This is a genomic window from Cypionkella sp. PAMC25878, assembly GCF_058135695.1.
The window spans coordinates 1,044,555-1,100,774 of sequence record NZ_CM176871.1; the positions used below are offsets into that span (position 1 = coordinate 1,044,555).

Below are 56,220 nucleotides of genomic sequence, written 5' to 3' on the forward strand. Positions count from 1 at the left end.
AAAACCCGGAATGGCTGCGCCCGATGGTGGGAGTGAAACCCCGTTCGGGACATTTTCTGCATTTCATGGCATTTGAAATTGGCCGTGGCCCCGATGGCCGTTGGTGGGTGCTGTCGGATCGTACCGATGCACCTTCAGGCGCTGGCTTTGCGTTGGAGAACCGCGTGGCGGCTTCCCGCGTGTTCCCGGACCTCTACCGCACCACCAATGTCCACCGCCTCGCAGGTTTCTTCCGGTCGTTCCGCGACGCGTTGGAAAAGCTGCGCAGCGATCCGACCTCCCGCGTCGGCATCCTGACCCCCGGCCCTCTGACCGACACCTACTATGAACAGGCCTATATCGCCCGCTATCTTGGCATGGCGCTGCTGGAGGGCGAAGACCTCACCGTCGAAAACGGCCAACTCTACGTCCGCACCGTCGAGGGCCTCGCCCCGGTCGACGTGCTGTGGCGGCGGATGGATGGCATCTGGGCCGATCCGTTGGAACTGCGCGGCGACAGCCATCTCGGCACCCCCGGCCTGATGTCGGCGGTGCGGCAAGGCCATGTCACCATGGTCAACGCTTTGGGCGTCGGCGTGCTGGAAACCCAGGCGTTGATGGCCTTCCTGCCGAAAATCGCACAGGTGTTGACCGGACAAAAACTGCAAATCCCCAATGTGGCAACATGGTGGTGCGGTCAGGCCAAAGAACTCGCACATGTCCGCGCCCATGCCGACCGGATGCTGATCGGCCCGGCGATGGCCACCCGCATCGCTTTTGAATCCACTGCGCCCCATGCCGTTGGCGGCCAGATGCGCGGCAGTGAGGATGACGCCGATCTGCATGATTGGCTGACCGATAATGCGGGTGAACTGGTTGGCAAGGAACTGGTGACGCTCTCCACCACTCCGTTCTACGAAAATGGCACGCTGGTGCCGCGCCCAATGTCGCTGCGGGTGTTCCTCGCCCGCACCACCACAGGCTGGCAAGTAATGCCCGGCGGCTTCGCCCGCATTGGGGCTGGCACCGACACCACTGCGATTTCGATGCGCAACGGCGGCTCGGTCGCCGATGTTTGGGTGGTCAGCGACACACCCGTTGAACCCGTCACCCTACGCGCGCCACAATCCACGCCCTTCGTGCGTGCGCAACCGGGGCCTTTGCCCAGCCGCGCCGCTGATAATCTGTTCTGGCTCGGCCGCTATGTCGAGCGCACCGAAGGTTTGCTCCGCCTTGTCCGCGCCTACAATGGCCGGGTGAACGAATCCGGCAACGCCGCTCTGCTGGCCACCATCCGCGCCCGGCTGAAAACCTACGGCATCGATGCGACCGAGGCGTTCCCAGTAGGTGTGCTCAGCACCCTCAGCTCAGCCGTCTACAGCGCTGCCCAAATCCGCGACCGCTTCAGCGTCGATGGCTGGTCGGCCTTGCAGGATATCGAGAAATCCATGACCCGCATCGCCAAAACCACCGAAACCGGTGGCGATGCCGCACAGGTGATGAGCGTGATGCTGCGCAAGATCGCGGGCTTTTCCGGCCTTGTGCATGAAAACATGTACCGCGCGGCGGGCTGGCATTTTCTGTCCATCGGTCGGTCTTTGGAACGTGCCGCAATGATGACCGATCTTTTGGCGGCGGTCGCTGGTCCCACCTCGCCCCCCGGCGGCCTCGATATGGCGATTGAGGTCGGCGACAGCATCATGGTCCACCGCCAGCGCTACGCCGTGTTCACCAGCCGCGAAAGTGTGATTGATCTGCTGGGCCTTGACGAGTCCAACCCGCGCTCGGTCCGCTTCCATCTCGATGTGATCGCCAAATGCGTGGATGAGTTGTCCCACACCGGCCCGCACGGCCAGATGACCGAGTTTGAGCGCAAAGTGCGGATACTGCAAACCTCGGTGATCGTCCACACCGTGCAAACGCTGGACACGCAGGCGTTGCTGGCGGCACGCGGGCAGATTTATGATCTGTCCACCGCGCTCGGCTCCGCGTTCATGCATTAGGAGGGCGGGCGGTGATCTACGACATCAAACTGCAAATTGCCTATCAATATGCCAATCCGGCGGTGGGCGGGCGGCATGTGGTCTGCGTGATGCCGTTGGACATGCCCGGTCAGCGCGTGCAGGCCAGCCTGCTCGACATCACCCCACGCCCGGAAGAGCGCTTGGACCGCTTGGATTTCTTCGGCAACCGCATCACCGAGTTCAGCTTTCGTGGTCCGCATGACTCGGTGGCCTTCACCATGAAAGCCCGGATCGAGCGGCTGGTGATCCCCAGCCTGCCCAGCAATGCCATCGCTTTGTCCGCGATGCCCGCCGCTTTGGCCGCGCAGCGCGATCTTGGCCCGAATTCACCGCTGCATTTCCTATCGCCCTCGGTCCGTGTCCCGCGTGACCGCGCGATGACCGCCTTTGCCCATGGCGCGCTGCACCCAGATATGGATGTGGCCGAAGCCGTCGTCGCCGTAGGCAGCGCGCTGCACCGTCACATGAAGTTTGACCCCGAAGCCACCACAGTTGACACCCCAGCGACCGAGGCTTTCGCCAAGCGCCACGGCGTCTGTCAGGATTTTTCGCACATCATGATCGCCTGCCTGCGTGGCATCGGCCTGCCCGCAGGCTATGTCAGCGGCTTCCTGCGCACTCTGCCACCGCCCGGAAAACCCCGGCTGGAAGGGGCCGATGCGATGCATGCTTGGGTGCGTGCATGGTGCGGTCCTGACGCTGGCTGGATCGAGTTCGACCCCACCAACGACAAACTTGCCGGAGAAGATCACATCGTCGTCGCGCGGGGTCGCGATTACGCCGATGTCTCGCCGATCAAAGGCACGATGCGGATTTCGGGCGGCCAAAAAAGCAAACAAGCCGTCGATGTGATCCCGCTGGCGGGGTAAACCACAGCTATGCGGTTTGCGCCTGCGGTGCCGCCGCCATCTGCGCCTCGATGAACCGCGCGGTGCGCAGATAATGTTCGGCCAGCAGATCGCAGGCCAAATCGGCATCCCGCGCCAGTGTCGCCTGCGACAAAGCCGCGTGTTCGGCCTGAATATCGCGATGATGTTCAACATTGCGCTGTTGCAGCATCGGATAACGATAGCGCTCGGCCTCAACATACAGCCGCTGGAAAAACTCCAGCAGCCAGCTTGAGCCACAGCCCGCAATCAGTGCCAGATGAAAGCCGCGATGGCGATCTTCCAGCAGCTTTTGCTCATCCGCATTCGCCTCCACCGCCCGCGCCGATTGCAGCATCAAGCCATGCAGGGCGCTGACAATCCCGGCCTCCCAATCATCGTCGCCCAGTTCGATGGAAAGCCGCAGCGCGCGCTGTTCGATCAGCACACGGGTGTTGATGGTATCCCACATTTCCGCCATCGACAGCGGCGCCACCGAAAACCCCCGTAAGGCGATCGAGGTCACCAGCCGCTCGGCCTGCAAGCGGTTCAACGCCTCACGCAGCGGCGAGAATCCCATGCCATAGCGCTCAGACAGCTGCGCCATCCGCAACGGTTTGCCCGGAGCCAGCACCCCCCGCACAATGTCTCGCCGCAACGCATCGTAGGCGGTTTCTGCCAAAGTCATCCGGGGCCTCTTTCTGCTGCGCCCAGTATGGCGCAGGGTGGATCAGATGGCAATTTCATTATTTTCGAAAATATGACTTGCTTGCGAAAATAATTCTGGCATTTTAGACGAACAAAGTCGACATTAGGGGGCAGGGATGAGCAATCAGCGCGAAAATCACCGCGAGGACGTGGCCGGTCGCGCCAATGTCGAAGACACGCCCGAACTGTTGGCCTATTACGAGCAGCTCGAAAAATTTAGCACCGGTGCTTTGTGGACGGTGGCCAATAAGATCGAACCGTGGCAACCGAAAAGCCAATCGGTCCCGGTAGTTTGGCGCTACCGTGATCTGCGCGAGCAAGTCCTGCGCTCGGTGCAGCTAGTGACGCCCGAAAAAGCTGGGCGGCGGGTGATCTATCTTAACAACCCCGGTCGCACCGATGTTGCCGCAGCGGTCGGCTGGATTTACGCAGGTCTGCAAGTGATGAACCCCGGCGAAGTCGCCTCGGCGCATCGTCACTCCGCCAGCGCCATTCGTTTCATCATGGAAGGCAGTGGCGCATACACCGTGGTCGATGGCCATAAGATGACTCTGGGCGCGAATGATTTTGTGTTGACCCCCAACGGCACTTGGCACGAACACGGTGTTGCCGCCGAGGGCACCCCCTGCATCTGGCAAGACGGCCTCGACATCCCCTTCGTCAACGCGATGGAGGCGAATTTCTACGAGGTGCATCCAGACCTTGGCCAAGCCGTCGGCTATCCGGTGGATGATATGACGAAAACTTGGGGCAACGCGGGTCTGACCCCCGGCGGTGGCGCTTGGAGCAAAGGCTACAGCCCGATGTTCAAATACGAATGGGCCCCGACCTATGACGCACTGGTGAAATACGCCAGCACCACCGACGGCTCGCCCTTTGATGGCGTGCTGATGGAGTATGTCAACCCTGCCACCAACGGCCCGGTGATGCAAACCCTTGGCGCGTCCATGCAACTGCTGCGCGCGGGCGAACACACCAAAGCCCACCGCCACACTGGCAGCTACCTCTATCATGTCGCCAAAGGCAAAGGCCATTCCATCATCAACGGCCAGCGCTATGACTGGCAGGAACGCGATATTTTCTGTGTGCCGTCATGGGCTTGGCATGAACATGTCAACGATCAACCGGGCGAGGATGCCTGCCTGTTCTGCCTGTCGGACCTTCCGGTGATGCGGGCCTTGGGCCTCTACCGCGAAGAAGCCTTTGGCGACACCAACGGCCATCAGCCGCTTCTGTAAGGACAAGATATGAAACTGGTAACTTACCGCGCCTCGGTCGAGGCCGCAGCAAAGTTAGGCGTTATGGACGGCGATCTGGTCGTCGATGTGGCCCGCCTGGGCGCGATGATGGGCGAAGATCTGCCCGATTCCATGCTGGCCCTGATCGACGCAGGCCGCCCCGGTCTGGCCACGCTGAAAGCCTGCCTTGAGGGCGCCGAGGGCGATTATACCACCGGCGTTGCCACCGATCTGGCCAATGTCACCCTGCTCGCCCCGATCCCGCGCCCGCGCAAGAACATCTTCGGCATCGGCCTGAACTATGTCGAACATGTCGCCGAAAGTGCTGCGTCCCTAGACACCTCGAAAGACCTGCCAAAACAGCCGGTGATCTTCTCGAAACCCCCCACAACGATCATCGGCCCCGGCGATGCCATCGAACACAACGCCAAAATCACCCAGCAACTCGATTGGGAAGTCGAACTGGCCGTGATCATCGGCACCACCGCCCGCCGTGTCACCCGCGAAAACGCGCTGAATCACGTCTTCGGCTATTCGGTGATGATCGACATCTCGGCCCGCGACAACCGCCGCGCCGGGCAATGGATTTTCTCCAAGGGCCAAGACACCTACGCCCCCTTCGGCCCTTGCATCATCACCGCCGATGATATCCCCGACCCGCAAACGCTGGACCTCTGGCTCACGGTTAATGGCGTCGAAAAGCAGCGCTCCAACACTCGCCACATGCTGTTCAAGGTCGATACGCTGATTGCCGACATTTCCGCTGGCATCACGCTGGAACCGGGCGACATCATCGCCTCGGGCACCCCGGAGGGCGTCGGCGCGGGGCGGACCCCGCAAGAATGGCTCTGGCCCGGTGATGTGGTTGTGGCGACGGTTGAAGGCATTGGCACCATCCGGCACCCAGTCGTCAACGCCACCCCAGACTAACCTTTACGTCATCCTCTGTGCTCAAATATCCCGGGGGTCCGGGGGCTGGCCCCCGGCGGTCTGCCACAAAAGGAACGCCTAAATGACTTTCACCGTCGCCGTCGCCCAAATCGCCTCGCTGCCCAACGACCCGCTCGCCACCGCTGAAAAAGCCGCCGCCGCCCTGCGCGAAGCCGCCGCCAAGGGCGCGAAACTGGTGGTGTTCCCCGAGGCGCTATTAGGTGGCTACCCGAAAGGTGCCAGCTTCGGTGCCCCGATAGGGATGCGCAAACCCGAAGGTCGCGCCGCCTTCGCGCGCTACCACGCCGCCGCCATCGACCTTGACGGCCCCGAAATCGCCCTGCTGGCCGAGGCCACCGCCGAAACCAACACCTTCGCCGTCATCGGCGCCATCGAGCGCGACGGGGCCACACTCTACTGCACCGCGCTCTATTTCGATGGCGCGAAAGGCCTTGTCGGCAAGCACCGCAAACTGATGCCCACCGCCGCCGAGCGGCTGATCTGGGGCTTTGGCGATGGCTCGACCCTGCCGACCTTCAAGACCGACTTAGGCACCATTGGCGCGGTGATCTGCTGGGAAAACTACATGCCCGCACTCAGGATGCACATGTATCATCAAGGTGTTAGCCTCTACTGCGCCCCCACCGCCGATGACCGTGACACTTGGCTGCCCACCATGCAGCATATCGCGATGGAGGGCCGGACCTTTGTGCTGACCGCCTGCCAGCACATCACCCGCGCCGCTTACGGCCCCGAGCATGAAAGTGCGCTGGGCGATGCCCCCGATACGGTGATGATGCGCGGCGGCTCTGCCATCATCGGCCCCTTGGGCAAGGTGCTGGCTGGTCCGGATTTCAGCGGCGAAACCATTCTCTACGCCGAAATCGACCCCACGGAAGTGATGCGCGCCAAATATGATTTCGACGTGACAGGCCATTACGCCCGCCCCGATGTGTTTGAACTCGCCGTCGATACCCGTGCCAAACGCGCCGTGAAAGAAATCTGATGCGTTGGGATCTGGATAAGGTTGCCGAACCCATCGCCTACAAACTGCTCGCCGCCACGGTTATGCCGCGCCCGATTGCTTGGGTGGTCACGCAGAACAAGCAGGGCAACCTGAACGCCGCCCCCTACAGCTTTTTCAACGTCATGGGCTCCGCCCCGCCGACCATCGTTCTGGGCCTGATGGCCGACCCGGCGCGCGGCTTCAAGGATACGGCGGCGAATATCCTCGCCACCGGCGAGTTTGTGGTCAATCTGGTGCCCGAAGCCTTGGTGCAACAGATGAACACCACCTCGGTTGATGCACCAACCGGGGTGAATGAACTCGACCTCGCAGGCCTTGCGACCGAAGCTTCCGTGCATATCCGCCCACCGCGTATCAGTGCCAGCCCGGTGGCGTTTGAATGTCGGATGCTGTCCTCGGTCGTCACTGGCCCGCATCAAACCATCGTCATTGGCCGCGTGCTCGCCGTGCATATCGACGACCGTTTCATCCTGAACGCGGAACGCGCCCATATCGACACCCCCGCGCTGAACCTTGTCGCGCGCAGCTATGGCTCGACCTACGTTCGCAGCCACGACACCTTCGAACTCGATCGCCCGAAATGGGCGGCATGGTCTGCGCTTAATCAGAAATAATCGTCGTTTCGCAGGATTTTCGAAAATTCTGTTGACACAAAGATGAGTCTGATAATTACTAAACCGATCAGTAAAAATATTTCGACTCAGAACCACGGATCAGGGGGGAACACCGCGATGATGCAAGAACGGATCGAGGGCAAATGGCTGGCTGCTTTCCGCCGTGTTTTGGCGCTGAATGGCATCGGCAAGGGCACCCCCATCGCCATTCTCGCGGAAACCCAATCGCGCCCGGTGCTGGTGCATCTGTGCGAACTCGCCGCCTATGATCTGGGGGCCGAGTTTTGCATGATCACTATGCCAACACCTGCGCTTAACGCGCCGGTACCGGTCAAATCCACCGGCACAAGCTGGGCGATTCAGCAAAACCGCGCGGTGATCGAGGCGCTGAAACTGGTCGAGGTTATCGTCGATTGCACGGTCGAAGGCTTGATCCACGCCCCCGAATGGCCCGAGATCGAAGCCGCAGGCCGCACCCGCCTGCTGGTGATCACCAACGAACACCCAGAAATTCTGGAACGCACCGAACCACGCGCCGAACACGGCCCCACGGTGCAACTCGGCACCCAGATGCTGCGCGAAGCGTCAGAGATGCGCGTGACCTCCGCCGCTGGCACCGATTTGACCATTGATCTGCGCGGCGCGCCCTGTGGCGGCACGGCGGGTTTCGGCACCAAACCGGGCGATGTGGCGCATTGGCCGGGCGGCCTCTGCCTCGCCTTCCCCGGCAAGAACGCGGTGAATGGCCGTATCGTGATGGACGTGGGCGATATGAACCTGACGTTCAAAACCTACCTCACCAGCCGCATCGACTGCACGGTTGAGAATGATTTTGTCACTGAAATCAAAGGTGACGGCATCGACGCGTTGCACTTCCGCGAATACATGGCCGCTTGGGACGACCCGAACGCCTATGGCCTCAGCCATGTCGGCTGGGGCATGAATCCGCACGCGCATTGGATCAGTGCCGCGATGTACGACAAGCGCGACATGCAGGCCGTCGAGTTCCGCGCCCTCGCTGGCAGCTTCCTGTGGTCCACCGGCGCCAACCAATACGCAGGCCGCTACACGCTTGGCCATTTCGACCTGCCGATGCGCAACTGCACCATCGCCCTTGACGGCCACATCGTCGTCAAAGCGGGCGTCCTTCAAGGCGAACTGGCGCTTTAAGCGCAACGGAGAACACCATGAGCACGATTGCCGATTACTACGACCTCACCCGCATCCGCCCCGAAGTCCAAGCGGTGCTGAACCGCCTCAACGAACTCGGTCCAACCTTCGCCGCCCGCGCCAAGGGCATCGACGTGGACGCCAGCTTCCCGGTGGAGAACTACAAAGACCTCGCCGCCGAAGGCTTCCTGACCCTCACCGTTCCCACCGAATTTGGCGGCCATGGTTTCTCCTTAGGCGAATACGCCATGTGCGGGGCCGAGATCGGCAAATACTGCGGGGCGACCGCGCTGACCTTCAACATGCACAACTCGTCGATGATGTGGTCGCGCTTCATGTTTGAACTGCCCAACCTCACCGACGCCGACCGCGCCGCCTTCGCCCCCTTGCGCGAACGCCAATTCCGCCGCGCGGTGAAAGAGCAAGGCATCTACTCGCAACCGATTTCCGAAGCGGGGCAAAACTGGACCAGCAAACCCGCCCAAACCAACTGCCGCAAGGTCGATGGCGGCTGGCTGATCAACGGCTTCAAGAAATTCGCCAGCCTCGCAGGCTATTGCGACTACTACTCCATCGTCTGCACCGAGCATTTCGACGGCATCGAGCCGCGCCACGAAGACACCATGATTTTCGTGGTTCCGAAAGAGGCCAAGGGCCTGACCGTGCAAGGCACATGGGATCCGCTGGGGATGCGCGGCACCAACTCCCGCGATCTGGTGCTGAAGGACGTGTTTGTGACCGAAGACGATCTGATGATGCCGCGCGGGCTGTTCATCAAGACCCTGCCGCATTGGCCACATATGATGGCCACGCTTAGCCCAACCTACATGGGCCTCGCGCAAGGCGCCTACGACTTCACCGTCGCCTATCTGCGCGGCGAGGTTGAAGGCCAGCCCGCCGCGGATCGCCGCATGTTCGGCACCAAACGCATCGCTGTGGGCAAGATGTATGCCCGTCTGGCGAATATGCGCGCCCTGTGGTGGCAGGCGTTTATGGAGGCGCAAGGTATGCCTTCCAAGGCGCAAGTGCTGCGGATGTATGCCGCCCAATACAACGTCATGGAAGGCGTGCAGGAAATCGCCGCCCTTGCGATCCGCACCTGCGGCGGTCAGTCGATGCTAAAGTCGATGCCCTTGGAGCGCATGTATCGCGACAGCCGGTGCGGCGCGTTGATGCTGCCCTACACCTCTGAAATCATGGAGGATTATCTGTCTGTCCTTACCCTCTATGACACCAATGAGCTCGACAAAGCCCCCGGCGACGAAGGCGGCGCACGTTCCTCGCTCTGGCGCGGCGACAGCGGCACGCTGAAAGGTCTGCGCTGACATGACCCGCGAAACCGTCCACGTCATGGGCCGCACCAGCGCCATGCCCGACGCCATCTGGGCCATAGCGCGCGACTTCTGCGGCGCATGGCACCCCGGCCTCGCCACCATCACGCCTGAGCGCAGCGAGAGCGGTGCCGAAATCCGCCGCTTCACCGCCCACGGCGAAGACACCGTCTACCGTGAGCAACTGATCTACCGCTCCGACAGCGACCGCAGCCTCGCCTACACCCACCTCGAAGGCATCCGCGGTGCCGACCGCTACACCGCCCGCCTGACGATTTCCCCGGTCGTCGGCGGCTCTGTGATCAACTGGAGCGCGGAAATCGTGGCCCCTCCGACCCGCGCCACCGAAATCGCCAACGGCACCAAGCCGATCTTCGAGGCTGGCATTGACGCGCTCTCTGCAGCCCTCGCCACGCCCGCCGAACCAGAGCCAACCCTGCCCGATGCCCCCCTGCAAACCCGCATCCTGCCCGGCACCCCGCAACTCGCCCTGACACACACGCCACCTAAACCCGGCCCCCTAATTCTATTCCTGCACGGCATCGGCGGCGCACGCAGCAACTGGCACGCGCAACTGCACGCTGCAGGCAACTTCGCCCAAGCCGCCGCCCTTGATCTGCGCGGCTATGGCGACAGCACACTCGGCTTTCGCCAATCCACAATCGACGATTACTGCGAAGACATCCTGCGCGTCATGGCGGCTTTCGACGCCCAAAAGGTCATCCTCTGTGGCCTGTCCTACGGCTCGTGGATCGCCACCAGCTTCGCCATGCGCCACCCCGAAAAACTCGCGGGCCTGATCCTGTCAGGTGGCTGCACGGGTATGTCAGAGGCCGGCCCCGAAGAGCGTGAAGCCTTCCGCGTCAGCCGCGAAGTCCCGCTCGACGCAGGCCAAACCCCCAAAGATTTCGCCCCCGCCGTGGTCGGCGTCATCGCAGGCCCCAACGCCAGCGATCAAATCCGCGCCGACCTCCTCGCATCCATGTCCGCCATCCCCGCCGCCACCTACCGCGACGCCCTGCGCTGCTTCACCAACCCTTTGGAGCGTTTCGATTTCGCCAAACTCACCATGCCCGTGCTGCTGATGACAGGCGAACACGATCGCCTCGCTCCGCCTGCCGAAATCCGCGCCGTCGCAGGCCGCATCACCGACGCCGCCCCGCGCCCCGACGTGCGGTTCGAGGTGATCGCCGACGCAGGCCATGTCTGCAATGTCGCCCAACCCGCCGCCTACAACCGCCCGCTGCTGCAATTCCTCCGCAAGGTGATCGCATGACAGCCATCCCGCAACGCGAACTCAACCGGCTCGCCAAACAACGCCGCATCCTTGACGCCGCTTTGTCGGTCTTTGCCGCCGAGGGCTATTCTGGCACCTCGATGGATGCCATCGCCCTCAAAGCTGCCGTCTCAAAACCCACGCTTTATCAATACTTTGGCACCAAAGAACAGCTGTTCACCGAGATCATGCTCGCCGAGCGCAACACCATGCTTTTGGCCTTCGACCACCCCGGCACCGATATGGTGGCGGAACTCCACAGCTTTGCATGGCACTACGCCGACACCGTGATGCGCCCCGAATTCCTCTCGCTCGCCCGCCTGATCATCGGTGAGGCGCAGCGCTTCCCCGAGATCGGTCGCGCCTACCAAGCCGCTGGCCCCGATCGCGTTCTGGCTGGCATGATCACCTACCTGACCCGCCAGCGCGACGCAGGCAAACTAACCTTCGACGATGCCGAACTCGCCGCCGAAGACCTCTGGGGCCTGATCCTGTCCGCCCCGCGTAACCAAGCCCTGCACCTGCCCGACCGCATCCCGACAAAGCCCGAACTCGCCCGCTACATCAACAACGGGTTGCGGGTTTTCCTGAAAGCCTATGCCACCGACCCGGCCCGCGACTTGGCCCAACTTCAAACCATCACGGGGACAAAATGAGCCTGCAAGCCTTCCTTGACGATGAAAACAGCCGCTTCGCCACCGTCGCCCTTGTCGATACCAACGGTCTGTTGCGCGGACAAATGGTCTCCACCCGCAGCCTGAAGGGGATCCTGAAATCCGGCATGGGCATGGCCCCGGCGCAGCTGGCGCTGGACCCCACCGATCAGATGTTAGAGATGCCCGGCGTCACCGATGGCACCTCGGATTTCCACGATGACCCGCTGATTGTCGATCCCACCTCGGCCCGCCGCATCCCTTGGGCGCGCCCTGGCCATGACCTGCTTCTGCTGACGCAATACTCGGGCGACACCGCAGCACTCTGCCCGCGCTCGATCCTGAAATCGGTGCTCGACCGCGCCGCAGCTGCAGGCTTCACCCCGAAATACGGCATGGAACTGGAATACACCCTGTTCGATGAGACCGCCGAATCCGCCCGCGACAAAGGCTATCGCAACCTGAAAACCGCCACGATGCACGCCAGCCATGATCTGATCCTGTATCAAACCGTCCAACAAGAATGGTATGAGGCGGTCTCGGACATGTGCGGCCCCCTCCGCATCGACCTCGCCAAAATGCACGAAGAAATCGGTGGCGGCTTCATGGAAGCCTGCATTGGCGCAGGCGAAGGGCTGGAACCCGCCGATCAACTGGTGCTCTTGAAAAACTTCATCCGCGCCCTCGCCATGCGGCAAGGCCGCTGCGTCACCTTCATGCCGCGCTGGACAGAAGACGCCGACAGCCAGTCGATCCACGTCCATATCTCGCTGAAAGACCGTGCGGGCAAACCCTTGTTCCACCAAGACGGCGAAAAGAACGGCATCTCCCAAACCTTCCGCCATTTCATCGGCGGCTTGCAGCGCTACATCGGCGACATGACCCTGATCTGCCAGCCCACCGTCAACTCCTACCGCCGCTTCGCCCCCGGCACTTTCGCGCCCCCCGGGCTGACCTGGGGTTATGAGAACCGCACCACCTGCTTCCGCGTCGTCGGCCATGACGCCGGAAGCCTGCGCGTCGAAAACCGCCTGCCCGGAGCCGATACCAACCCCTATCTTACCGCCGCCGCCACCATCGCCGCAGGGGTTGCAGGCATCATCGAGCAGATCGAGCCCGAACCCGAGGTCATCGGCAACGGCCACACCCTGACCGGCGAGCGCCCCGATTTCGCCCGCTCGATGCCCGAGGCCATCACCCGCCTGCGCGACTCGGCCTTCGCCAAAGACTGGCTCGGCCCCCGCTTTGTCGAGGCATTCTCTGCCACCCGCCAAAGCCAATACGACCAATTCCGCAAGAAAGTCCCCGATGTCGAACTGCAACGCTTCTTTGATCTGGGGTAATTCATGACCGACCTGCGCCAACACTTCATTGAAGGCATGAGCCGCGCCGCCACCTTCGTTTCCGTCGTCACCACCGATGGTGAGGCGGGCCGCTTCGGCGTCACCGTCTCGTCGATGACCTCGGTGTCCGCCGATGGCGCAGGCCCGTCGTTGCTGGTCTGCGTCCACCACCTATCGCCCGCCGCAACCGCAATCCTGCGCAACCGCGCCTTCTGCGCCAACCTGCTCAGCGCCGCACAGCACGGCACCTCTGACCTGTTTTCGGGTCGTCAAAAGCCACAAGGCGACCGCTTCGACGCAGTGAACTGGCAGCCGGGGCAGGGCGGCCAGCCGATCTTGACCGAGGCTTCCGCCAGCTTCGAATGTAGCTTGAAGACAGCTCTACTCTGGGAAACCCACTACATTATGGTCGGCGAAGTCAGCGCCGTGGCGCTGACCGATAACCATGATGCGCTGCTCTATGGACAGCGCGCTTACAAACGCGCTGTCCATATCTCTTAGGAATGCTCAACCTTAGAGTCACCGCGCGTCTTGTACAGGCTGAACCCCACGCCAGCCGCCAAGATCGCGAACGTTATGCCCAGCGACCAGCTTGGCGGAAACTTCTCCAGATCCATCCAGTCGGCGACAAACACTTTCGAGCCGATGAACACCAACAACAACGACAGCGCGTATTTCAGATAAGCAAAGCGGTGCAAGATCGCAGACAAAGCGAAATACAGCGCGCGCAGACCCAGAATAGCGAAGATGTTAGAGGTATAAACGATGAACGGATTGGTGGTGATCGCGAACACCGCTGGCACCGAATCCACCGCGAACACCAGATCGGCAATCTCAATCAGCACCAGCGCCAGAAACAGCGGCGTCACATAGCGCAGCCCATCACGCTTCACGAAAAAAGCGTTGCCCTCAAGCCGCTCCGTCACCCGCATCCGCCGCTTCAAAAACCGCAACACCGGGCCATCGACCGAGTGTTTGCTCTCGTCGATGAACAACATCCGCACGCCGGTAAAGATCAGGAAGGCGGCAAAGACATAGAGCAACCATGAATACTCAGCGACCAAAGTAGCGCCCAGACCAATCATGATGCCGCGCAACACGATCACGCCCAGAATACCCCAGAACAGCACCCTATGCTGATACATCCGGGGAATGGCAAAACTGCTGAAAATCAATGCGATGACAAACACGTTGTCCATCGCAAGCGTCTTTTCCACCACAAACGCCGTCAGATACTGCGCCGTGGCTTCCGAGCCCATCTGCCAATAGACAAAGCCCGAAAACGCCATGCCCAAGGTGATGTACACCGCCGACAAGCGCAGGCTTTTCGACACGCCGATCTCTTGATCGCCGTTGTTCACCAACCCCAGATCGGCGGCCAGCAGCACCAATACGATGGTGATGAAGGTCAGCCACATCCACAGCGGTGTGCCCAAAAATAGTGAAGTGATAATGTCCATACTGTCCTCTGTTTTGCATATCGCGCCAGAGGTCAGCCAAGGTCTACGGGCATGACATCGAGCGCACTCGATGCGATCCGACATCACGATGCAACATCGTCAGAGGGGCCCGTCTCGCATTCCATGAGATGGGGCGGGGTTGCAGCACTTCAACCCCAGTGGCCGAAAATTCTCACGCCCGCGTGAAAGATTTTGGAAAAAATGCCGCAGCAACGGCCAGCAAGGTCTCCAGCGCCTCATCAACGCTATAAGGCTCGGCTTGCGTCACAAGGTCCATCCAAAGCCCCTCACTGGCCACCCGGATCGCCCGCGCCACCCGCTCGGCATTGCCCGTTGGGCCCAACAGTGCCGCACATAAGCTCTCCAATTTGGTGACGTATTCCGCGTTGTTAGAGCCGCATTTCTCTTGATAGAGCGGCCTGCTCTGCGCCTCACCCCAGAACGCACACCACGCCGCCAAACGTTGCGGCGTGCAGAGTTCGGGGCGGAAATCGGCACGGATCAGCGCATCCAACTGCGCCGCAGGCTCGTGCGGGGCCGCTGCCAGTGCGGTCTGCCAGTTCTGCACATATTCATCAGCCAGATAGGTTAGCGTTTCGGCCAGCAGCAGGTCTTTGGACTGAAAATGAAAGTTCACCAGACCATGCGACAGCCCGGCCTGATTGGCGACATCGCTCATGGTGACGCGGGCATAACCCTTGATCGCCAGCACTTCGATGGTGGCCTCGATCAACTGTTCCCGCCGCGCCTCACGCGACAATTTCCGGGGCGGTTTCGGCTTGTTCATTCAATAAGCTTCCGTCGAAATTGGCAGTGTCAGATCCATTTCTGTAAACACAACCTCCAGCCCCGCGCGGGAAGGCGAGCAACACATCACCCCGGCGTCGACCGCCAGTTCAGGCGGGAAATACGCCAAGCGCAGCATCTTCCAAACCTCTCCCGCCAGATATTGCACCCAAACCGCATCGCGCACCCGAGTCAGCCGCAAGCGCAATTGGCCATCATACGCGGGCAGCGGCATCTGCGACCAATCCGACATTCCATTCGTCACTACCACTGCCAGATGGGCCGCGCCGCCAACATACTCGATGCCGCATTTCACCCAATGCGTCGCATCCGCGCGGATCATCAGCCCGGCTTGGTCATACTGCTGCGAAAAAGCGGCTCTAAACGCCGTTTCGAGACTGAAATCACCGTTGGTGGGCTGATGCAGGAAATGCCCATTGTGGTGCTGAAAGCCGTAGTAGGTGCCGTGCCAGAAATCGCTCTGATCGCCTGTCGTCACATGCAGCCCAGCCGCATCATGGCTAGCCTTGGCAGGCGGGTTTAGCCAAGTCATCGCACCCCAGTCCATCGCAGCCTCCCTGAATTTGCGCCGGATTGGCGGTTGAAAGTGTGAATTTTTCCTTAACAGAAATCAGGTTATTTATATAAATTAAATGCTTAACGGCTGGTCCCAACTCGGGACCTCTCACAAAAGCCCCCTAAGCCCGTCCTGATAGGTAGGATAAGCCAGCCTGACACCCAAATCCCGCTTGATCCGATCATTCCGAACCCGCTTCGATTCCGAATAGAAACTGACCTGCATCGGCGTCATCTCCGCCTCCTCAAACCGCACTGTCGGGGGGGCAGGATAGCCCAGCAAAGCCGCCGCATAGCTCAGCACATCTTCGGGCGGGGCGGGGTTATCATCGCAGACATTATAGATCACGCCGGGGTCAGGATGCCGGATCGAGCCCAGCAGGGTGGCGGCAATATCCTGAACATGAATCCGCGAGAAAACCTGATTCGCCTTGATCAGCCGCCGCGCGGTTCCATCGCGCACCTTCTCAAACGGCCCCCGCCCCGGCCCGTAGATGCCTGCCAGCCGGAACACCTGCACCGGCAACCCTGTCGCCAACCACTGCCGCTCCGCCAGCACCCTTGCCACCGCGCGGCCTGATTGCGGGTTGACCGGGGTATCCTCATCCACCCAGCCGCCCTGATGGTCGCCATAGACGGCGGTAGTGGAAAGATAGCCCACCCACTCCGGCCGGGCCGCCATGATCTGATCGCGGGCTGCATGCAGGAACGGATCGCCCGAACCATCGGGTGCTGCCGAGGCCAAGATATGCGTCGCCTGATCCAGCGCGGGCCCGATATCGCAGGGCCAGAGCAGCGGCTCCACTCCCTGATCGCGCAGGGCGGCGATCCGGTCGGGCCCTCGGGTGGTGCCGATCACCCGCCAACCCTGCGGGATCAGCAGAGCGGTCAAGGCGGCGGCGGAATAGCCATGTCCAAGGGAAAGCAAGGTTTTCATCGCGCCTTTATTCCCGCCCGCCCCCGGCTTCGCAAGACCCCAGATGCGCGCAGGGCTGCGTCATCAAGACTTCACTTGCGAAATCGTCCGCTTCGGCCTTAGATGCCCGATCAAAAAGAAGAAGATGATGCCATGAACGACGAACCCGCGCTAATCCTGATCCCTGATTTCACCGCCCCAGACTCCTATACCGATGCCGCTGAAGCCGTGGATCGCCTGGAGGTGCTTTACAATGACGCCACGAGTTTCCTATCCCAGCATTTCAGCGCTTCGGTCACAGGCGCCAAACCCGCCACCCGCATCCGCGCGTTTTATCCTGAGATCCGCCTGACCGTCAGCAGCCATATCAAGACTGACAGCCGCCTTGCCTTTGGCCATGTCGCCAGCCCCGGCACCTATGCCACCACGGTCACCCGGCCCGACCTGTTCCGCAACTATCTGATCCAGCAGATCAGCCTGTTGATGCAGAACCACAGTGTTTCGGTGCAGATCGGCTATTCTGACACGCCGATCCCGGTGCACTTCGCGGTGGCGGGCAACCCGGCGGTGTCGGTGCCGCAAGAGGGTGTGCTGGAGTTTTCGCTGCGCGATGTGTTCGATGTGCCGGATTTGGCGACCACCAACGATGACATCGTTAACGGCACCCGCACCCATAACGCCGATGGCTCGCAGCCGCTTGCCCCCTTCACGGCGCAAAGGGTGGATTACAGCCTTGCGCGACTGTCACACTACACCGCGACCGATCCGACGCATTTCCAGAACCATGTGCTGTTCACCAACTATCAGTTCTACGTTGATGAGTTTGAGGCCTATGCCCGCACCACACTGGCCGATGAAGACTCGGGCTACGTCAGCTTTGTGGCAACTGGAAATCAGGAAATCACCACGCCGGACGGGGTGATTTTGCCCTCGACCAAGACGCCGCAGATGCCGACCTATCACTTAAAACGCGCCGACGGGAACGGCATTACGCTGGTCAATATCGGGGTGGGGCCGTCGAACGCCAAAACTGCGACCGACCATATCGCGGTGCTGCGCCCGCATGCTTGGCTGATGGTTGGGCATTGCGCCGGATTGCGCAACAGTCAGTCTTTGGGCGATTTTTGCCTTGCCCATGCTTACCTGCGCGAAGATCATGTGTTGGACGACGATCTGCCGGTCTGGGTGCCGATCCCCGCGCTGGCCGAAATTCAGATCGCGCTGCAAGAGGCTGTCGCCGAGGTCACCCAGTTGGAAGGCTATGAGCTGAAACGCATCATGCGGACTGGCACCGTGGCCACGATTGATAACCGGAATTGGGAGCTGCGCGACAAATCCGGCCCGGTGCAGCGGCTGTCGCAAAGCCGTGCAATTGCGCTGGATATGGAGAGTGCGACGATTGCCGCCAATGGCTTCCGTTTCCGCGTCCCTTATGGCACCTTGCTGTGTGTTTCCGACAAACCGCTGCATGGCGAGCTGAAGCTGCCGGGTATGGCCAGCGAGTTCTACAAGACGCAGGTCAGTCGCCATCTGCAAATCGGCATCCGTGCGATGGAGCGGCTGCGCGACATGCCGATAGAGCGGATTCACAGCCGCAAGTTGCGCAGTTTTGAAGAGACAGCCTTCCTCTGACCAAAGCGGTTCAGGTTTACAAGGTATCGGAAATCGCTGCCTCGCGCGTCTCGCGAACGCGTTTTCCGATGCCCATGCTGCCGCGAAAACCTGAACCGCTCTAAGGAAATGCCTTATTTTAGGCCGAAAGGGCTTGCCATAGGGCGCAAAACCATGAGAAGCCGCTGCATCCGCCATATCAGGGCCCCTGAAGCATGAGGGCCGGAAACAAGGACAAGACGATGAACAAAGCCATGACCAAAACGCAACTGCTTGCCGCGATCTCGGACGCAATGGGTGCGGACAAGAAAACCGCAGCAGCCGCACTGGACGCCGTTGCGGCTGTCGTTGCACGCGAAGTTGCGGCTGGTGGTTCGGTGATGCTGCCGGGTCTGGGCAAGATGGCTTGCCGCGAGCGCCCCGAGCGTCAGGTTCGCAACCCGGCGACGGGTGAGACCGTGACCAAAGCCGCCGACAAGCAAGTGAAATTCGCCATCGCCAAGGCGCTGAAAGACAGCGTCAACGCTTGAATTTAGACTGCGGTTTGACTTGGAAAGGGTCGTCCTTTGGGCGGCCCTTTTGCTTTCATGACCCGCGCAATCCGGTTGGATTGGTCACACGACATAACGGGGCTAAACTTGCTGCCCTTGCCCAAGCGGCGGCTATAGCGATGCTTTGAATGCGGTGCGCTTTGCCTGCTCCGTCGCCAGTTCCGCCTCATCCCAATAACCAATCAGAACCCCGGATTCGAGGTTCAGATCATAGGCCTGCGCTGCCTTGTCCGAGGCGATGACTGCGGCATCTGACACCGTGGTTTGCGTGCGGGTGGTTCGGCTCCACTTCGCCAAAGCCTCGTACAGCCGGGCGCGGGTTTCGGTATGGGCGGGATCGGTGCCGAGATTGGTGAATTCCTGCGGATCGGTTGTCAGATCATACAGCATCGGTGCGAAGCCGTCGGCGTGGATATATTTGAACCGCCCGTCATAAACCATATAGAGCCGCGCATCAGGGATTGGAACGGCTAGGTTTACCCGCGCTAAATCAAAGGCATAGTCGTACTCACTGATCACCACCTTGCGCCACGAGGGGCTTTCTGCGCGCAGTAAGGGCAGAAGGGAGCGACCTTCAAGGATATGCGGCAGGGGCGGGCCGCCGAAGGCTTCGACGAAGGTTGGGGCAAGGTCAATCATCTCAACCAAAGCATCCGAAACCGTGCCGCGGGTGGCATCGGCGGCGGGTGAGGGATCGGCGATGATCAGGGGCACTTTGACGGATGGGTTGTGAAACATGTATTTCTCACCCAGCCAATGATCGCCCAGATAATCGCCGTGATCTGAGGTGAACACCACCATCGTCTCCTCGGTCAGCCCCGCCTTGTCCATGAAGGCAAACAGGTGGCCCAACTGATCGTCGATCTGCTTGATCAGCCCCATATAGGCTGGAATCACGGTTTCGCGCGCGCCGGTCCGGTTGAAGACGGTGGAATAGCGTTCGGCCTGAAACGCCGCCAGCACCGGATGGGCCGATTGCCGCTCGGCCTCATCGCGCACCACAGGCAGCAGCTCATCGGGGCCATACATGTCGTGATAGGGGGCGGGGACGATATAGGGCCAATGCGGTTTGATGTAGGACAGATGCAGGCACCACGGGCGGCCATCGGCCTGTGCTTCGGCCATGAACTGCATGGCGCGGCTGGTCATATAGGGCGTCTCGGCGTCGTCGTCGCGCACTTGGGCGGGCTTGTCGGCATGGGCATAAAGCCAGCCGTTTTGCAGCGTGCCATCCGCCGCCAAACCCGAGTTCGCCACATGCTCCCAAGGGTTTTCCGCCGCATAGCCTTGGCGGCGCAGATAGCTGTCATAGGCGGGGTCGGGGGAATAGGGGCCGTCGGGGTGCAGGCCGTCGTCGCGCTCATAGGGCTCGAAGCCACATTCGCTGACATGCACGCCGATCACCGACGCCGGATCAATGCCCAAGCGATCCATGCCATCCTCGTCCGCGACCATATGGGTCTTGCCGACGAGAACCGTGCGCACGCCCAACGGTTTCAGATGGTCGCCCAGCGTCAACTCACCCACCTTCAGCGGCACGCCGTTCTGCGTGCTGCCGTGGCTGCGCATATAGCGCCCGGTATAGGCGCACATCCGCGAGGGGCCGCAAATGGTGGATTGCACGAAGGTTTGCGTAAAGCGCACCCCGCGCGCGGCAAGGGCATCAATGTTGGGCGTGTGCAGATGTGGATGGCCGTAGCAAGACAGGTAATCCGCCCGCAACTGATCGCACATGATGAACAGGATGTTTTTGACCATGATCTACTCCGCTGGCCGCTGGTCACGATAGTGCCAGAACAGCCATTTCTTCTCCAATCGAAACACCCCGGCATTCACCAAAACCCCCGCCAACGAGATGAAAGCGATCCCCGCCAGCCCGGCATCAATGCGAAAATTCTCCTGACTGCGTTGCAAGTAAGTGCCGATGCCATTGGTCGATAGCAGCATTTCCGATGTCACCGACACCAGCAGGCTGGACGCAATCGCCAACCGCGCGCCGGTCGCGATCATCGGCAGGCTGGAGGGCCAGTCGATCAACCGCATCGTCTCCAGCCGCGACAGATGCAGTGATTTGGCCACGCGCGACAGCATCGGATGGATCGAATGTGACGCCTCATAGCTGTTCATCAGCAAGGGCACGGCGGCGGCATAGGCGATGATCACGATCTTCGCCCAATCCCCGGTGCCCGCAAACAACATCACCAAGGGGATGATCGCAGGTGGCGGCAGGGTCGCCAGCATATCCATCAGCGGCTCCAACACTTTACCCACCACCCGCACCCGGCCCAAGAAAATCCCCAGCGGAATCATCGTCACCACCGCCACCGCAAAGCCCGCCGAGGCGCGCAGCAGGGTGATGCCCAACTGGTGCAGGATCACCGGGTAGTTGTCCCAGATCGCAACCACCACCTTGCCCGGCCCCGGAAACAGCGGTGTTTTTTGCAGCAGCGCCGCGATTTGCCACAGAATGACTATGCCCAGCGGCACCAGCAGGCCCAGCAGGGCGATTCGCGTTTCTCGTTTCATTCCGGGGCTCCATCATCTTGATGTGCCATCCGGTCAGACCCTGCCGCAGCAGATTAACCAAGCCGTTCAGCAAGACGCCATTCAGGCCGACCAGAAACATCAGGCCAAACACCTCGGGGGTGCGCAGCGCGAAGGCTTTCTTGAAGATCATAAAGCCAATGCCATCACGCCCCGCCAGCATTTCAGCCACGATCACCGCGATCAGGCTGATGGTCGCGGCATAGCGGATGCCGGTGAAAATCTCGGGCAAAGCGGCGGGCAGTTTCACTTGCCACAGCAGTTGCCAGTTGGTCAGCCCAAACATCCGGCCGGTGTTCAGTTGCACTGATCCGACCCCCGCCAAGGCAGCCACCCCGTTCAGATAGGGCGGCCAGATTGTGACGAGGATGATCACGAAGGCGTATAGCTTGGTCCCCAGCCCCAGCATGAACACCGCCATCGGCACGAAGGCGGCAGGCGGGATCGGTTGCAACACGTCCGATATATAGCGGATGCCGCGCGACAGCACGGGCGAGAGGTCAGAGATGATCGCCAGTGCCACGCCCAGCAGTGCGGCCCCGATCAGCCCAACCGTCGCGCGCCCAAAGGTCACCGCCCAAGCTGACAGCACCGTGCCGTCATTCAGCATAGCCCAGAACGCGGTCGCGATGGTGGGAATAGAGGGGAAGTATTTCTCGGGCACCACACCCAAAGCATAGACGAGCTGCCACGCTCCCAGCACCAAGGCGGCGCAAATCGGCACCCGAAGCCGCTCGGCCCAAATTGCCCAGTTCATGCCAGCGCCTTCCCCTGTCGCATGCCGCGGATCAGCGCCATCACCTCGTGGCGCGCGTGCAGAAAGGCCGGGTCTTCACGGGTGGCCAACTGGTCGCGCGGCATCGGCAGGTCAACAATCACCTCGCGCACCACCTTTGTCGGGCGCGGCCCAAGCACCAGCACCCGGTTGGCCATATAGACGGCTTCCTCAACATCATGTGTCACCAGCACACAGGTTTGATTAAATCGCTTGGCCAGATCGAGCAGCAAATCCTGCATATCCGCCCGCGTCTGTGCATCGACTGCGGCCAAAGGCTCATCCAGCAACAACAGTTGCGACTGGGCGGCAATGCCGCGCGCAATCGCCACCCTTTGCTGCATCCCACCCGAAACCTGCCATGGAAAATGCGCCTCAAAGCCAGTCAGCCCAACAGCCGCTAAAATCTCTACCGCGCGGGCGCGCTTTTCAGGGCCAGACAACTGCACCCGCCGCATCCCGAACAGCACGTTGTCGAGGTTGCTTTTCCACGGCAGCAGGCTGCGGGAATAGTCTTGAAATACCACCGAAAGCCCAATCGGCGGTGCCGTCACCAGTTGCCCGTTAAACCGCACTTGCCCTTCGGAGGGGGCCAGCAGCCCGGCCAGACACATCAGCAAAGTGGTTTTGCCACAGCCCGAGGGCCCGACCAAAGACACGAATTCGCCTTTGGCAATCGACAGCTCCAACCCGTCAATGATCGGCATCCGCGCGGCACCGCTGCCGTAATGTTTGCCCACCGCGCTGGTGGTCAGAAGTGCTGTCATCGTGGCGTCCCCCAAAGCAAAGGCCGGGCCAATCGGCACCGCCCTGCAAGATCAATACTTCACTTCGGCCACGAAATCGGCGCCGTTCAGCGGGCCGGGCTGCATCCCGGTTGCGATCATCGCATCGAGAATCCGCTGCACATCGGCCCCGGTGATCGCCATGCTTTCCTTGACAATCGGTAGATTGAAGGCCTTGGCGGCTTCAGGTGTCAATTCCATGAATTGCACCGCAGCGCCTTCGAGAGCGGCACGGTTGCCCAGCAATTCATGTCGCGCTTTGTCCATAACTTGGGCCACCTTCACCAGGGCTTCACCGTTCGCAGCCAGCCAATCATCGCTGGCAAACAGCGCGTCATTCATCAAGGGCTGCGTCAGATCATGCAGCGTGCCTGCAGCGATCGTCACCGGGGCAAGCGCTGTATTGCCAGATAGTGAGGAATAGAACGGGTTTATCGCGCAGGTTGCGTCGATATTGCCTTGCTCAAGTGCGGCTTCTTGTTCGGGGAAGGGCAGCACCACGGGTTGCACATCGTCAATCGTCAGCCCGGTGGCGGCAAGGTGATCGCGCCACATCAATTCGCACAAGCCGCCATTGGCGTTAAAGGCGATTTTCTTGCCCTTTACTCCAGCCATATCTTTGATCCCCGACGCGCCCGAGGCCACCAGCCAAGTGTATTTCTTATCTGGGTCAACCTCTTGCGACAGTTGCAGGAACATCTTTATCGGCACACCGTTCAGCCGACCATTGATCGGCGGCACCGGAGACGAATAGCCGATATCGGCCTCGCCCGAGGCAATCGCCGCCACCACCGCAGGACCGCCTTGCACGGCGATGAATTCGGGCGCGATCCCGGCTGCGGCGAAATAGCCCTTCTCCTGTGCGTAGAGTGCGGGAAGCATACTGTCGGCGAGAAAATAGGCGATACGCACCTTGGTGTCTTCTGCCGATGCTGCAATCGTGGACGCCAGTACGGTGGCAATGACCACCCCGCTCAGTACTCCGCCCAGCACCGCACGCCGGATGAATTTTGCCATTTCCTTCTCCCTGTTTGTATGGTTCATTGTGTAAACCGTTGGTTCAAATATCGTGCAGAGAAACTGGCTCTACGTCAACTGGGCAGATATTTTATTTAACACGTTAAAAGAGATAAGGATTCCATGACCATAGCTGTGAAACGTGCGCTGTCGCTGTTGGATCTGTTTTCCGAATCAGTCCCCGAGATCGGTCTGTCCGACGCCGCGCGGCTGTCGGGCCACGACAAGGCCACGGTACACCGCCTGCTGAACACTTTGCGGGAGGCAGGGTTGATCGAGCAAAATACGGGTAGCAAGTTGTATCGCCTTGGCCCCGCCGTGCTGCATCTGGCGCGGTTGCGGGAGGCGACGTTTCCGGTGATTGCCGTAGTGCAACCTATGCTGGATGCTTTGGCCGAGGAAACCGGCGAGACCGCGCATTGCTCACTTTACACCAACAATGCGCTGGCGGTGATCGCCACTACGGAAAGCAAAAGGGCCAATCGCGTCTCAATGCGCGGGTCTGAGACCTTGCCGTTTCATGCCACGGCCTCGGGGCTGGCGTTTCTGGCCTTTGCCGCGCCGGATGTGGTCGCACGGGCCATGGCGCTGCCGATGGTGGCGTTCACCCCCAACACCATGACCACGCAGGCAGAGTTGACAGCAGCCCTGACAGAGACGCGGCGCTTGGGTTACGCCAGTATCGACAAATCCTATGAAGGCGATGTTTGCGGCATCGGCTGCCCGATCTTTGGCTCTGACAAAGCAGCCGTTGGCGCGATTGCAGTGGCGACTCCCTGCCACCGCCTGACCGCTGAGCTACAGGCGGTGATCACGCGGGCTGTGCAATCTTCTGCGCGCGAGCTGACCCGCAAACTCGGCAATGCGCTGCCGACGTAGCGGCAGCGCATTGTTGGAAGATAACTGCGAAAGTTATGGCTGTGACTGGCCTCAGGCGGTTTTCGCCATCGCTGCGGCATCTGCAGCCAGCACCCGCAGCCGTGCTGGGCGTGCCATACAACGCGCCACCCAATCGCGGATCAACGGATCGTCGGGGGTGACATCTTTGAACCAAGCGTAGGGCGAATGGACAAGCAGATCGGCGGCGGAAAATGTATCACCCAGCAGCCACGGACCCTTCTGCAGCGCGCTGCGGATGCGGGCAGCAGCTTCGGGATGGCCCCGGAACGTGCGCGGGATGCCCGGATGGTCAAGGCCAAGTGCGTCCATCACCAAAACAGGCTCTAACACGCCCTGATACCAGGACAGCCACGTCAGATACTCGCCCCACAGCGGCGAACCGACGGGGGGTGCCAGCCCCGCTTCGGGGAACAGCGTGGTCAGATGCAGCATGATCGCGCCGCGTTCGGTGATCAGATGACCGTCGTGCAACAGCGCAGGGGCCTTGCCCTCGGGGTGCGGATTGGACGGGTCGCGCCCGCCCGAGCCATCCATGCGCGGGATGTCGACAGGACGGATCTCGACCTTGTCGGTGATGCCCATCTCATCAAGCAGGGTCACGATGGCGGATGAGCGCGAGTTCGGGGCGTGGAATAGGGTCAGCATGTTTCGTCTCCGTTGTGTTTTGCGATGGGCTCTTTATGCTAGAGGCCTACTGCCAGAAACCGTCAGGATGCTATGGCCAAGTCTGATCGCCTTTTCCGACTGCTGACTGCTCTGAGGATGTTGCCGCAGCCGGTGACGGCTGCGCGGCTGGCCGAGGAAATGGGTGTCTCGGCGCGGACGTTGTATCGTGACATCGACAGTTTGCGGGCGGGTGGCGCGCTGATCGACGGTGAGGCGGGAGTGGGCTATACGCTGACCGAAGACCCCGCGCTGCCGCCGCAGATGTTCACACGGCTAGAGGTCGAGGCGCTGGTGCTCGGTCTGGCCGAGGTGCGGCAGATGGGCGATCCGGCGATGGCCAAGGCGGCGGAAGTGGCGATGGCGAAGATCGTCGCCACCCTGCCGGAACGGGTGCAGCGGCAAGCGGTGCATGCGGTATCACGCTCGATCAAGTTTCAAACCCGAACCGCGCCGCCCGCGCATGTGGCTTTGTTGCGCGAAGCCTCTTGGGCCGAGCAAGAGGTGGCGCTGAGCTATCTTGATGTGAATGGCACCCAGACGCAGCGGCAGATATGGCCGCTGTCGATTGTGTATTTTGATCAAGCGTTGATGTGTTTGGCATGGTGTTGCTTGCGGCAAGACTTCCGTCGCTTTCATCTGGGGCGGATGCAAGATGTGGCCTTGACCGGCGCAAGCTTTCGCCCGCGCCGGGTGCCGATGTTGCGGGATTATATCGCCCAAGTCCGCGCCGTTGCGCCGCGTTTGGCCGAGGCAGTGCAGTGATTAGAGCGCCGCAAAGCCTGCGTCCAAGCTGGACAAGATCACCTGCACATCCGCCGAGGTCAGCACCAAGGGCGGCGACATGATGATGTTGTTGCCAGAGACCCGCACCATCGCGCCTTCTTTGTAAGCAACCTGCTGCACCTTGCCGGGAATGGCTTTGTCGGCGGGCTTTTTCGTGGTCCGATCCGCGATTAGTTCCAGCGCGCACATCAAGCCATGCCCGCCGCGCACATCGCCGATTAATTCGTGCTTGGTTTGCAAATCCAGCAGACCCTGATGCAACTCAGCTCCGCGCGCGGCAGCGTTTTCCTTGACGTTCAGCTTTTGGGTTTCCGCCAAACACGCCAGTGCCGCCGCAGCACCCACCGGATGGCCGGAGTAGGTGTAGCCGTGGCCGATGGCGGCTTTGCCGGTCTCATCAGATTCGAACACCTCTGCCACCCGCTCGGAAATCATCGTGGCGCCGAAGGGGAAATAGCCGTTGGTGATCGCTTTGGCAGTGCAAGCGAAATCCGGCTTGACGCCCCACAAACGGCTGCCGGTCCAAGCCCCGGTGCGGCCAAAAGCGGTGATCACTTCATCTGCAATCAGCAGGATGCCATTCTTGCGACAGATCGCCTCCACCCCCGGCATGAAGCTTTCATGCGGAAGGATCACGCCGCCTGCGCCTAGGATCGGTTCCATGATGAAGGCCGCGACGGTCGCGGCACCTTGGAAAGCAATCTCATCCTCCAGCGCGGCAAGGCAGAGTTGCGCAAGCTTGGCCGGATCGGTCTCATTGAACGGGTTGCGATAGGTATAGGGGGCCGGAATGTGGTGGCAACCGGGCAACAACGGCTCATACATGGTGCGGAAGTTGGCGTTTCCATTCACCGATGCGCCGCCCATGTGGGTGCCGTGGTAGCCCTTTTTCAAGCTGAGGAATTTCACCCGGCCCTGATCGCCCCTGATCTTGTGATATTGTCGCGACAGCCGCAGCGCGGTTTCAACCGAGTCTGACCCACCTGAGGTAAAAAAGGCTCTGACAAGGCCATCAGGCTCGAAAAACCTGCGCAATTCCTCAGCCAGCTCAATCACACAATCGTTCGAGGTGCCCCGGAAGGTCGAATAATACGGCAGCCGCTCCATCTGCGCGGTGATCGCATCTTTCACCGGCTGGCAAGAGTAGCCGAGGTTGACGTTCCACAACCCACCGACGCCATCGACCGTCTCATGCCCGTCGATATCGGTGATCCGCACGCCTTTGCCGCCAACAATGATTGCAGGCGGGTTTTTCAGGCTGTCAGAGGGCGCGGTCATCGGATGCCACATGCTGCGGGCATTGTTGGCTTTCAGGTAGTTTTCGTCTTTCATCGGCTTTCCTTCCGTCAGGCGGCCAAGCGCCACAGTGTCGCGATATCGGCGGGCAAAGTGCCGCCCCAGAGTGTGGTGATCTCAGTGCCCGCTTGCAGCAGTGCGTAGCGGATCATGCGGCGCTGCGCCTCACCCATCCGGGTGCCAAGGGCAGCCACCGCCAGCGCGCCGCTGCACCGACCCAAAGCGTCAAACAGTGGCACCGCCATGGAATGAACATCCGATTCGTAGCCGCCCCGGCTTTCGGCATAGCCCAAACCCCGCACCTCAGCGATGCGGGCGCGCAGGGCGGCGGGGTTGGTCAGTGTCGTGCTGGTCAACTGCGCCAGCGGCTTTGCCAGCACCGCGTTGCGGAAGGCTTCGGGCTGAAACGCCAGCACCGCAAGACCAGACGAGGTGGCATGAAACGGCAGAGTCTCGGTATCTTCCAGCATGACCTTGGTGGCATGTGCCGCACTGTAGGCATGCGCCAGCGGGCGCAGGATATCGGCAATCAGCAGCGACAGATGCGCTGTCTCGCCAGTTTGCTGCGCCAGAGATTGCAGCACCGGCATCGCGGCATCGCGCGTTGGCACCTGAGCCTCGCGCAGCGCCGCCAGACGCAGGACGCTGGGGCCAAGCCGATATTCGCGACTGGTGCCGACCTGCTCGACGAAGCCATTTTCGCCAAGCTCGGTCAGCAGGCGAAAACAGGTGGCTTTGTTCAGATCCGCCAAACGCGCAATATCCGACAGCCCGATAAGTGGGCGCGCCTTGGTGAAGTAATCTAGCAATTCCAGTGCTTTAGAAACAGTACCCATTTTGCGTCCAACATTCTGATCCGACCCCGCAGGCCAGTTCTTTCATTTCAGTTGACAGAATGTCGCGGGTGCTGTCAAATGAAATCGAACCATCGGTTCAAATAACAAACCGAAAGCCACCGATGAACGGAGGCAGTCAACCGACAGGAAGGGAACGCGAATGAAAAATTCCGCACATCCGGGGGTGCAGCATGGCTGAGGCTGGCATTCCTTCAAACCAACTGAAGAAAAATTCGCTGGGCGTGGCGGCTGTGACGTTCATGGTGGTCTCGGCGGCGGCACCCTTGACCGGGGCTGCGGGTGGCATTCCGCTGTCGATGCTGCTCGGCAATGGCATCGGCATCCCCGGCACCTTCCTGATCGTGACGGCGATTTTGCTGATGTTTTCCGCCGGATATGTCGCGATGTCGCGGCATGTGAAGAACGCGGGCGCGTTTTATGCTTTCGCGGCGCAGGGTTTGGGCGGCCATGTCGGCGGCGCTGCGGCCTTGATCGCAATGCTGTCCTACAACGCCATGCAGATCGGGCTGATGGGCCTGTTCGGCTATGCCGCTGCAGGCACTTTCGCGCAGTTTGGCGTCGATCTGCCATGGTATTACTGGTCTTACGCCGCCATCGCCATCATCGCAGTGCTGGGCTATCGCCAAGTTGATCTATCGGCCAAAGTGCTGATGGTGCTGGTGTTTTTCGAGTTTGCCATCGTCATGCTGCTGGATATCGTCATACTCGCCAAAGGCGGCGCGAGCGGTTTGAACTTTGCGCCCTTCATGCCCGAAAACATCTTCTCGGGCACTTGGTCGATTGGCATCCTGTATTCTTTCGCTGGGTTCATCGGGTTTGAGGCGACCACGATCTACTCGGAAGAAGCCCGCGACCCGCATATCACCGTGCCGCGCGCGACCTTCCTTTCGGTGCTGGCGATCGGGATTTTCTATTCGATCACCTCTTGGCTGATGGTGATGGGGATCGGCAACGATCAGTTGATGCCAACATTGGGCGGTATGGACCCGACGATGTTCCTGTTCCAGCTGGGCAGCACCTATCTGGGCGATACCCTGTCGATGATCATGGGCATCTTGTTCGTAACCTCGGTTTTTGCGGCCCTGCTGGCCTTTCACAATGCCATCGCCCGCTACATCTTCGTCACCGGGCGCGAAGGTATCCTGCCCGCTGCGGTCGGCTTCACCCATGCGCAACACCTGTCGCCCCATATCGGCTCGGTGATCCAGACCGTTCTGGCGCTGATCTTCGTGACCGTATTCGTGGTCTACCAGCTTGATCCGGTGCTCAACCTGTTCTCGTGGTTGTCGCAGTTGGGCACTCTGGGCGTGTTGGGGCTGATGTCGCTGACCTCGTTTGCGGTGATCGCGTTTTTTGCAAAGGATGCGATGGGGGAGACGGCACTTTCCATCAAGATCCTGCCGATCATCTCGGGCGTGATCATGGCGGTGCTGTTCGTCAAGATATTCATGGACTTCGGCGCACTGACCGGGGCTGAGGGCAATTTGTCGTGGATGCTGCCGTCGCTGGTGATCGTCGCGGCCATCGTCGGCATCTTGCTGGCCGCGAAACTGAAAGCCGCAGATCCGGCAAAATTCGCCGATCTGGGCAAAACCAAAGTCTAAACCGAAACACGATGGGCGGCCGGCAACGGCCGCCCTTTTTCATGCCGCAGGAGTGCTTGATGGCCGCGCCAACCCAAAGTGATATCGACCGTCTCGCCGCCGTTGCGGTGCCTGCTGGCAAACTGCTGATTGATGGCAAATGGCTGGAGGGTGAGGCGGGGGAGACGGTGGTGCTTTCGCCGATCAATGGGCAAAAGCTGACCACAACCGCCGCCGCTTCTGTCGGGGATGTGGCGCGCGCGGTGGCTTCGGCACGGGCTAGCTTTGAGGCCGGTATCTGGTCGCGGATGCCGCCTGCTAGTCGCAAAGCCGTGCTGCACCGATTGGCCGATCTGATTGAGAAAAACAGTCTCGAACTGGCGGTTTTGGGGGTGCGCGACAATGGCACCGACATTGGCATGGCGCTGAAAGCCGAGCCGGGCAGTGCCGCTGGAACTTTCCACTATTATGCCGAGGCGATTGATAAGGTCTACGGCCAGATTGCCCCGACCGCTGACAACATTCTGGCGCTGATCCATCGTGAACCCGTTGGGGTGGTGGCGGCGATTGTGCCGTGGAATTTCCCGCTGATGATCGGTGCGTGGAAGATTGCGCCTGCATTGGCTGCGGGCAACTCGATTGTGCTGAAGCCTGCTGAAACTGCGTCTCTAACCTTGCTGAAACTGGCCGAATTGGCGCTGGAAGCTGGCGTTCCTCCGGGAGTGTTCAACGTCGTAACAGGGCCGGGGCGGGTGACGGGCGAGGCCCTAGCCCTGTCGATGGATGTCGATGTGATGGTGTTCACCGGATCGGGGCCGACCGGGCGGCGGTTGCTGGAATATTCGGCGCGCTCCAACCTGAAGCGCTGCTATCTCGAACTTGGCGGCAAAAGCCCGAACGTGATTTTTGCTGATGCGCCTGATCTGCCTGCTGCTGCCAAAGCCGCGGCGACGGCGATTTTCCGCAATGCGGGACAGGTCTGCGTGGCGGGCTCGCGGCTGTTGGTTGAGGCTTCGGTGCATGATGAATTCGTCTCTATGCTGGCTGTTAGTGCTGAAAAAATGCGGATCGGCAATCCGCTGAACCTTGCCACCCAGATCGGTGCCGTGAACTCCGACGTGCAGTTGCAGGGCAACCTTGGTTTCGTCACCGATGCCGTGAAGGAAGGCGGCGAGATCGTTCTAGGGGGCAAGCGCACGCTGCTGGAAACCGGCGGCTATTACATGGAGCCGACTGTGGTGACTGGTGTGCGTCCAGAGCACCGCCTGTACCGGGAGGAAGTTTTCGGCCCGATCCTTGCTGTTACGCCGTTCAAGGACGAATCCGAAGCGCTGCGGCTGGCGAATTCCAGCGATTTCGGACTGGCTTCGGGGGTATGGACCTCAAACCTAAGTCGCGCGCATCGAATGGTACGAGGGATACGCGCGGGGGTGGTGCATGTGAACACTTATGGCGGGTCTGATAACTCCGTGCCGTTGGGTGGGGTGAAGCAGTCTGGCAATGGCCACGACAAGAGCCTGCACGCGCTGGACAAGTATACCGATCTGAAAACCGCGTGGATTCAGCTCTAATAGGGACTGTTTTGGGGAAATCATGGGCAATCGCATCCTGATCGTCGGCACATATGACACCAAAGACGACGAGCTGACCTATCTGGCCGAGGTGATCCGCAAGCAGGGCGGTGAAGCTTTGACGATGGATGTCTCAGTGCTGGGCAACCCCAAAGCGGCGACAGATTGGTCGAAGCATGATGTGGTGGCCGAGGCGGGCACGACGATTGAGGCGATCATCACGGCTGAGGATGAAAACGTCGCGATGCAGGCGATGGCGCACGGGGCTGCGACCTTGGCGGGGCGGCTCTATCGCGAGGGGCGGTTTGATGGGGTGTTGGTGTTGGGCGGGTCGATGGGCACCGATCTGGCACTGGATCTGTGTGCGGCGTTACCGCTCGGGGTGCCAAAATACGTGGTCTCAACCGTCAGTTTCAGCCCAATGATCCCGCCCGCGCGATTGGCGGCGGATATTCAGATGATCTTGTGGGCGGGGGGGCTCTATGGGCTGAATTCGGTTTGCAAAGCCTCGCTGTCTCAGGCGGCCGGAGCAGTGTTGGGGGCGGCGCGGGCGGTGGAGCAACCTGCAGCAAAGAAGCCGCTGATCGGGATGACAGGGTTCGGCAAGACGGTGCTGCGCTACATGGTGGCTCTGAAACCGGCACTAGAGGCGCGGGGGTTTGAGGTGGCGGTGTTTCACGCGACTGGAATGGGCGGGCGGGCGTTTGAGAGTTTGGCCGCCGATGGGGCGTTTGCGGCGGTGATGGATTTCGCGCCGCAAGAGGTGGCGAACCATCTGTTTGGCTCGGCAATCTCGGCGGGCGCGGATCGGATGACCCATGCGGGGCGGGCGGGAATCCCGCAGATGGTGTCGATTGGCTGCTATGATCTGATTGACTTCGTGGCGTGGCAGCCCTTGCCGGATCAGTTCAAGGACACCCCGGCGCATGCCCACAATCGGCTGCTGACCTCGGTGGTTCAGACCACGGATCAGCGGCGGCTGGTGGCGCGGGAAATCTGTGGCAAGCTGGCCGGGGCTGCGGGGCCGGTGGTGTTTTTCATGCCCACCCGGGGTGGGCATGAATGGGATCGGCCGGGGGCTCCGCTGGAGGATGCAGCGGGGTTGGCGGCGTTTTGTGAGGAGATGCGGGTGGCCTGCCCGGCGAATGTGGACCTGCTGGAATTGGACGCCCATATCAATGATCCGGCGTTCTCTGACGCGGTTTTGGCGCGGTTTGATGACTGGGTGGCGGCGGGGGTCGTCAAGGGTTGAAGGTGTGTCCACGCGTGGACAGGAGCGTAAATTTATATAAATCAATAGCTTAGATATGCGTCGTTCATTGTTTGTTAAGAAGCGCGCGCGGCAGCCCCAACCTGAAATGGCGCATTTTAAAGCTTTGCCAGCAGAGCCAAAAGCTGCGTCATTTCACGCGTGGTCAGTGCATCGGTGGTCTTCGCCGAGACCTCGAAAGCGGTGGGAATGGCGGCCAGCACGAAGGCCTCACCCGCCGCTGTCAAAGACACATCCAGCCGCCGCAGATCGCTGGTCGAGGCTTGGGTCTGCACAAAACCCTTCTTGCGCAGGCGGGTGACGACGCCGTTGGTGGTGGCGGCATCCATCGCGACCAAACGGCCCAGATGGTTTTGCGACATCACGCCAAGCTGGTGCAGTTTGACCAAGGTGGCGAACTGGGTGGGGGTCACGTCTGACAGGGCGGCTGCGAAAATTTCCAAATGGCGCTGGTTGGCAAGGCGCAGCAGGAAGCCGATTTGATCCTCAAGCACATAGGTGCTGGGGTCGGGAGAGTTTGTGTCTTGGGCCGCTTCGCTCACGCTGTGTCTCCACTGTGCCGGGTCGTTTTCAGACGCCGTTGCAAGTGCATAACCGGATGGGGGCGGGTGGTCTAGGGTTTCGACGCGGCGTCAAGCGCCTGTTGCAGCGCGGCTTCGGGCAGGCTGTCAGCAATATACCAACTGAGCGTATCGTAGAGGCCAAGGAAAGAGGTTCGGCTGTTGTCGATGAGGCTCTGTGCCTGCGGTTTTGTCATCGGCAGGTTCGCGCAGAGCACGGCCAGTAAGACGGCTTCGGCGCGGGAGTCGGTGAGGAGTTTATTGGCGGAGGTCGTGGTGAGCAGGGGGATTGGCAGCTTGGGTTGGTGGTAGCCTTGCACTTGGGCGGTGAGGCGGATGTCGCGGCTGGAGGCGGCGGCCTCGATGAGGAAGGCGTCACCGCGCAGCACGAAACGGCCTTCGGTTGGGTCGAAATGGCTGAAATCGCGGGGGGTGAGGGCGAGGGTTAGGGTGCCCGTCTCGCCGGGGTTCAGCGCGATTTTGCCGAAGGCTTTGAGTTCTCGTAGGGGGCGGCGCCCATCAGGGTTTAGCGGACGGATGTAGAGTTGGACGATCTCTTTGCCGGCGCGGTGTCCGATGTTGGTGAGAGTGATTTGAGCGGTAATAGAGCCTGTTGGGGTGATGTTATCATCCGATAGCGTGAGGCTGTCGTAGCGGAATGTTGTGTAGCTGAGGCCGTGGCCGAACGGGAACAGCGGGGCGATCTCGCGGACGTCATAGCCTCGGTAGCCCACAAAGATGCCCTCGGAATAGGTGTGGTGCAGGCCTTCGGGCGGATAGCTGAGGTGGCCCGGGATGTCGGCGCTTTTTTGCGGGAAAGTGGTGGTGAGTTTGCCGCAAGGGTTGGCCTCGCCGAACAGCACGCGGGCGAGGGCCGCGCCACCGCCTTGGCCGGGGTAGAAGCAGGCGAGGATGGCGGCGGCGTCACCGGCCCAAGGCATTTCCACGGCATCGGGCGAGGTGAGAGCGACGATGATGCGGTGGGATTGGGCGAGGCTGGCGATTAGGGCGTCTTGGTCGGGGGCGAGAGATAGCGATTGGCGGTCTGCGCCTTCGCCGTCGCTGCTGCTGTGGTTGGTGGCGAAGATCAGGATAGCGTCGGGGTTGTGGGTTGCGATTTCTTCGAGGGTGGCGGTGAAGGGAAGGTGGGTTGTGGTGGCGAGGCGGGCGCGGATTTCGTCGAGCGGAATGTCGACGCGGGTGGGGCGAGTGGAGGCGGAACCAGAGCCTTGGATGGTGGGATTGGTGGCGCCTTCACCGATTATTAACAGGCGGAAATTAGCCTTGGGCAGCGGCAAGGTACCGTCATTTTGTAGAAGGACGAGGGATTCGGTGGCGATGTTTTGGGCGAGTTGATGGTGGGCGGTGGGGTTGTTTGGCGGGGCAGCGTTGGCGGTTTGGATGCGGTTTAGCAGCTGGAGCATCCGGGCTGTCGATTGGTCTAGGGCTGCCATTGGGATGCTGCCGTTTGTGATCGCTGCACGCAGGGCTTCGCGGCGGCGGGGGCTTTCGGGCATGTCCAGATCGGTGCCAGCCAGCAGCGAGGCGGGGCGGTCTTTGATGGCGTGCCAGTCGGAAATCACAAGGCCATCGTAGCCCCAGTCTTGGCGCAAAACTTGGGTCAGCAGCCAAGGATTTTCGGCGGATTGGGTGCCGTTGAGCGGGTTATAGGCGCTCATCACCGTCCACGGGTTGCAGCGGGCGATGGCGCGTTCAAAGGCGTAGAGATAGATCTCGCGCAGGGCACGTTCACTGACATCCGAGCTGATGTTGGTGCGGTCGATTTCCGAGTTGTTACAGGCGAAATGTTTGAGCGACGCGCCGATGCCGTGGTCTTGCAGGCCGTTGATCATCGCGGCGGCGAGGTCGGCGGTGAGGATAGGGTCTTCGGAATAATATTCAAAGGCGCGGCCCGCGAATGGGGTACGGCGCAGATTGATGCCAGGGCCGAGCAGCAGATGCACGCCAGCGGCCCGGCATTCGGACGCAAGCGCCGTGCCCATCTGATAGGCTAGATCGTTGTCCCAAGAACAGGCGGACAGGTTGGCGTTGGGAAAGCAGGTGGCGGGCAAAGTGGTGCCGAACATGCCGTCTTTGGCGACGTTCAGGAATTGCGTCAGGGTGTCGGCCCCAGCGTCGATTTGAGTGGTAGAATAGCGCAGGCCATAGGCGCCGTCGGTCATGATGATGGAGGGGATATTGGCGTGGGGTATGGGCTGGCTGCGCCAGAGGCCGCGGCCGTGGAGCAGGGTGATTTTCTCGTCAGTGGTCAGATCGGCGGGGGTCAGCGCGGCCATGCGGCGAGGATCTCGAAGGTGGTGGCCAGTTCGACTTGGTTGGGCAGGCGGCGGGCGATGATGTTGAGGGTGGCTTCGTGGGCGGCTTGGTCGGAGCTGGTGACGGCGTCGGTGGCGAGGATGACACGCAGGCCAAGGTCAACGACGGAGAGCAGGCTGGCGTAGACGCAGGCATCGGTTTCGGCGCCGGAGAGGATCAGGGTGTCGGTTTGATCTAGGTGTGGTTGGATGGCGGGGAAGATCGAGTAGGTGGTTTTGTCGAAGATTTGGGCAGGCTGGGCGATTTGCTTGAGCGGTTGGATAAGGTCGAGGATTGCGGCGTCTAGGCCTGTGACCTGCGGGTAGGCTTGGTAGAGGTTTTGCCAGCGGCCCATGGCGGCTTGCGGATTGGGTGGGGTGATGAAGCGGGAATAACGGGTGTTCTCGGCGGTGGTTTGGCAGAGGGTCACCACGTTGGGCAAGATGTCGGCTATGCTGGGCACATGCCAGCCGTGCGGTTCGGCGAACAGGCGTTGCAGGTCGATGACTATGTGTTTTGTGTGGGGCGAGATGGGGGGCAGCATCAGTCTTGCACGGGGATCGAATGGGCGGGGGACCAGTGCAGGGTGATGGTGTCGCCCTCGCACATCAGGGTGCCGTCGCGGTTGGCTTGGAACAGTTTCAGGCGGGTGCCGTCAGGGGTTTGCAGCAGGTAGGATAGGGCGGGGCCAGCGTAGATCACGGTGAGGATTTTTGCGGCGATCTGGTTGGTGGCTCCGTCTATCGCTGTGGGAGACATTTTCTCTGGGCGGATGGCGAGGGTGGCTTTTTGGCCGTTCGCGGGCAGGGGGGCGGTGGTTTGGATCAGGGCGCCATCGGGGAGGCGGATTGCGCCGGATTCTACGGTTCCGGTCAGGAAGTTGCTATCACCTAGGAATTCGGCGGCGAAGCGGGTTTGTGGGTTTTCGTAGATGTCTTCCGGCGCGCCGGATTGCACGATGCGGCCTTTGTCGAGGATGGCGATGCGGTCGGAGAGGGTGAGGGCTTCTTCTTGGTCGTGGGTGACGAAGATGGTGGTGAGGCCGGTCTGGCGCTGGATGCGCAGCAGTTCGACTTGCATTTCTTGGCGCAGGCGGCGGTCCAGGGCTGATAGGGGTTCATCGAGCAGCAGGACGGAGGGTTTGATCACCATGGCGCGGGCGAGGGCGACGCGTTGTTGTTGGCCACCCGACAGGTTTTTCGGCATCCGGTCGCCGAAATCCGAGAGGTGGACCATATCCAAAGCCTCGGCGACGGCCTTTTGGGCTTCCGCGCCCTTGATGCCGCGCCGTTCCAGCCCGAAGGCGACGTTGCGGGCGACGGTCATGTGGGGGAACAGGGCGTAGGATTGGAACATCATGCCGATGTTGCGGCCCCAGACCGGGATGCCGGTGACGTCCTTTTCGCCGATTGTCACCTCACCTTGGTCGGGGGCCACGAAGCCCGCGATGATGCGTAGCAGGGTGGTTTTGCCGGAACCGGAAGGGCCTAAAAGGCTGGTGAAGGTGCCCTGCGGGAACACCGCGTCAATGTCGCGCAGCACGGGGACAGCGCCGAAGCTTTTGGCGACGTTTTGGACGGAAACACTGGTCACTTGGGGCCTCCGGGTTTGGCGAAACGGGCGAAGATCAGGATTGCCGTCATCGAGCCGAGCAAAAGCAGGGTCGAGATGGCGTTGATCTCGGGCGTGAAACCCTTGCGGATCGCGGAATAGATTTGCACCGGCAGGGTGGTGTAGCCGGGCGAGGACAGGAAATATGAGATCACGAACTGATCCAGCGAGACGGCGAAGGCGAACAGGGCCGCACCAAGGATCGAGGGAAACAGCAGCGGCAGTGTGATCGCGAAGAAGGCGTGGATCGGGGTTGAGCCAAGGCTCATCGCGGCTTCTTCGAGGTCGGCGCGGACCGATTTCATGCCGGTGCCGACGACGAGGACCACATAGGGCACGGCAAGGGCGACGTGGCCGATGATCAGCGCGTGCATGCCGCGACCGATGCCTGTCCAGAAGAAGAAGATCAGCATGGCGGTGCCGGTGATCAGCCACGGAATCGCAATGGGCGGCAGCAGCAGCAGTTGCAGCAGGCTGCGGCCGCGGAATGTGCGGCGCGACAGGGCCAATGCGGCAAGAGTGCCGATGGCGGTGGCGACAATTGCGGTGATCACGGCGAGGACGATGGAGTTGAAGCTGGAGGTCAGCAGTTCGGTGTTGGAGGCGAGGGCAGAATACCAGCGGGTCGAGAAGTGGAAGGGCAGCTCGTAAAGCTCGGATTCGTTGAAGCCCATTGCCATCAAGACAAGGATGGGGGTGTAGAGGAAGATCAGGATCAACCCAAGGAAAATTTGACCTAAGCGGGTCATGCGGTACCTCCGGAGCCACGGCGCAGCACGCCGGAGAAGGTGGCGAAGATCGCCATGGTGACGGCGAGAAGGGTGAATGACAAAGATGCGCCCAAAGGCCAGTTGAAGGCTTGGGTGAATTGGTCTTCGATCACCGTGCCCATGGTGACGCCGACTTTGCCGCCGAGGATGCGGGGCTCCATGAAGGAACCGATGACGGGGACGAAGGTCAGGACCGCGCCGGAAATCAGGCCGGGGGCGGCGAGCGGGATCAGGATTTTGCTCACGATCACCCACCAGCGCGCGCCAAGGCTTTGGGCGGCTTCTATAATCGCGTCGTCGATGGTGACGAGGGCGATGTAGCAGGTGAGGATCATGTAGGGCAGATAGCCGTGGACAAGACCGATCACGATGGCCTCGCGGCTGTAGAGGATGGCGATGGAGCCAGCGGTGGGGGCGATCCAGTGCCAGATATTGTCGAGAAAACCGTTCTCGCGCAGCACCATCGTCCATGAGAACACCCGGACAAGGCCGTTGGTCCAGAATGGCAGCAGGATCAGGATCAGCAGGGTTTCGCGGCGCGCGCCATGGGTGCAGCGCACCAAAGCGAGGGCGGCGAGAAAGCCTAAAATGGCGCAGGCGAGGGTGGTCCACAGGCCCATCAGCAGCGTGTTGGTGGCGATTTTGATCAGGTAGGGCTGGTCGATGAAGGCGCGGTAATGGCGCAGGGTGAACTCGATCGGGGCTTTGCCCATCGGGGTTTTGTTCATGAAGCTGAACAGGAACATCGTCAGCAGCGGCAGGAAAACCGCAAGGGTCAGCCAGCCGTAAGCGGGCAGCAGCAGGGCGGTGGTGGACACCCATTGCGGCAGGATGCGCGCCCCTTTCGGAGCGCGCTGTGGGGTTGCCTTATTCGGCATAGAAGGCTTTCACTTCTTGCCACAGGTTGTTGAAAGCCTCGCGGCGTTCGTCGGGCATCGCCGACATGACGTTTTTGCTCACCATGTATTCCGGCTTGTGGACTTGGGCAGAAAGGTCATCGGCGGGCAGAGCAGCGAGGGCTTTGGCGTTGGCGGAAGCGGGTGCGCCGACTTTGGTGGCCCATTCGACGTAGAATTTCGGGTCAATCATCCAGTTGATGAAGGCAGCAGCGCCCTCGGGGTTTGGTGCGCCGGTTGCTACGGCAAGGCCGTCAACCCAGACGATTGCGCCTTCGGTCGGGACAATGAAATCGACGGGCAGTTTGGCGTTGCGTTTGGAGCGGACAGCGCCGCCGGACCAGAACACCGAGACGTCGAATTCATTGGCGGCGAAGGATTTGTTCCATTGGTCTTCGGACGACCACAGCATTTTGACGTTGGGTTTCAGCGATTTCAGCGTCTCGGTGATGGCGGGCAGATCGGCGGGATCGTTGATGTCTTGCCCGGTCATCAAAGCGCCCATGGCGACGGCGATCATCGCGTCATCGTCCATCGCGAAACGGCCCGCATAGGTGGGGGCGGCGAGGTCTTTGTAGCTGGCGATGGCAATACCCTCACGCGCAGCAACCGAAGTCATCCCCCAAACCCACGGCACCGCATAGCCTTTGCCGTCGATGGTGAAGTTCGGGTTGGCGAGAAGGTCGGGGTTCACGTCGGCGGCGTTCGGGACTTTGGACAGATCCGCAGGCTCGATCAGGCCTTCGGTGGCGGCGGTCGAGACGCGGGCGGAGTTCAGCAGGACCACATCATAAGCGCCGGGATTGGTGCGCATTTTGGTCAGGCTTTCGGCCTCGGACGAGAAGTAATCGTGGACGACTTCGATGCCCGTGGCTTTCTGGAAGGCTTCCAACGACCAAGCCTCATCGGTGCCGTAGCCTTTCCAGTTCAGTACGGTGATTTTGCCACCAGCGGCGCGGGCGGGCAAAGCGGTGGATGCGCCTACGGCAGCGATGGCAGCAGACAGCAGCCGCAGCGTGTCGCGTCTTGAGAAATTAGACATATCAGACCTCCGTTAGGCCCGATTGCTGGGCCGTTGTTATGGTGAACCGTCGGTGGACTGACGGCAAGCAGGCTTGGGGCGCGGCGGCATGGCTGGGCCTCCGGCAAATGCTGGTTTTCGATGGATTGGTGGGCTTCTTGCCCGGTTCTCCATGCCAACAAGCCATTCTCCCGACGGCAATTATTTGTTGGCGTACATACCATTATTTTGCCGGAAGCTTCTGTCAAATCTTTTTTACAGAATTTGGAAGCGGCTGGTTTAGTTTGGAAATATCACGTCGAGTTTTGCGCCCTGGTCTGCGGGGGTGATGTCAAAGGTGAAACCGCCGTAGATTGGGAGGCTGCGAATCACCTCGCCGTTGAGGTGGGCGAGGAGGGGGGGCTCGGGTGTTTGGCGGTGGAGGGTCAGTCGGCCTGCGGTGGTGACGTGGTGCAGGGTGGCGGTGATGCGGCTGGGGTGCAGGTGTAGGTTTGTCAGGGTGCCGGGGAAGGTGAAGGAGAGGGCGGGTTGGGCGTTGATCGTGGCGGTGAGGGTGGCGTTTTCGACCGTGACGGAAAGCGGGCCGAAGGGGGAAACCATCGGGCCGCATTGGGTGGGTTGGGCGGTGTTGGTGAGGGTGAGGCCCGCCCATGGGTCGAAGTCGATCAGTTCCGAGACGGCCATCAGCGGCAGCAATCCGGCCCAGATGTAGAACGGGTCGGTGTCGCCTTGGTCCATCGCCTCGCCCGTGGTGGCGTTGTAGTTTTCGGCGGCGATGCGGTTTGTACGCCAGTTTTGCAGGAACAGGTTTAGGCTCTGTTCGGCTAAGAGGGTGGCTTCGGGGTAGTGGCCGGTGCGGCGCAGAGCGAGCCAGACGAGGTAGTTGACGTTCGGCCAGATGCGGCCGCGCCAGTAGACGTTATCGAGATATGCGGGGGCGTCACGGGTGGCGTTGGGCAGAGGGTATTTGCCTGCGAAGGTTGTGGGGTTCGACAGGTGGCGGAGAAGATGAGTGGTTTGCTCGGGGGTGACTGCGTTACAGAGGAGGGGGTAGAAGCTGGTAGGGGAAAGCGATTTGACGAAAGCGCCGTGGCGTTGGCGGTTGGCGAAAATTTGGCGGGTTTCGTCCCAAAGATGGGTTTGGATCAGGGCGCGGTGGGTCGTCGCGAGGGTTTCGAATTCGGCGGCCTCATTGGGGCGGCCCAGGGCTGAGGCTATCAGGCTGAGCATTTCGGCGTCTAGGGCCATGACGCAGTTCAGGCCGAGATCCCATGTCGAGAGGCTGCGGGTTTCGGGGTCGTAGATCGCCTCGTCATGGGTGGCGGAGTTGTCCATTCCGGTTTCGTTTCGCGCGCCAAAGGCGGTACCTTTGTATAGCGCTTCGCCCACGTCAGAGCTGCCGCAGGAGATCAGGCCTGTGCCATCGGGGTCGCGCATTTCGCGCCACCAGCGTTGGTTGCGGGCCATTGCGGGGTAGCATTGCTCTAGAATCGAACGCTCGCCAGAGCGTTGGTAGAGTTGCCATGCGATCAGGCTGCCAAGTGGCGGTTGGCTGCGATCGACCCATGTGTCGCGTGAGGTCGAGATGCAGGCGAAGTTACCTTGGGGAGTGGCGGCGGAGAGGGCGGTGGCGAGGTTTTCGCGCGCAAGTTCGGTGTCAAAGATGCCTGCTAATAGGGCGGCGTAGGTTTGGTCGTTGTGCCAGACGGCGAAGGTACCGAGGTTCCAGATGCGGGTGACGGCGGTGTAGGGGCGGTTGTTGGTGGCATCCCAGATGGTGTTCCAGCCGACGATGTCGCGGATGGCTGACAGGGATTCGGCGTGAGGTGTGGTGGCGTCGGGGCTGGGTTGTTGGTCTGCAAGCGCGGCTTTCGCGGCAGCGATGGCCAGCGGGGCACTGTCGGCCACGGCGGCGGCGTAGGTGCCGGAGCGCATCATTTCGAGGTTAAAGCGGAGGGCGAGGACGGGGGCGGTGGTGGCGCGGCTGTCGCGGGTGAAATAGCCGTTTTCGGCGTAATCGGCGCAGAGGGCGTCTAGGGATTCGTGGCCGGTGACTTGCACCGGAGGGTGTTCGGTGGCGATGGCGGTGAAGCGGTCGCCGGATTGCAGCAGGGTGATGTTTTGGGCGGGATCGAAGCTGGCTTGGGTGCCGTCTTCGGCGGAGATGGCGATGTTGACCCAGAAGCGCAGGCCCCATTCGGCGGTTTTGGGCGCTGTCCATTTGGTGCGGAAGGTAAAGGGGTTAGGCTTTGTGGTGGCGAAGGCGAGGGTCGTTCCGGCGAGGTCGGCTTCGAACTCGATGATTGAGCCGTCGATGCTGTGGCGGCCAAGCCGGAGGGTGTCGTTGCGCGGTTCCAGTTTGATGCATTGGCGCAGGCGGGACGAATACAGCAGCGGGGTGACGCGGATGCCGAGGGGGAGGAACACCATCTCGCCGGGGCGGTCGGACCAAGAGTTCCACGCGCGGGCGGTCGAGACGGTGGTGTGTTTCAGCATGGTGTTCCCCTTGGTTCGCGGCAGCTAAACAGAAGCGGGGGTGGTGGGCTAGTGCCCAGAGCCAGCGCTGGGCGCGGGTTGACGCTCCACCGAGGGGATGCGCCAAGCGGGGGGCGTGTTGCGGCTGCGTTGGCTGGTGATGGCACCGTCGATGATGGTCATGCCAATGCCGGGCAGGTTGCCGAATTGGATGGATTCGAGGATGGTTTTGCCGGGGGTGTGCTGGGCCTGATCCATCAAAACTAAATCGGCGCAGAAGCCTTTTTCGATCATGCCTGTATCCAGATTGCGCTGGCGGGTTGTGTTGCCGGTGCCAAAGCAGAACGCCAATTCGGCGGGCATATTGCCGAGGCTGGAGAGCATGGCGATCATCCGCAGGATGCCCAAGGGCTGCACGCCTGATCCGGCGGGGCCATCGGTGCCGAGGATGATGCGGTCGAGCTCTTTCAACTCGCGCGCAGTGTTGAGGGTGAGAAGGGCGGCGCGTTCGTTGCCGTTGTGGACGATTTCCAGCCCTGCCTTGCAGCTTTCGCAGATGCAGATGATCTGATCGTCGGGCAGCGCCGAGTGGCCGCCGTTGATATGGCCGATCACGTCGGTTCCGGTTTCCAGCACCATATCGGCGTCGATCAGGCCCGATCCGGGGATCGACGGGCCGCCGGTGTGGATGGTGCTTTGGATGCCGTATTTGCGCGCCCAACTGACCATTTGCTGCGCGGTTTTGCCATCTTTAACGGTGCCGAGGCCAACCTCGCCCAGCAGTTTGACGCCTGCATCGGCAAGGTCTTTGAAGTCTTGCTCAACCATGCCGTGTTCGATGACCGGCGCGCCTGCCATGACTTTGACACCCGAGGGGCGGAAGTTTTCATACCAGCGCTGGGCGGCAATCGCCATCGCCTTGAGGCCGATAACGTCACGCGGGCGGCCGGGCATGTGGACTTCTCCGGCCGAAATCAGCGTGGTGACGCCGCCGTGCAGGGTGGAGTCGATCCAGTGCAACTGCTGTTGGCGCGGGGTGTAATCGCCGATCACCGGATGCACATGGCTGTCGATCAGGCCGGGGGTGAGGGTGGCACCATTGGCGTTGATCAGGGTAGTGGCGTGTTCGGTGTCGAGATCAGCCTCACGCCCCCAAGCGGTGATCTTGCCGTTCTCGGCGATCAGGCAATCGGCGTCGAGGATGGGTTGCTCCATCCGGCCCGACAGCATCAAGCCGATATTGCGGATCACCAGTTTTGTGGGTTGGTCGGACATTTTGGCCTCCTAATTTATTCGTAGGCTAACATGTTTATTGAGGCGATCAAGGGGGATGGTGAGGTGGGTGCAAGATAGCGTTTGACAGAAATGGTTGCACGGTTTCTTATTCGTATGCAAACATGTTTTGATGCCGGGGATTCCTGCGATGGCCTATCTTTGCCCTGACAATATGGCGGATGCGTTTGCAGCGCTGGAGCGTGGCTGCGTGTCGGTGATTGCGGGGGGAACCGATTGGTTTCCGCAGGCGGGGGAGGTTTTGCCGAAAGTGTCGTTGCTGGATGTGACCGGGCTGCCGGGGTTTCGCGGGATTTCTCGCGTGCCGGGTGGCTGGCGGTTGGGGGCTGTGACGCGGTGGAGCGATGTTGTGGGGGCCGATTTGCCGTCTGCTTTTGATGGGCTGAAAGCGGCGGCGCGGGAAGTGGGGTCTTTGCAGATCCAGAACGCGGGGACGCTGGCGGGCAATTTATGCAACGCCTCGCCTGCGGCGGATGGGATGCCGCCGTTGTTGTGTTTGGGGGCCGAGGTGGAACTGGTGTCGCGGCGCGGGTTGCGGCGGCTGGCTTTGGCGGAGTTCGTGACGGGGGTGAGGCGGACGGCACGGGCGGCGGACGAGTTGGTTTCGGCCTTGTTAGCACCTGATTTGGCTGCGGGAACGGTGGCGGGGTTTCGCAAGCTGGGGGCGCGGCGGTATCTGGTGATCAGCATTGCGATGGTGGCGGCGAGTTTGCGCATTGAGGCGGGGCGGATTGTGGATGCTCGCGTGGCGGTGGGGGCGTGTTCGCCTGTGGCGCGGCGGTTGTCGGTGTTGGAGGCTCGGTTAGAGGGGATTTCGGTGGGGGCGGTTTTGCCTGTGGATGTGGCAAGTTTGGCGGGGTTGGCGCCGATTGCGGATGTGCGCGGGTCGGGGGAGTATCGGCTGGAGGCGGTGGTGGAGATGGTTTCTCGGCTGTTGGGCGATCTGGTGGCGCAGGGGGTTCGGGCGAATGGATAATTTTCGGGCCATCGCGGATGTGGGGTTTGTGCTGAACGGCAGCGCGGTGCGGGTCGCGCCGGAGCCGGGCGAGCGGTTGTCTTATGCTTTGCGCGAACGCTTGGGCGCGCGAGAAGTGAAGATTGGCTGCAATGCGGGCGATTGCGGCGCGTGTTCGGTTTTGGTTGAGGGCGATGTGGTCTGTGCGTGCTTGATGGCGGCGCATCAGGCGGCGGGGAAGCGGGTTGAGACAGTTCGAGGGCTGTTGGATGGCGCGCAAGGGCGGGCTTTGGTGGCGAGTTTTCAGGATCATCAGGCGGCGCAATGTGGGGTCTGCACGCCGGGGATGATGGTGTCGGCGGTGGCTTTGCTGCGCGACGTGCCGCAGCCTGACGCTGGGCAGGTTCAGGATGCTTTGGGCGGGGTTTTGTGCCGCTGCACCGGGTATCGCCAGATTATTGATGCGGTGGTTGCGGCGGGGTCGGGGGCTGTTGCGCCTGCGGTTTCGGGCGGTGTTGGCGTGGCGATGCGTAGGCTGGACGGGCTGGCGAAGGTGGAGGGGCGCGAGGCGTTTGGCGATGATGTGGCGCCAGAGGGGGCGTTGGTGGTGAAGGTGATCCGCTCGCCCCACCCGCGCGCGGGGTTTGTTTTTGGCGATTTAGAGACGTTTATTGCCGGGTTGCCGGGGGTGGACTGTGTGCTGACGGCTGCGGATGTGCCGGGGCGCAATGCGTTTGGCGTTATTCCGGCGTTTGTGGATCAGCCGGTGTTTGCGGAAGCCGAGGCCCGCTTTCGGGGGGAGGCTATCGCGGCGGTTGTGGGTTCGGCAGAGGTTATGGCTGCGTTTGATCCGGCCAGTTTCCCGGTGACGTGGCAGGTTTTGCCGAGCGTGCAGACGGTGGCGGAGGCTTTGGCAGAGGGCGCGCCGTTGTTGCACGCGGGGCGTGCGGGCAATCTGATGTGCGGTGGGTTCGTAAAACGGGGCGATGCGGACGCGGCGCTGAAACGGGCCGATGTGGTGGTCGAGGCTCGGTTTGAGAGCGGCTTTGTCGAACACGCCTATATCGAGCCTGAGGCGGGGTTTGCGCAGGTGGTGGATGGGCGGGTGGAGATTTATGCCTGCACGCAGGCCCCGGTGATGGACCTTGATTCCATGGCCGAGATTTTGGCGATGCCGCGAGAGGCGATCAGGATAGTGCCTACGGCGGTGGGTGGCGGGTTCGGCTCGAAGTTGGATATTTCGGTGCAGCCGTTTGTGGCTTTGGCGGCTTTGAAAACCGGCAAGCCGGTGCGGATTACTTATTCACGGGCCGAGTCGATGCAATCGACCACCAAGCGGCATCCTTCGGCTATTCATTTGCGGATTGGGGCGACGCAGGACGGTCGCCTGAGTGGGATGGGGTTTGAGGGCGATTTCAACACCGGGGCCTATGCGTCTTGGGGGCCGACGGTGTCGAACCGGGTGCCGGTGCATGCCTCTGGCCCTTATCTGGTGCCGGATTATCTGGCGCAGTCGCGGGCTGTTCATACGCATTGCCCATCTTCGGGGGCGTTTCGGGGCTTTGGCGTGCCGCAGTCGGCGATCGCGCAGGAGAGTTTGTTTGACGCTTTGGCCGACAAGCTGGGGATGGATGCGCTGGAGTTTCGCCTGCTGAATGCTTTGGAGAATGGTCAGCCTACGGTGTGCGGACAGGTGTTTGCCCAAGGGGTGGGGATCAAGGCGTGTTTGGAGGCTTTGCGACCAGCTTGGGCGGCGGGTAAGACAGAGGTGGCAGCTTTTAACCGTCATAACAAGGTGTTGAAGCGCGGGGTGGGGATTGCTTCGGGCTGGTATGGTTGTGGCAATACCTCGTTGCCTAACCCGTCGACGATCAAGGCGGGACTGCGGGCGGATGGGGTTGTGGTGCTGCATCAGGGCGCGATGGATATTGGGCAGGGCTCCAACACCGTGATCGCGCAGATTTTTGCGACGGCTTTGGGCGCGGATGTTGCTGGGCTGGTGCTGGTCGGACCGGATACCGATGTGACGCCGGATGCGGGGAAAACCTCGGCCTCGCGCCAGACGTTTGTGAGTGGCAATGCGGCGCGGTTGGCGGGGGTTTCCTTGCGGGCGATGATTTTAGAGCGGTGCAATGCGGCGGCGGATGCGGTGTTGCGGTTTGGTCGGGGTGTGGTGGAGGTGACGGACGGCGCAGGCGTGCATCGGGTGGAACTGGCCGATTTGGCGCCGGACGGCGAGGGTTATGTGCTTCGGGCAGAGGAACGCTATGATCCGCCGACTTTGCCGCTGGATGCCAATGGGCAGGGCTCGCCTTACGCGCAGTTTGGTTATGCGGCACATTTGGTGGTGGTGGAGGTTGATCTGAAGCTGGGTCTGGTGAAGCCGCTGCGGTTTGTGGCGGCGCATGATGTGGGCCGGGCGATCAATCCGCTGTTGGTGGAAGGCCAAGTGCAGGGCGGCATTGCGCAGGGGTTGGGCATGGCGCTGACCGAGGAATATCTGCCGGGACGCACGGAAAATCTCCATGATTATCTGATCCCGACGATTGGGGATGTGCCGCCGATTGAAACCCTGATCATCGAGGAGGCCGATGCGCATGGGCCTTATGGCGCGAAAGGGCTGGGCGAGCATGTGCTGATCCCGACTGCGCCCGCGATACTGAATGCGATCCGTCATGCGACGGGGGTGGCTATAACGCGCGTGCCCGCGACACCTTCACGGGTGCGGGCGGCGTTGAAGGAGGCTGGTTATGAATGAAGCTGTGACGCCGGAAAAGATCCGCTGCGATGCCTGTCCGGTGATGTGCTACATCGCGGACGGGCGGGCGGGGGCTTGTGATCGCTATGCCAACCATGCCGGGGTTTTGGTGCGGCTGGATCCGTTGACCGTGTTGCAATCGGGGGCGGCGGCTGTGCCGTTTCTGGATGGGCAGCAGGATGATTGGGACGGCGATGTGATCAAGGGCCATCGCCCTTTTATCACGGCGGTGGGGGCGGGGACGACTTACCCCGACTACAAGCCTGCGCCGTTTATTGTCAGCCAAGCGGTTGAAGGCGTCGATATGGTCACGGTCGTGACCGAGGGGATTTTCAGCTATTGCGGCGTCAAGGTTAAGATCGACACCGATCGGCATATCGGGGCCGAGAGGGCTTATGTGCGGGTCGATGGCGAGGCGATCGGGCATGTGATGACGGGGGAATATGGGTCTTCCATGCTGTCGCTGGGCGGCGTTTTGCATCTGACGGGGGGGTCTAAGAAAGAGGGCCGGGTGACCTGTGATGCGCTGATGCGGCTGTGCAATCGGGAAGCGGTGGAGATGGCGATTGACGATGGCGCGACGGTGATTTTGCAGGCGGGGCAGGCGCCGATTATCAATGGCGTGCCGGAAAAGCTGATGCGGGTTGGGTGTGGCTCGGCGACGATTGGGATGTTTGCCAAACAGTGGGTCGGGCATCTCGATGAGGTTGTTGTTGTTGATGACCATATCACCGGGGTTTTGTCAGAGCATCAGGCGGGGAAGCTGCTGGATGTGGCCCCGACGGGGATCAAGATGAAAGGGCGGCGCTCGACTCCGGGGCGGTATTTTCAGGTGGCGCATCCGGGGACGGGCTGGGGCGGCACCGATGTGGATGATCCGTTGACGATTCTCAATGCGTTCGATCCGAAGGTGGCTTGGCCGGGGTTGCGGATGCTGATGGTGTCGACGACGGGCGAACAGTGGGCCTATTATGAGCTGGATGACACGCTGGTGCCGCGGGCGGTGGAGGCTCCGGCGGTAATCCGGGCTTCGGCGGAACGGATTGCTGAAAATTGCGAGCCTTCGGTGTGTTCGGTGCTGTTTATGGGTGGGGCCGGCGGATCTTTGCGGGCGGGGGTGACGACCAATCCGGTGCGCTTGACGCAATCGGTGAAGGCGGCTTTGACGCGGGTGTCGTGTGGCGGGGCCTCAGCCTATGTCTGGCCGGGGGGCGGGATTACGGTGATGGCGGATGTGATGGCGATGCCCGCCAATTCGTTTGGTTATGTGCCGACTCCGGCTTTGGTGGCACCGATTGAGTTCACGCTACGGCTGTCGGATTACGCGGCTTTGGGCGGTCATTTGGAACATGTGCAGCCGGTTGAAGCGGTGATGGGGGCTGCCGTGCGGCGGGTGGAGCCGGGTGAGGGGCGTGATCCGCAGGATGCGCGGAATTTCCCGTGGGGGCGGTGATGGGGGCAGTTGCGCGCCTGTTGCCGGATCGGGAACGGTTGCATTTGCAGCATGGGCCGATTGATCTGATCATCGGGGCGGAGGGCGCGCGGGATTTGGCGTTTGAGGCGGCGCGGGTGCGATTTGAGACGATTTTGGACGAGTTGGTGGCGGAGTTGGCTTTGCTGCGGCAAGAGGTGGGTGAAGTTCCTGTCGGACTGGCGGCGCGGCGGATGGTGTCTGCCGTGCGGCCTCATTCAGCGGTATTCGTAACGCCGATGGCGGCGGTGGCGGGGGCAGTGGCGGAGGAGGTTCTGGCGGCGATGGTTGCGGCTGGGCCTTTGACGCGGGCTTATGTCAACAATGGCGGGGATATTGCGTTTCATTTGGCGCAAGGCGCGCGGTTTCGGATGGCGGTGGCGGGGCTGGATGGTGCGGCTTTGGGGCGGATTGATGTGGGCTTTGCCGATGCCGCGCGGGGTGTGGCGACGAGTGGCTGGGGCGGTCGGAGTTTCTCGCTGGGGATTGCGGATGCGGTGACGGTGTTGGCTCGGTCTGCGGCGGAAGCGGATGTGGCGGCGACGATGATCTGCAACGCGGTGGATGTGCCAGGGCATCCGGGGGTTGGGCGCGCGCCTGCTGTCGGTTTGCAGCCGGATAGCGATTTGGGCGCGCGGCTGGTGACGGTTTCGGTGGGGGCGTTGAGTACTGAAGAAGTGGCTGAGGCGCTGGAGCGCGGTGTCGCTGTGGCAGAAGATATCTGTGGGCGCGGGCTGGCTCTGGCGGCGGCGCTGTTTTTGAAGGGGCAGGCTCGGATGGTCGGGCAGGCTGCGTTGAGTTTAATTCCTGACGGGAGCCTGTGTGATGCCTGAAGTTGTTGTGCGTAAGATCGCCACTGTGGTGGAGGAAATCTTCCATGAAGGCGGGCCAGTATCGGCCAATCCGCCGAAGCGGGGGGCGATTATGGCGGTGATTTCGAACCCGTTCGCGGGAAAATATGTTGAGGATTTGCAGCCGTTTATGGAGGATCTGAAGCCGTTGGGGCTGATGATGGCGCAGCGTTTGCTGGCGGTGCTGGGCGGTGATGCTGCGGCGATTGAAGGTTACGGCAAGGCCACTTTGGTTGGCAGCGGCGGTGAGTTGGAGCATGGGGCTTTGTGGCATGCGCCGGGCGGCTATGCGATGCGCGAGGTGTTGGGTGGCGCGAAGGCGATTGTGCCCTCGGCGAAGAAGGTGGGCGGTGTGGGCGCGCGGTTGGATGTGCCGATTACCCATGTGAACGCGGCCTATGTGCGCAGTCATTTTGACTCGATGGAGGTGGGGATGAACGACTCGCCCCGTGCTGGGGAGTTGATGGTGGTGCTGGTGATGACGACCGGGCCAAGGGTGCATTCGCGGATGGGCGGGTTGGAGGCCAGTCAGATCAAGGGCGAGGATGGTCTGCGATGAGCGCGGATATTCGCAAGATCGCGGTGTGGGTTGAGGAAACGCATATCGAGGCGGGGCAGAGCGTCAGTCCTGCGGCGCGCAAGGCGGTGGCGGTGGCGGTGATCGCCAATCCGTTTGCGGGGCTTTATGTCGAGGATTTGACGGTGCTGATGGATATTGGCGCGGAATTGGGTGCGTTGTTGGGGCAGCGTTGTGTGGCGGCGTTGGGGATTTTGCCTGCGCAGGCGCAGAGTTACGGCAAGGCGGCGATGGTTGGCGAGTTGGGCGAGTTGGAACATGCGGCGGCGATCCTGCATCCCAAGCTGGGCGCGCCGTTGCGGGTGGCTGTGGGTGGCGGGGCGGCTTTGGTGCCATCGTCAAAGAAGATGGGCGGGCCGGGGCAGGTTTTGGATGTGCCTTTGGGGCATAAGGATGCGGCCTTTGTGCGCAGCCATTTCGACGCGATTGAGGTGCGGCTGAATGATGCGCCTCGGGCTGACGAGATTATGGTGGCGGTGGCGGTGACCGATGGCGGGCGACCTTTGGCGCGTGTGGGCGGTTTGACCCATGAGACGGCCGAAGGGAAAGACGGATTGCGGTAGGGATTTTGGACTGGCCGCCGGGGGTTTCATCCCCTCATGCCATTGGTTCTCGGACCGGTGGCGAACCAATGGCAAACTCGTTGGATATTTGCGCGCAGAGGATGGCATTTTAGACAAGTCGAAGTGATTGAGCGCGGTTGGTGGGAACCTAGGCTGCGCAAAACGGTGGCTTGGCCATAGCGGCATTTGGCGTTAGGCAAGGGGATTGTCTTGCGGAGGGCGCAAATGCTGACGGCGTATCATTTTGCCAACAAGCGGTTGGAGGTGCTGCCCGAGGGTGCGGTGCTGGAACATGCGGAGTGGATTGATCTGTTTCGCGCGACGCCTGAAGAAGAAGCGGCCGTGCGCGCGCTGGCCTTCGATGTGCCGACGCTGACGGATATGGAAGAAATCGAAATCTCAAACCGCCTCTACCATGAGGATGAGATTGACTATCTGACCGTGGTTTTACCGGGGCAGGATGCGGCGGGCGAACAGGTGATGAGCCCGGTGTGCTTTGCGGTGTCCAAAGCGCGGCTGGTGACGGTGCGGCATCATGCGCCGCGTCCGTTTGAGACTTATCCGGCGCGGGCGGGCAAGAGTTCTTTGGGATGCTCGACGCCGGATCGGATTTTTCTGGGGCTGATCGAGGAGGTGATCGGGCGGCTGGCGGACCATTTGGAAATCGCGGGGACAGGTTTGGATAAGGTGTCGCGTCAGACGTATCACCCGGGGGCAAAGGGGCATCAGCAAAAGGATCTAGAAAGCGCTTTGAGCAGTCTGGGGGCGGAGGGTGAGCGGCTGGGCCGGGTGCGGCTGGCGCTTTTGACTTTGGGGCGCGCGCTGAACTATGTCGATCAGATGCTGGGGCATCGGCTGGGCACCGAAGGGTTGGGCATGGTGCTGAAAGGCCAATTGCGTGACATTGAGGCGCTGGAGGTGCATGCGGATTTTCTGTCATCCCGGCTGGGGCTGATGTCGGATGCGACGATGGGGCGGATTAACCTCGCGCAGAACACCACGGTGCGGATCGTGTCGGTAGTCGCCGTGCTGTTCAGCCCGCCGACGCTGATCGCCAGCCTGTACGGGATGAACTTCGATTTCATGCCGGAATTGGCGTGGAAACTGGGCTATCCGATGGCGCTGGTGATAATGGTGGGGTCGGCGGTGCTGACCTATGCGTTTTTTAGGTGGAAGGGCTGGCTTTAGCGGTTTGGCAGTTATGGCGATAAGGCGAGGCCCCGGCTCAGGGCCGGGGCGGCGTGGTGTGTGGGTGAGGACTCGCTTTAGCGGTCGGTGAATTTGGCGGGGCGTTTTTCGATGAAGGCGGCCATACCTTCTTTTTGGTCTTCGGTGGCGAACATCGCGTGAAATAGGCGGCGCTCATGGAGCAGGCCTTCGCGCAGGGTGGACTCGTGGGCGCGGTTGACGGATTCTTTCGCGGCACGGATGGAAATGGCCGATTTTGCGGCGATTTTTGCGGCGGTTTTCAGGGCTTCGTCGATCAGATCGGCGGCGGGGATGATGCGGCTGACAAGGCCTGCGCGTTCGGCCTCAACGGCGTCCATCATGCGGCCTGTGAGGTTCATCTCCATCGCCTTGGCTTTGCCAACAGCGCGGGTCAGGCGTTGGGTGCCGCCCATGCCTGCGATGATGCCGAGGTTGATCTCGGGCTGGCCGAATTTAGCGCTGTCGGCGGCGAGGATGAAATCGCACATCATGGCAAGTTCGCAGCCACCGCCCAAAGCAAAGCCTGCGACGGCGGCGATGATCGGTTTGCGGATGCGCTGGATGGCCTCGGTTTCAGGGCCGAAGATGTCGGCGACGAAGGCTTCGGCGAAGGTTTTCCCGGCCATCTCGCGGATGTCTGCGCCTGCGGCGAAGGCTTTTTCCGACCCGGTGATGACGATGCAGCGGACGGCTTCGTCGATGTCCATTGCCTGTAGAGTGGTGGCGAGTTCGGACATGAGTTGTTGATTGAGGGCATTGAGCGCCTCGGGCCGGTTCAGACGGATCAGGGCGACATGGTTGGCGATTTCGATGATCAGGGTCTCGGGCATGTCGGTTCCTTAGCTTTGGCAGGTGGGGCAGTAGAAGGACGAGCGCCCCGATTGCACCATGCGGGCGATTGTGGCGGTGCAGCCGGGGGTTTGGCAAGGCTGGCCTTCGCGCCCATAGACGGCGAAGGCTTTTTGGAAATAGCCCAGCTCGCCATCGGTGCGGCGGTAGTCTTTCAGACTGGAGCCGCCTGCTTCGATGGCCTCTAGCAGCACTTCGCGGATGATCGGCACAAGTGAACCTGCGTTTGCGATGCTTCCGGCACGGGTGTTGGGGGCGATGCGGGCGCGGTAGAGCACTTCGCAGACGTAAATATTGCCGAGGCCCGCGACGAGGTGTTGGTCGAGCAGGGCGGATTTGATCGGGGTGTTGCGGTCTTTGAGTTTCGCCGAGAGATAGGATTCGTCGAAAGCGTTACCCAGAGGTTCGGGGCCGATTTCAGCAAGCAGCGGATGACTTTCGGCGGTGAGGGTGGGCAGCAAATCCATCGCGCCAAAGCGGCGGGCGTCGTTGAAGGTGACGCGCGCGCCGCCCTCTAAGTGGAGGACAACGTGGTCGTGTTTCTCGGGGGCGGCGTGGTCGTGGTAAAAATCGCCAAGAGTGATGCCCGAAACGAGCATCCGGCCCGACATGCCAAGGTGAATCAACAGAGTTTCGCCGGAGGAGAGGTCGGCGAGGATGTATTTTGAGCGGCGGCGCAGGGCGAGAACGCGCTTGTCCGTCAGGCGTTCGGCCATATTGAAGGGCAGCGGCCAGCGCAGATTGGGGCGGTTGACCTCGGCTCGGGTGATGAGGCGGCCCTCCATGGCGGGCAAAAGGCCTCGGCGGACTGTTTCGACTTCGGGCAGTTCGGGCATGGAACCTCGGCTTCGGGCGGTGACAGATCGGCGCATTGAGGGTTTGGCCGTGCGTCCCTATAAGGGGGGTGCAATCACAGGACGGCAAGAGATGAACGACAGCACCACGCATTTCGGCTATCAAACCGTGCCCGAGGCCGACAAGGCCGGCATGGTGCATGGCGTGTTCACCCGGGTGGCCAGCAAGTATGACATCATGAACGATCTGATGTCGGGCGGGATGCATCGGTTGTGGAAAGACGCGATGATGGATTGGCTGGCGCCGCGGCCCGGTCAGCGGCTGCTGGATGTGGCGGGGGGCACCGGGGATGTGGCGTTTCGGTTCATGAGGCGGGCGGAGGGGTCGACGGCGGTTGTGTGCGATTTGACCGAGTCGATGCTGGTCTCGGGGCGGCAACGCGCTGAGGCGGATCAGATGGCGGCGCGGCTCGATTGGGTGGTGGGCGATGCGATGGCGCTGCCGTTTGCGGACAATTCGTTTGATGTCTACACGATTTCCTTTGGCATCAGGAATGTGACGCGGATTGGCGATGCTTTGCGCGAGGCCTACCGGGTTCTGCGCCCCGGCGGGCGGCTGATGGTGCTGGAGTTTTCGCGGATTCCCAATGACTTGGCGCAATGGGTTTATGATAAGTATAGCTTCAACGTGATCCCAGTGATGGGGCAGGTGGTGGCGGGGGATCGGGAATCGTATCAGTATTTGGTCGAGTCGATCCGTAAATTCCCCGAACAAGAGGCATTTGCCAGCATGATCCGCAGCGCTAGGTTCGATCAGGTGAAATATCGCAACCTGACAATGGGCATCGCGGCGCTGCATTCAGGCTGGAAACTGTGAGAGGACCGCATAATATCTGGCGGCTGATCCGCACCGGGGCGACGTTTGAGCGCACTGGAGCGATGGCGGTGGCGCTGGAGGCGATGCAGGTGACGCCGCGCCTGCGCTTTGCCGCACGGATGCTGGGTTGGCCGTTTAAGTGGCTGGGGTTGCAGGGTGATCTCGCCTTGCCGCCGATAACGCGGGCGCTGACGGCGTTGGGACCTGCCTATATCAAGTTCGGTCAGATTTTATCGACACGACCGGATATTGTCGGCGAAGAATTGGCTCTGCAGTTGAAATATCTGCAAGATAAGCTGCCGCCCTTCCCGACTGCTGTGGCCAAGGCGATGGTGGCGGAAGAATTACGGCTGCCGGTGGATGAGGTGTTTTCGAGCTTTTCCGAGCCTGTGGCGGCGGCATCTATCGCGCAGGTGCATCGCGCGACGCTGCGCAGCAATGGGCAGGATGTGGCGGTGAAGGTGCTGCGGCCGGGGATTGAGCGGGCGTTTCGCCGCGACATCGACGCGTTCTATTTTGCGGCGCGGACGATTGAGTTTTTGTCGCCCTCATCGCGGCGGTTGCGGCCGTTGGATGTGATCACGCATTTTGAAGGCGTGGTGCTGGGTGAGTTAGATTTGCGGCTGGAATCCTCTGCGGCCTCGGAATTTGCCGATAACACCAAGAATGACGCCGGGTTTCAGGTGCCGAAAGTGGTGTGGGATCTGTCGGGCCGCTCGGTGATGACGCTGGATTGGGCCGAGGGGATCAATTTGGCCGATAACGCAGCACTGGATGCGGCGGGTTTGGATCGCAAGGCTTTGGGCGCGCGGGTGCTGCAACTGTTTCTGTCTCATGCGCTGCGCGACGGATTTTTCCATGGCGATATGCATCAGGGCAATCTGAAAGTGGCGGCGAATGGCAATCTGATCGCCTATGATTTCGGCATTATGGGGCGGATTGATGAATATACCCGCCGGGTCTATGCGGAAATTCTGATGGGCTTCATTGGTCGTGATTATCGCCGGGTGGCCGAGGTGCATTTTGAGGCAGGCTATGTGCCGCCAGACCGCGATATTGACGAGTTTGCACGGGCTTTACGCGCGGTGGGCGAGCCGATTTTCGGTCTAGAGGCCACGCGGGTGTCGATGGCGCGGCTGTTATCTTATCTCTTTGAAGTGACAGAGAGATTTGGCATGGAAACCCGCACCGAGCTGATCTTGTTGCAGCGCACGATGGTGGTGGTGGAAGGTGTCGCGCGCAGTTTGGACCCGAATATCAACATCTGG

At 61.3% G+C, this 56,220-nt stretch carries 52 protein-coding genes (2 of these 52 running past the window's edge); 28 read left to right on the forward strand and 24 right to left on the reverse strand.

Annotation, left to right across the window (positions count from 1 at the left end; translation table 11 throughout):
* Positions 1–1,982, forward strand: partial view of a circularly permuted type 2 ATP-grasp protein gene (locus ACS5RD_RS04840; protein WP_489930239.1) — the 3' portion only. The gene continues 415 nt to the left of window position 1, outside the view; 1,982 of the gene's 2,397 nt are visible here — the last part of the coding sequence; its start codon lies off the left edge, out of view; it ends in the stop codon at positions 1,980–1,982.
* A gap of 11 nt (positions 1,983–1,993) precedes the next feature.
* Positions 1,994–2,872 (forward strand): transglutaminase family protein, encoded by an 879-nt coding sequence (locus tag ACS5RD_RS04845; protein ID WP_489930240.1) that lies wholly within the window; start codon positions 1,994–1,996, stop codon positions 2,870–2,872.
* 7 nt (positions 2,873–2,879) lie between these two features.
* Here ACS5RD_RS04845 and ACS5RD_RS04850 read toward each other — a convergent pair whose 3' ends face one another.
* A complete protein-coding gene (locus ACS5RD_RS04850) occupies positions 2,880–3,557 on the reverse strand; it encodes a GntR family transcriptional regulator (RefSeq protein WP_054005564.1) in 678 nt (225 codons plus the stop codon).
* Positions 3,558–3,693: 136 nt separating this feature from the next.
* Between ACS5RD_RS04850 and ACS5RD_RS04855 the strand changes: the two genes are divergently transcribed.
* The 10 genes from ACS5RD_RS04855 (at position 3,694) to ACS5RD_RS04900 (ending at position 13,660) form a co-directional block, all read left to right on the forward strand.
* Positions 3,694–4,815 (forward strand): cupin domain-containing protein, encoded by a 1,122-nt coding sequence (locus tag ACS5RD_RS04855; protein ID WP_489930241.1) that lies wholly within the window; start codon positions 3,694–3,696, stop codon positions 4,813–4,815.
* Positions 4,816–4,824: 9 nt separating this feature from the next.
* Positions 4,825–5,745 carry a fumarylacetoacetate hydrolase family protein gene (locus ACS5RD_RS04860; RefSeq protein WP_489930242.1) on the forward strand — a complete coding sequence of 307 codons (921 nt, stop codon included), beginning with the start codon at positions 4,825–4,827 and terminating at the stop codon, positions 5,743–5,745.
* Between the two features lie 82 nt (positions 5,746–5,827).
* Complete coding sequence (locus ACS5RD_RS04865) at positions 5,828–6,751, forward strand: carbon-nitrogen hydrolase family protein (RefSeq protein ID WP_489930243.1); 924 nt, start codon at positions 5,828–5,830, stop codon at positions 6,749–6,751.
* Positions 6,751–7,386: a flavin reductase family protein gene (locus tag ACS5RD_RS04870; RefSeq protein ID WP_489930244.1), complete on the forward strand. Its 636-nt coding sequence runs from the start codon at positions 6,751–6,753 to the stop codon at positions 7,384–7,386. The genes ACS5RD_RS04865 and ACS5RD_RS04870 overlap by 1 nt, the downstream gene beginning before the upstream one ends.
* 117 nt (positions 7,387–7,503) lie before the next feature.
* Positions 7,504–8,556: a 2,5-dihydroxypyridine 5,6-dioxygenase NicX family protein gene (locus ACS5RD_RS04875; protein ID WP_489930245.1), complete on the forward strand. Its 1,053-nt coding sequence runs from the start codon at positions 7,504–7,506 to the stop codon at positions 8,554–8,556.
* A gap of 17 nt (positions 8,557–8,573) precedes the next feature.
* Positions 8,574–9,881: an acyl-CoA dehydrogenase family protein gene (locus ACS5RD_RS04880; protein WP_489930246.1), complete on the forward strand. Its 1,308-nt coding sequence runs from the start codon at positions 8,574–8,576 to the stop codon at positions 9,879–9,881.
* Position 9,882: 1 nt separating this feature from the next.
* A complete protein-coding gene (locus ACS5RD_RS04885) occupies positions 9,883–11,163 on the forward strand; it encodes an alpha/beta fold hydrolase (protein WP_489930247.1) in 1,281 nt (426 codons plus the stop codon).
* A complete protein-coding gene (locus ACS5RD_RS04890; protein WP_489930248.1) occupies positions 11,160–11,819 on the forward strand; it encodes a TetR/AcrR family transcriptional regulator in 660 nt (219 codons plus the stop codon). Before ACS5RD_RS04885 ends, ACS5RD_RS04890 begins: the two co-directional genes overlap by 4 nt.
* Positions 11,816–13,159 (forward strand): glutamine synthetase family protein, encoded by a 1,344-nt coding sequence (locus ACS5RD_RS04895; protein ID WP_489930249.1) that lies wholly within the window; start codon positions 11,816–11,818, stop codon positions 13,157–13,159. Before ACS5RD_RS04890 ends, ACS5RD_RS04895 begins: the two co-directional genes overlap by 4 nt.
* 3 nt (positions 13,160–13,162) lie before the next feature.
* Positions 13,163–13,660 carry a flavin reductase family protein gene (locus ACS5RD_RS04900; RefSeq protein ID WP_489930250.1) on the forward strand — a complete coding sequence of 166 codons (498 nt, stop codon included), beginning with the start codon at positions 13,163–13,165 and terminating at the stop codon, positions 13,658–13,660.
* Here ACS5RD_RS04900 and ACS5RD_RS04905 read toward each other — a convergent pair.
* From ACS5RD_RS04905 to ACS5RD_RS04920, 4 genes are all read right to left on the reverse strand, one after another.
* On the reverse strand, positions 13,657–14,619 hold the full coding sequence (locus tag ACS5RD_RS04905) for a TerC family protein (protein ID WP_489930251.1): 963 nt from the start codon (positions 14,617–14,619) through the stop codon (positions 13,657–13,659). The two genes, ACS5RD_RS04900 and ACS5RD_RS04905, sit on opposite strands and share 4 nt — an antisense overlap.
* 172 nt (positions 14,620–14,791) lie before the next feature.
* On the reverse strand, positions 14,792–15,406 hold the full coding sequence (locus tag ACS5RD_RS04910) for a TetR family transcriptional regulator C-terminal domain-containing protein (protein ID WP_489930252.1): 615 nt from the start codon (positions 15,404–15,406) through the stop codon (positions 14,792–14,794).
* Entirely contained in the window at positions 15,407–15,973 is a 567-nt protein-coding gene (locus ACS5RD_RS04915; RefSeq protein ID WP_489930253.1) for a DUF1349 domain-containing protein, read from the reverse strand.
* Between the two features lie 117 nt (positions 15,974–16,090).
* Complete coding sequence (locus ACS5RD_RS04920) at positions 16,091–16,918, reverse strand: SDR family oxidoreductase (RefSeq protein WP_489930254.1); 828 nt, start codon at positions 16,916–16,918, stop codon at positions 16,091–16,093.
* A 132-nt stretch (positions 16,919–17,050) separates the two neighbouring features.
* Between ACS5RD_RS04920 and ACS5RD_RS04925 the strand changes: the two genes are divergently transcribed.
* Positions 17,051–18,529, forward strand: a complete 1,479-nt coding sequence (locus ACS5RD_RS04925; protein WP_054005609.1) for an AMP nucleosidase — start codon at positions 17,051–17,053, stop codon at positions 18,527–18,529.
* Between the two features lie 221 nt (positions 18,530–18,750).
* A complete protein-coding gene (locus ACS5RD_RS04930; RefSeq protein ID WP_054005549.1) occupies positions 18,751–19,038 on the forward strand; it encodes an HU family DNA-binding protein in 288 nt (95 codons plus the stop codon).
* 132 nt (positions 19,039–19,170) lie between these two features.
* Here ACS5RD_RS04930 and ACS5RD_RS04935 read toward each other — a convergent pair whose 3' ends face one another.
* The 5 genes from ACS5RD_RS04935 to ACS5RD_RS04955 are packed head-to-tail and all read right to left on the reverse strand — an operon-like array spanning position 19,171 to position 24,180.
* Positions 19,171–20,817, reverse strand: a complete 1,647-nt coding sequence (locus ACS5RD_RS04935; protein WP_489930255.1) for a sulfatase-like hydrolase/transferase — start codon at positions 20,815–20,817, stop codon at positions 19,171–19,173.
* Between the two features lie 3 nt (positions 20,818–20,820).
* A complete protein-coding gene (locus ACS5RD_RS04940) occupies positions 20,821–21,438 on the reverse strand; it encodes an ABC transporter permease (protein WP_489930256.1) in 618 nt (205 codons plus the stop codon).
* A complete protein-coding gene (locus tag ACS5RD_RS04945) occupies positions 21,323–22,360 on the reverse strand; it encodes an ABC transporter permease (RefSeq protein ID WP_489930257.1) in 1,038 nt (345 codons plus the stop codon). Before ACS5RD_RS04945 ends, ACS5RD_RS04940 begins: the two co-directional genes overlap by 116 nt.
* Positions 22,357–23,145 (reverse strand): ABC transporter ATP-binding protein, encoded by a 789-nt coding sequence (locus tag ACS5RD_RS04950; protein ID WP_489930258.1) that lies wholly within the window; start codon positions 23,143–23,145, stop codon positions 22,357–22,359. The genes ACS5RD_RS04945 and ACS5RD_RS04950 overlap by 4 nt, the downstream gene beginning before the upstream one ends.
* Before the next feature lie 51 nt (positions 23,146–23,196).
* A complete protein-coding gene (locus ACS5RD_RS04955; protein WP_489930259.1) occupies positions 23,197–24,180 on the reverse strand; it encodes an ABC transporter substrate-binding protein in 984 nt (327 codons plus the stop codon).
* Between the two features lie 123 nt (positions 24,181–24,303).
* Between ACS5RD_RS04955 and ACS5RD_RS04960 the strand changes: the two genes are divergently transcribed.
* The gene (locus tag ACS5RD_RS04960) at positions 24,304–25,059 is read left to right on the forward strand and encodes an IclR family transcriptional regulator (protein WP_489930260.1); all 756 of its coding nucleotides are present in this window, start codon (positions 24,304–24,306) and stop codon (positions 25,057–25,059) included.
* A gap of 51 nt (positions 25,060–25,110) precedes the next feature.
* On the opposite strand, the gene ACS5RD_RS04965 is transcribed toward ACS5RD_RS04960, so the two are convergent.
* Positions 25,111–25,725, reverse strand: a complete 615-nt coding sequence (locus tag ACS5RD_RS04965; protein WP_489930261.1) for a glutathione S-transferase family protein — start codon at positions 25,723–25,725, stop codon at positions 25,111–25,113.
* Between the two features lie 72 nt (positions 25,726–25,797).
* On the opposite strand from ACS5RD_RS04965, the gene ACS5RD_RS04970 reads away from it, so the two are divergent.
* Positions 25,798–26,508 carry a helix-turn-helix transcriptional regulator gene (locus ACS5RD_RS04970; protein ID WP_489930262.1) on the forward strand — a complete coding sequence of 237 codons (711 nt, stop codon included), beginning with the start codon at positions 25,798–25,800 and terminating at the stop codon, positions 26,506–26,508.
* Here the strand turns inward: ACS5RD_RS04970 and ACS5RD_RS04975 are convergent, their stop codons facing one another.
* Positions 26,509–27,861: an aminotransferase class III-fold pyridoxal phosphate-dependent enzyme gene (locus ACS5RD_RS04975; RefSeq protein ID WP_489930263.1), complete on the reverse strand. Its 1,353-nt coding sequence runs from the start codon at positions 27,859–27,861 to the stop codon at positions 26,509–26,511.
* A 14-nt stretch (positions 27,862–27,875) separates the two neighbouring features.
* A complete protein-coding gene (locus ACS5RD_RS04980) occupies positions 27,876–28,661 on the reverse strand; it encodes an IclR family transcriptional regulator (protein WP_054005541.1) in 786 nt (261 codons plus the stop codon).
* A gap of 191 nt (positions 28,662–28,852) precedes the next feature.
* Between ACS5RD_RS04980 and ACS5RD_RS04985 the strand changes: the two genes are divergently transcribed.
* From ACS5RD_RS04985 to ACS5RD_RS04995, 3 genes are read left to right on the forward strand one after another with little or no spacing between them, the layout of a single operon-like run.
* A complete protein-coding gene (locus tag ACS5RD_RS04985; RefSeq protein ID WP_489930264.1) occupies positions 28,853–30,286 on the forward strand; it encodes an APC family permease in 1,434 nt (477 codons plus the stop codon).
* A 59-nt stretch (positions 30,287–30,345) separates the two neighbouring features.
* Positions 30,346–31,836 carry an aldehyde dehydrogenase family protein gene (locus ACS5RD_RS04990; protein ID WP_489930265.1) on the forward strand — a complete coding sequence of 497 codons (1,491 nt, stop codon included), beginning with the start codon at positions 30,346–30,348 and terminating at the stop codon, positions 31,834–31,836.
* Between the two features lie 22 nt (positions 31,837–31,858).
* Complete coding sequence (locus ACS5RD_RS04995; RefSeq protein ID WP_489930266.1) at positions 31,859–33,088, forward strand: Tm-1-like ATP-binding domain-containing protein; 1,230 nt, start codon at positions 31,859–31,861, stop codon at positions 33,086–33,088.
* 116 nt (positions 33,089–33,204) lie between these two features.
* Here the strand turns inward: ACS5RD_RS04995 and ACS5RD_RS05000 are convergent, their stop codons facing one another.
* The 9 genes from ACS5RD_RS05000 to ACS5RD_RS05040 form a co-directional block, all read right to left on the reverse strand.
* Positions 33,205–33,648 carry a MarR family winged helix-turn-helix transcriptional regulator gene (locus ACS5RD_RS05000; protein WP_489930267.1) on the reverse strand — a complete coding sequence of 148 codons (444 nt, stop codon included), beginning with the start codon at positions 33,646–33,648 and terminating at the stop codon, positions 33,205–33,207.
* A gap of 71 nt (positions 33,649–33,719) precedes the next feature.
* Positions 33,720–35,963: a beta-glucosidase gene (locus ACS5RD_RS05005; protein ID WP_489930268.1), complete on the reverse strand. Its 2,244-nt coding sequence runs from the start codon at positions 35,961–35,963 to the stop codon at positions 33,720–33,722.
* Positions 35,951–36,526 (reverse strand): cysteine hydrolase family protein, encoded by a 576-nt coding sequence (locus ACS5RD_RS05010; protein WP_489930269.1) that lies wholly within the window; start codon positions 36,524–36,526, stop codon positions 35,951–35,953. The genes ACS5RD_RS05005 and ACS5RD_RS05010 overlap by 13 nt, the downstream gene beginning before the upstream one ends.
* Entirely contained in the window at positions 36,526–37,575 is a 1,050-nt protein-coding gene (locus ACS5RD_RS05015; protein ID WP_489930270.1) for an ABC transporter ATP-binding protein, read from the reverse strand. Before ACS5RD_RS05015 ends, ACS5RD_RS05010 begins: the two co-directional genes overlap by 1 nt.
* The gene (locus ACS5RD_RS05020) at positions 37,572–38,342 is read right to left on the reverse strand and encodes an ABC transporter permease (protein WP_489930271.1); all 771 of its coding nucleotides are present in this window, start codon (positions 38,340–38,342) and stop codon (positions 37,572–37,574) included. The genes ACS5RD_RS05015 and ACS5RD_RS05020 overlap by 4 nt, the downstream gene beginning before the upstream one ends.
* Positions 38,339–39,241, reverse strand: coding sequence for an ABC transporter permease (locus ACS5RD_RS05025; protein ID WP_489930272.1), 903 nt, complete (start codon positions 39,239–39,241; stop codon positions 38,339–38,341). The genes ACS5RD_RS05020 and ACS5RD_RS05025 overlap by 4 nt, the downstream gene beginning before the upstream one ends.
* A complete protein-coding gene (locus ACS5RD_RS05030; RefSeq protein WP_489930273.1) occupies positions 39,231–40,301 on the reverse strand; it encodes an ABC transporter substrate-binding protein in 1,071 nt (356 codons plus the stop codon). The genes ACS5RD_RS05025 and ACS5RD_RS05030 overlap by 11 nt, the downstream gene beginning before the upstream one ends.
* 258 nt (positions 40,302–40,559) lie before the next feature.
* Positions 40,560–42,776 carry an MGH1-like glycoside hydrolase domain-containing protein gene (locus tag ACS5RD_RS05035; RefSeq protein WP_489930274.1) on the reverse strand — a complete coding sequence of 739 codons (2,217 nt, stop codon included), beginning with the start codon at positions 42,774–42,776 and terminating at the stop codon, positions 40,560–40,562.
* 48 nt (positions 42,777–42,824) lie between these two features.
* The gene (locus tag ACS5RD_RS05040; RefSeq protein ID WP_489930275.1) at positions 42,825–44,030 is read right to left on the reverse strand and encodes an amidohydrolase family protein; all 1,206 of its coding nucleotides are present in this window, start codon (positions 44,028–44,030) and stop codon (positions 42,825–42,827) included.
* A 148-nt stretch (positions 44,031–44,178) separates the two neighbouring features.
* On the opposite strand from ACS5RD_RS05040, the gene ACS5RD_RS05045 reads away from it, so the two are divergent.
* The 7 genes from ACS5RD_RS05045 (at position 44,179) to ACS5RD_RS05075 (ending at position 52,411) form a co-directional block, all read left to right on the forward strand.
* Entirely contained in the window at positions 44,179–45,024 is an 846-nt protein-coding gene (locus ACS5RD_RS05045) for an FAD binding domain-containing protein (RefSeq protein WP_489930276.1), read from the forward strand.
* On the forward strand, positions 45,017–47,761 hold the full coding sequence (locus ACS5RD_RS05050; protein WP_489930277.1) for a molybdopterin-dependent oxidoreductase: 2,745 nt from the start codon (positions 45,017–45,019) through the stop codon (positions 47,759–47,761). The genes ACS5RD_RS05045 and ACS5RD_RS05050 overlap by 8 nt, the downstream gene beginning before the upstream one ends.
* Positions 47,754–49,214, forward strand: coding sequence for a 6-hydroxynicotinate reductase (locus ACS5RD_RS05055; RefSeq protein WP_489930278.1), 1,461 nt, complete (start codon positions 47,754–47,756; stop codon positions 49,212–49,214). Before ACS5RD_RS05050 ends, ACS5RD_RS05055 begins: the two co-directional genes overlap by 8 nt.
* Entirely contained in the window at positions 49,214–50,065 is an 852-nt protein-coding gene (locus ACS5RD_RS05060; RefSeq protein ID WP_489930279.1) for a UPF0280 family protein, read from the forward strand. Before ACS5RD_RS05055 ends, ACS5RD_RS05060 begins: the two co-directional genes overlap by 1 nt.
* Positions 50,058–50,642, forward strand: a complete 585-nt coding sequence (locus ACS5RD_RS05065; protein ID WP_489930280.1) for an amino acid synthesis family protein — start codon at positions 50,058–50,060, stop codon at positions 50,640–50,642. The genes ACS5RD_RS05060 and ACS5RD_RS05065 overlap by 8 nt, the downstream gene beginning before the upstream one ends.
* Entirely contained in the window at positions 50,639–51,223 is a 585-nt protein-coding gene (locus tag ACS5RD_RS05070; protein WP_489930281.1) for an amino acid synthesis family protein, read from the forward strand. The genes ACS5RD_RS05065 and ACS5RD_RS05070 overlap by 4 nt, the downstream gene beginning before the upstream one ends.
* Before the next feature lie 225 nt (positions 51,224–51,448).
* A complete protein-coding gene (locus ACS5RD_RS05075) occupies positions 51,449–52,411 on the forward strand; it encodes a magnesium transporter CorA family protein (protein WP_054005525.1) in 963 nt (320 codons plus the stop codon).
* Positions 52,412–52,488: 77 nt separating this feature from the next.
* On the opposite strand, the gene ACS5RD_RS05080 is transcribed toward ACS5RD_RS05075, so the two are convergent.
* Both ACS5RD_RS05080 and mutM read right to left on the reverse strand, forming a co-directional pair.
* The gene (locus ACS5RD_RS05080) at positions 52,489–53,262 is read right to left on the reverse strand and encodes an enoyl-CoA hydratase (protein WP_489930282.1); all 774 of its coding nucleotides are present in this window, start codon (positions 53,260–53,262) and stop codon (positions 52,489–52,491) included.
* A 9-nt stretch (positions 53,263–53,271) separates the two neighbouring features.
* Complete coding sequence (mutM, locus tag ACS5RD_RS05085) at positions 53,272–54,117, reverse strand: bifunctional DNA-formamidopyrimidine glycosylase/DNA-(apurinic or apyrimidinic site) lyase (RefSeq protein WP_489930283.1); 846 nt, start codon at positions 54,115–54,117, stop codon at positions 53,272–53,274.
* Between the two features lie 91 nt (positions 54,118–54,208).
* On the opposite strand from mutM, the gene ubiE reads away from it, so the two are divergent.
* Together ubiE and ubiB are read left to right on the forward strand one after the other, a co-directional pair.
* Positions 54,209–54,952: a bifunctional demethylmenaquinone methyltransferase/2-methoxy-6-polyprenyl-1,4-benzoquinol methylase UbiE gene (ubiE, locus tag ACS5RD_RS05090; protein ID WP_054005603.1), complete on the forward strand. Its 744-nt coding sequence runs from the start codon at positions 54,209–54,211 to the stop codon at positions 54,950–54,952.
* Positions 54,949–56,220, forward strand: partial view of a 2-polyprenylphenol 6-hydroxylase gene (ubiB, locus tag ACS5RD_RS05095; protein ID WP_054005522.1) — the 5' portion only. It continues 258 nt past the right edge of the window; only the first 1,272 of its 1,530 coding nucleotides appear in the window; its start codon is at positions 54,949–54,951; its stop codon lies beyond the right edge, outside the window. The genes ubiE and ubiB overlap by 4 nt, the downstream gene beginning before the upstream one ends.

Excerpts from the sequence above, each read along its gene's own strand:
- ACS5RD_RS04850 (WP_054005564.1), bottom strand. The coding sequence starts at position 3,557 with ATGACTTTGGCAGAAACCGCCTACGATGCGTTGCGGCGAGACATTGTG.
- ACS5RD_RS04855 (WP_489930241.1), top strand. The coding sequence starts at position 3,694 with ATGAGCAATCAGCGCGAAAATCACCGCGAGGACGTGGCCGGTCGCGCC.
- ACS5RD_RS04860 (WP_489930242.1), top strand. The coding sequence starts at position 4,825 with ATGAAACTGGTAACTTACCGCGCCTCGGTCGAGGCCGCAGCAAAGTTA.
- ACS5RD_RS04865 (WP_489930243.1), top strand. The coding sequence starts at position 5,828 with ATGACTTTCACCGTCGCCGTCGCCCAAATCGCCTCGCTGCCCAACGAC.
- ACS5RD_RS04870 (WP_489930244.1), top strand. The coding sequence starts at position 6,751 with ATGCGTTGGGATCTGGATAAGGTTGCCGAACCCATCGCCTACAAACTG.
- ACS5RD_RS04875 (WP_489930245.1), top strand. The coding sequence starts at position 7,504 with ATGATGCAAGAACGGATCGAGGGCAAATGGCTGGCTGCTTTCCGCCGT.
- ACS5RD_RS04880 (WP_489930246.1), top strand. The coding sequence starts at position 8,574 with ATGAGCACGATTGCCGATTACTACGACCTCACCCGCATCCGCCCCGAA.
- ACS5RD_RS04885 (WP_489930247.1), top strand. The coding sequence starts at position 9,883 with ATGACCCGCGAAACCGTCCACGTCATGGGCCGCACCAGCGCCATGCCC.
- ACS5RD_RS04890 (WP_489930248.1), top strand. The coding sequence starts at position 11,160 with ATGACAGCCATCCCGCAACGCGAACTCAACCGGCTCGCCAAACAACGC.
- ACS5RD_RS04895 (WP_489930249.1), top strand. The coding sequence starts at position 11,816 with ATGAGCCTGCAAGCCTTCCTTGACGATGAAAACAGCCGCTTCGCCACC.
- ACS5RD_RS04900 (WP_489930250.1), top strand. The coding sequence starts at position 13,163 with ATGACCGACCTGCGCCAACACTTCATTGAAGGCATGAGCCGCGCCGCC.
- ACS5RD_RS04905 (WP_489930251.1), bottom strand. The coding sequence starts at position 14,619 with ATGGACATTATCACTTCACTATTTTTGGGCACACCGCTGTGGATGTGG.
- ACS5RD_RS04910 (WP_489930252.1), bottom strand. The coding sequence starts at position 15,406 with ATGAACAAGCCGAAACCGCCCCGGAAATTGTCGCGTGAGGCGCGGCGG.
- ACS5RD_RS04915 (WP_489930253.1), bottom strand. The coding sequence starts at position 15,973 with ATGGACTGGGGTGCGATGACTTGGCTAAACCCGCCTGCCAAGGCTAGC.
- ACS5RD_RS04920 (WP_489930254.1), bottom strand. The coding sequence starts at position 16,918 with ATGAAAACCTTGCTTTCCCTTGGACATGGCTATTCCGCCGCCGCCTTG.
- ACS5RD_RS04925 (WP_054005609.1), top strand. The coding sequence starts at position 17,051 with ATGAACGACGAACCCGCGCTAATCCTGATCCCTGATTTCACCGCCCCA.
- ACS5RD_RS04930 (WP_054005549.1), top strand. The coding sequence starts at position 18,751 with ATGAACAAAGCCATGACCAAAACGCAACTGCTTGCCGCGATCTCGGAC.
- ACS5RD_RS04935 (WP_489930255.1), bottom strand. The coding sequence starts at position 20,817 with ATGGTCAAAAACATCCTGTTCATCATGTGCGATCAGTTGCGGGCGGAT.
- ACS5RD_RS04945 (WP_489930257.1), bottom strand. The coding sequence starts at position 22,360 with ATGAACTGGGCAATTTGGGCCGAGCGGCTTCGGGTGCCGATTTGCGCC.
- ACS5RD_RS04950 (WP_489930258.1), bottom strand. The coding sequence starts at position 23,145 with ATGACAGCACTTCTGACCACCAGCGCGGTGGGCAAACATTACGGCAGC.
- ACS5RD_RS04955 (WP_489930259.1), bottom strand. The coding sequence starts at position 24,180 with ATGGCAAAATTCATCCGGCGTGCGGTGCTGGGCGGAGTACTGAGCGGG.
- ACS5RD_RS04960 (WP_489930260.1), top strand. The coding sequence starts at position 24,304 with ATGACCATAGCTGTGAAACGTGCGCTGTCGCTGTTGGATCTGTTTTCC.
- ACS5RD_RS04965 (WP_489930261.1), bottom strand. The coding sequence starts at position 25,725 with ATGCTGACCCTATTCCACGCCCCGAACTCGCGCTCATCCGCCATCGTG.
- ACS5RD_RS04970 (WP_489930262.1), top strand. The coding sequence starts at position 25,798 with ATGGCCAAGTCTGATCGCCTTTTCCGACTGCTGACTGCTCTGAGGATG.
- ACS5RD_RS04975 (WP_489930263.1), bottom strand. The coding sequence starts at position 27,861 with ATGAAAGACGAAAACTACCTGAAAGCCAACAATGCCCGCAGCATGTGG.
- ACS5RD_RS04980 (WP_054005541.1), bottom strand. The coding sequence starts at position 28,661 with ATGGGTACTGTTTCTAAAGCACTGGAATTGCTAGATTACTTCACCAAG.
- ACS5RD_RS04985 (WP_489930264.1), top strand. The coding sequence starts at position 28,853 with ATGGCTGAGGCTGGCATTCCTTCAAACCAACTGAAGAAAAATTCGCTG.
- ACS5RD_RS04990 (WP_489930265.1), top strand. The coding sequence starts at position 30,346 with ATGGCCGCGCCAACCCAAAGTGATATCGACCGTCTCGCCGCCGTTGCG.
- ACS5RD_RS04995 (WP_489930266.1), top strand. The coding sequence starts at position 31,859 with ATGGGCAATCGCATCCTGATCGTCGGCACATATGACACCAAAGACGAC.
- ACS5RD_RS05005 (WP_489930268.1), bottom strand. The coding sequence starts at position 35,963 with ATGGCCGCGCTGACCCCCGCCGATCTGACCACTGACGAGAAAATCACC.
- ACS5RD_RS05010 (WP_489930269.1), bottom strand. The coding sequence starts at position 36,526 with ATGCTGCCCCCCATCTCGCCCCACACAAAACACATAGTCATCGACCTG.
- ACS5RD_RS05020 (WP_489930271.1), bottom strand. The coding sequence starts at position 38,342 with ATGACCCGCTTAGGTCAAATTTTCCTTGGGTTGATCCTGATCTTCCTC.
- ACS5RD_RS05025 (WP_489930272.1), bottom strand. The coding sequence starts at position 39,241 with ATGCCGAATAAGGCAACCCCACAGCGCGCTCCGAAAGGGGCGCGCATC.
- ACS5RD_RS05030 (WP_489930273.1), bottom strand. The coding sequence starts at position 40,301 with ATGTCTAATTTCTCAAGACGCGACACGCTGCGGCTGCTGTCTGCTGCC.
- ACS5RD_RS05035 (WP_489930274.1), bottom strand. The coding sequence starts at position 42,776 with ATGCTGAAACACACCACCGTCTCGACCGCCCGCGCGTGGAACTCTTGG.
- ACS5RD_RS05040 (WP_489930275.1), bottom strand. The coding sequence starts at position 44,030 with ATGTCCGACCAACCCACAAAACTGGTGATCCGCAATATCGGCTTGATG.
- ACS5RD_RS05045 (WP_489930276.1), top strand. The coding sequence starts at position 44,179 with ATGGCCTATCTTTGCCCTGACAATATGGCGGATGCGTTTGCAGCGCTG.
- ACS5RD_RS05050 (WP_489930277.1), top strand. The coding sequence starts at position 45,017 with ATGGATAATTTTCGGGCCATCGCGGATGTGGGGTTTGTGCTGAACGGC.
- ACS5RD_RS05055 (WP_489930278.1), top strand. The coding sequence starts at position 47,754 with ATGAATGAAGCTGTGACGCCGGAAAAGATCCGCTGCGATGCCTGTCCG.
- ACS5RD_RS05060 (WP_489930279.1), top strand. The coding sequence starts at position 49,214 with ATGGGGGCAGTTGCGCGCCTGTTGCCGGATCGGGAACGGTTGCATTTG.
- ACS5RD_RS05065 (WP_489930280.1), top strand. The coding sequence starts at position 50,058 with ATGCCTGAAGTTGTTGTGCGTAAGATCGCCACTGTGGTGGAGGAAATC.
- ACS5RD_RS05070 (WP_489930281.1), top strand. The coding sequence starts at position 50,639 with ATGAGCGCGGATATTCGCAAGATCGCGGTGTGGGTTGAGGAAACGCAT.
- ACS5RD_RS05075 (WP_054005525.1), top strand. The coding sequence starts at position 51,449 with ATGCTGACGGCGTATCATTTTGCCAACAAGCGGTTGGAGGTGCTGCCC.
- ACS5RD_RS05080 (WP_489930282.1), bottom strand. The coding sequence starts at position 53,262 with ATGCCCGAGACCCTGATCATCGAAATCGCCAACCATGTCGCCCTGATC.
- mutM (WP_489930283.1), bottom strand. The coding sequence starts at position 54,117 with ATGCCCGAACTGCCCGAAGTCGAAACAGTCCGCCGAGGCCTTTTGCCC.
- ubiE (WP_054005603.1), top strand. The coding sequence starts at position 54,209 with ATGAACGACAGCACCACGCATTTCGGCTATCAAACCGTGCCCGAGGCC.